This is a genomic window from Iodidimonas muriae, from assembly GCF_014647255.1.
In the GTDB taxonomy this organism is placed as follows: Bacteria; Pseudomonadota; Alphaproteobacteria; order Sphingomonadales; family Rhodothalassiaceae; genus Iodidimonas; species Iodidimonas muriae.
The window spans coordinates 1-57,671 of sequence record NZ_BMOV01000009.1 but is presented as its reverse complement, the minus strand read 5'-3'; the positions used below and the strand labels follow the sequence as shown (position 1 = coordinate 57,671).

The following is a 57,671-nucleotide window of genomic DNA, read 5'->3' as shown; positions in this document are numbered from 1 at the left end:
ATCGGTTGGGGGTTACGCTGACTGACATTGTCGATGCCCAGATGTTGAATTCATAGGTCCTATGGATATGAGGTTTTCCAAGCCCTTGGCGGTGTTTGCCAAGTGTCTGTTGCTTTGGATCACTGTGCTGGGCGTTTTGCTTGTTGCCGGTGAGGCCCATGCCCAGTCCTTGAATCTCGATTTCGGAACATCGTCGGAAGGAACGCTGGCTGCAAGGCTGTTCCAGATGATCCTGCTGATCACGGTGCTCAGCCTTGCACCGGGTATTCTGATCATGGTGACCAGCTTCGTGCGGATTGTCGTGGTGCTGTCTATTCTGCGGTCGGCATTGGGATTGCAGCAGGCACCGCCCAATATCGTGATGATATCTCTGGCGCTCTTCTTGACCGGATTTGTGATGGCACCAAGCTTTGAGACAGCTTGGCGCGAGGGCGTGCGGCCAATGATGAACGAGGATATATCGCAAGAACAAGGGGTGGCGAATGTGGTCGCACCGTTCAAGCGCTTTATGCTGATGCAGGTGGGAAGCGGCGAATTGGCATTTTTCGATGCGCTGGCCGCGCGGAGTTTTGGTGAGGCCGAAGATATGGTCCCATCTGCCGGCCAATCTGCTCCATCACCGACAGGGCCGCCTCTTGCGGCAGAGACTGAACAGCAGGCGCCGAATTCGGGCGCGGAACTTTTGGCGATGATCGAACGGGCAGCAAGCATGGAAGGGGGCAATGCCGAAAGTGGTGATCAGGCACAGCCTTCATTGCGTATCTTGTTACCGGCCTTTTTGATTTCCGAATTACGCCGGGCTTTTGAGATCGGTTTTCTTATTTTTATGCCGTTTCTGATTATCGATCTGGTGGTGGCGGCATTGTTGATGTCGATGGGCATGATGATGTTGCCACCAGCCATTGTCTCATTGCCTTTCAAGGTAATCTTTTTTGTTCTGATCAATGGCTGGCAGTTGCTGGCGGGCAGTTTGGTGCTGTCTTTTGCAACCTGAGCTTCTGTCGATAGGGAGGTAACTATGGCCAGTAATGCCATCGTTCGAGACAATTATATGGCGCTGACCGGACCGGAAAAGGCCTCGATCATGTTTCTTGCACTGGGTGAGAAACGCGCGGCACCGCTTCTTGAGCGGTTTGATGAAGATGAAATCCGCATGGTGACACGGGCCATGTCGGGGTTGGGAAATATTACCGCATCGGTTCTTGAGGAACTGATCAACCGGTTTACCGAACAATTTGCGCGCGGTGGGTCGGTCGTCGGGTCCTATGAAAGCACAGAGCGGATGTTGCGTGCTTTCCTGCCCCTCGAAAAGGTCGGCGAGATCATGACCTATATTCGGGGGCCGGCGGGGCGAACGACATGGGAAAAGCTGTCCAGTGTGAATGAACATCTGTTGGCGAAATATCTGATGGGAGAGCATCCGCAAACCGTTGCCGTGGTTCTTTCAAAACTGAATCCCGAACATTCCGCCAAGGTATTGCCTTTGCTGCCCCGGTCGTTGATCCGTTCGGCGATGCGGCGCATAGTGAAGCTGCAATCCATCCCGCAAGAGGTGATGAGCGATATTGAAGAGGTGATGCATAAAGAGCTGATGCTTAATTATGCGCTGGCAGCCACCACAGACAGCCATGAACAGCTGGCGGAGATATTCAATCGAACCGATCCCAAGGCACTGGATGTCTTTATTGAAGATTTTGAAGCGGATATGCCCGATGCTGCCGCTCTTGTGAAACAGCTTATGTTTACCTTTGACGATCTAGTGGATCTGGACACAGTTTCCCTTGGCGTTTTGGTGCGGTCTTGCGATACGGACACGCTTGTATATGCCCTTAAAGGGTCGAAAGATAAGGTGAGGGATGCGTTTATCGGCCAAATGTCTGAACGGGCCGGGGCTATTTTGCGCGATTCCATCGAAACCATGGGGCCTGTTCTGGCGCGGGATGTGGAACAGGCCAAAAATGCCATTCTGCAAAAAGCCAAAAACCTTGCGGAAGCAGGAGCCATTGTCATTCAGCGGGGTGATGGCGCTGATAGTCAGGTCATTTATTAGCAGGACTGTATGGCATGACTTTCAGCTATTGGCCCTGCTGATAAGGGGGGTCAATCTTGCCGGTATCCGCGATTCAAGATTGGCCTTTATGGAAAGCAGTTTATGGGGGTGCTCTGCCGAGCGAGGGACGGGCGATTAACGGCAGCATCGCTGCGGGTGGTGCAAAAGGATGCCCATAAGGAAGGTGTTGGCCGAGGCCACGGCAACGACATCCGTTACGGCGAAATCGCCCGATCTTCCTTCGGCATCTTGGGCGCAAATGGGGTGCAAATTATTGAGCGCACTTAGCGGGTATGTCCGTTTATGATCCAGCTTTAGGCCTGTGCGTTCAGTTCCTTAAAATCGGTTTCGCGAATAATGAACCGCCTCGGAATTGCCGGACGCTCCTACTTCTGAGTAGAAGGAGCCATAATGAGCAAGACCACGGACAAGTTTTCACCTGAGGTCTGTGATCGCGCGGTCCGCAGGGTATTTTCCCATGAGGGCGAGTATCCGTCCCGCTGGGCGACGATTGTTTCCATCTCCAGCAAGATCGGCTGTGCCCCCAGACCCTGAACGAATGTGTGAAGAAGGCCGGTCGTGACATGCTGGACCGGATTCGAGGAAAAATCGCGCTGATCCGGCGTGTCGCGGCCTTTCGAGCGGGAGACATCGACACTCCATTGGCCTCAGCAAAAGCGGCCATGCGCGCATTGGCGCGTCGCTGGCTATGGCTGCATGAGGAGATCATTGCACATGACAAGGAGCTGGAACGCCTTGTCACCGAACGGGCACCAGACTTGATGACGTCACATGGAATAGCGACCCTGACAATTGCGGAAATATTGATCCTGGTTGGCGATGATCCAACGCGCATCCGGTCAGAAGCGGCATTTGCAAAGCTCTGTGGCGTTTGCCAAATTCCCGCTTCCGGTGGCAGAATACACCGCTTCCGACTGAACCGAGGCGGCAACCGGCAAGCCAACGCTGCACTCTATCGTGCGGCCATCGTCAGGATGCGAAGCCACGAACCGACACTTGCCTATGTCAAGAAACGCACGAAAGACGGGAAGAGCAAAAGCGAGATCATTCGCTGCCTTAAACGCTACATCGTTCGCGAAATTTACGGCCAACTGTGCGTCCCGAAACGAGCCCAAATCGCCGCTTGACGAATATAGGAGCTTCAATGCTGTCGTAAAAGCCTTCTTCAAGACCTTGAAGGCCGAATTGGTATGGCGGGTGAAGTTTGAAAGCCGTGAACAGGCAGAAAGGACCATCAATGAGTACATCATGAACTTTTATAACCGGAAACGACAGCATTCGATCCTTGGCAACATCAGCTCAATGGCGTACGAAAAACTAGCCGCTTAAAGGGCACGGTCGTGTCCACTTTTTTATAACAAGTCCAGACTGCTGATCTTCGCTCAAAGGAGTGGCGCGCATTTTATCATTTGATTTTCAGGATGCACGAAGGAAGCGTTTTGAATCCACTATCCTTCCGCTATTGCATGCTAAAGCCATTCCAGCAAAGTCTAGCGTCCTGTGTTGGATTGAAATGTCCATCCACGCTCGTGACGACACGAAAGTCGTCGGTTCTGGATTTTCACCATGACCATGGCGACGTCATTTTGAAATCTCTCTCCGCGTCCAAGGTGCGGCCCGCTCCGGGTGGCGGTGGTATCCCATAAACGTCAACACGATGCGCGTTTCGCTCGAAGACATAAAGTGTGCATCTGGTGAAGAATTCAAATTGTGCCCTCATTTTTTTCAGGAAAATATCAAAAAAGATTTTGAACTTAGAATCGTTTATATTGATGGCGTATTTTATGCGTTTCGTATTGATTCGCAAATACATGAATATTATGCAACAGATTGGCGCCGAAGCAATCAGATACTCGATTTCATACCATACGAACTTCCGGATAGCGTTAGGGAGAAGTTGACGGTATTCATGCACAATATGGGTCTGTTCAGTGGAAGCATAGACATGATCGTTGACCCACAGGGAGAATATTGGTTCCTGGAATGCGATCAGGATGGTCAGTGGGCGTGGCTCGACTCGATCGTCGAGGGAGCAATCTCAGATACGTTCGCCCACGCCTTTAAATATAAGCTGGAAGAGATGTCATGCGAACTGTCGTAACCGATGGGGTGAGGACCCAATGGGCACGATCATTTGTATTCTTTGCGTTGATTGTATTTTTGGCGGTTTCTACCGCCAGCGTAAGCCTGTCTTCAGAAGAGGAAAGCAGATATCAAGGAGCCGCAAGGGTTCGTTTGATGCAGTGCATGTCCAACGTGGGCAACTATATCCACTGGAAGACGCCCAGCTTCGTTGGAATCGAAGCCGAATGTGAGGCGGGCCGATTTATCGGCCACCCTCTTCAGCAAGATATTCTTGGACCTGTCAAGAGACCGCGACGCACCCTCAAAGGTCTCGACAGCAAGGCACTTGATCTCTGCCATAGGGCGTGGCGCGCCAAGCTCGAAAACGCGTTTCATATAGCATCGGACGGCATGCAGCAGCCAGTGGCATCGGACCCCGGGCAGCCGGAGGCCGAGGCCCTTCAAGAGCTTGATGAGGCCATACTGGAATTCCGCTCGTTGATGGAGCAGGAATTGACGCAGGCTGCGATGGAGAGCCGCTCATTCTACGGGAGATTTGACGGTCGGGATTGCACCTTTCCTATTTTTCAGATCACCTCTTTTAGAGCGGAGAACGTTGCGTTCCTTTTGAACCACCACGCTCTGGAACTGTATGCTGCGGGGAAGTTGTCTCCAGACGTTTATCGCCCTTTATGGTTCATCATCCAGCATGCAGACCTTCAGCCCTGGTTTCAGGAGGAGTGGCTTGCCGTGCTTGAGAAGACACATGAGGAAAGCATGGTTCCTGCTCTGCTCATAGCCTCGTTGCGCGAACGTGTCGAGCTTGCGCGGAAGCGCCAAGCTGAGCGACAAGACAGATAGCCCAGGGCCTTTTTAAAGGAGTTTGCGCTTTGCGAATATGCCGGCGTCCCGTCGGGAAACACCAGGTGCAATGATCTCTTCGCTCTTCCGCCCCGAGGCCATCGAATCCCGGCGTCAGCGTCTCCATGGCGAGGCGGTCGTTGCGCAGCCCTTGAGCTTTGCCCTTCTCACTGGCTTCCTCATCGCCTGGCTCTTCGAGCCACTGCTGAGTCTGCGGAAGCGGGTGTGAGAACGGCCAGATTTTTCCTGCTGAATGCGTGTTTACGGAAGGCGAAGAATTATAGCGTAACAATCTTCACGAGAATGTTATTGATTTATCGGTTTCGGGAGATTGATCTTCCGGGAGGGATCGTCACCGCACGGCCGAGCGCCGCCAAGCGCACATAGAGCCCGGCCCGGCCTTAGCCGGGACACGCCCACAACAATCGGGGGCATCTTGGGGGAAAGAGCCGAAACAACTGTAAGGAAAATAGAATTACAAAGAATAATATTAGAGTTGTATTACTGTACTATGATGTAGTTAAATATGAATAACTATACGAACTCCTACATATTTCCTGAAAACGTAAAGATGATAAAGATGATACGAGAAATATTTTTTATCACCGCAATCTCCGCTTTGTTGCTCCCGCATAATGGCTGGGCCATCGATGTTCCTTATAGCGCAGAAAACCCGGCATCCGGCCAAACATACGACGCACCAAGCAAATCAGGCGCCGAACAATCTGATCAATCAGCAAACGAAATCCGGATGGCCGCCGAGCAAGGTGATGCTGAGGCACAGTTCGAACTCGGGGGGATGTATTACGCGGGTCAAGGAGTTCCGAAGGATGATGCCAAGGCGGTTCGATGGTTTCGGCAGGCCGCCGAGCAGGGTATTGCGGATGCACAATACAATCTCGGGGTGATGTATTACGGGGGGCAAGGGGGGCCGAAGGATTATGCCAAGGCGGTTCGCTGGTTTCGACAGGCCGCCGAGCAAGGTCATGCTGAGGCACAAAACAATCTCGGGGTGATGTATAACACGGGGCGAGAGGTTCCGAAGGATGATGCCAAGGCGGTTCGCTGGTTTCGACAGGCCGCCGAGCAAGGTCATGCTGAGGCACAAAACAATCTCGGGGCGATGTATTACACGGGGCGAGAGGTTCCGAAGGATGATGCCAAGGCGGTTCACTGGTATCGACAGGCCGCCGAGCGAGGTCATGCTGAGGCACAGTTCTTTCTCGGGTTCATGTATTACAAGGGGCGAGAGGTTCCGAAGGATTATGCCAAGGCGGTTCGCTGGTTTCGACAGGCCGCCGAGCAAGGTCATGCTGAGGCACAAAACACTCTCGGGGCGATGTATGCTAAGGGTCTAGGGGTTCCGAAGGATTATGCCAAGGCGGTTCGCTGGTTTCGACAGGCCGCCGAGCAAGGTCATGCTGAGGCACAAAGCAATCTCGGGGCGATGTATTACGGGGGGCGAGGAGTTCCGAAGGACGATGCCGAGGCGGTTCACTGGTATCGACAGGCCGCCGAGCAGGGTATTGCGGGGGCACAGTTCAATCTCGGGGCGATGTATGCTGAGGGTCAAGGAGTTCCGAAAGATGATGCCGAGGCGGTTCGCTGGTATCGACAGGCCGCCGAGCGGGGTCATGCTGAGGCACAGTTCTTTCTCGGGTTCATGTATGACAAGGGGCGGGGGGTTCCGAAGGATGGTGCCAAGGCGGTTCGCTGGTTTCGACAGGCCGCCGAGCAAGGTCATGCTGTGGCACAGTTCAGTCTCGGGTTGGCCTATGCTGAGGGGCAAGGAGTTCCGAAGGACGATGCCGAGGCGGTTCACTGGTATCGACAGGCCGCCGAGCAGGGTATTGCGGGGGCACAGTTCAATCTCGGGTTCATGTATGACAAGGGGCGAGGGGGACCGAAGGATGGTGCCAAGGCAGTTCGCTGGTTTCGACAGGCCGCCGAGCAAGGCTATGCTGATGCACAGTTCAATCTCGGGTTGATGTATTACGCGGGGCGATGGGTTCCGAAGGACGATGCTGAGGCGGTTCACTGGTATCGACAGGCCGCCGAGCAGGGGGTTGCGGGGGCACAGTTCAATCTCGGGGCGATGTATGCTGAGGGTCAAGGGGTTCCGAAGGATGATGCCGAGGCGGCTCGCTGGTATCGACAGGCCGCCGAGCAAGGTATTGCGGAGGCACAGTTCAAACTCGGGATGGCCTATGCAGAGGGTCAAGGTGTTCCGATGGACGATGCCAAGGCAGTTCGTTGGTTTCAACAGGCCGCCGAGCAGGGTATTGCGGGGGCACAGTTCGGTCTCGGGATGGCCTATGCTCTGGGTCTAGGAGTTCCGAAGGACGATGCCGAGGCGGTTCGCTGGCTTCGACAGGCCGCAGAGCAGGGGGTTGCTGGGGCACAGTTCAATCTCGGGGCGATGTATTTTCTGGGTCAAGGGGTTCCGAAGGATGATGCCGAGGCGGCTCGCTGGTATCGACAGGCCGCCGAGCAGGGTATTGCGGAGGCACAGTTCAAACTCGGGGGGATGTATTCTCTGGGTCAGGGAGTTCCGAAAGATGATGCCGAGGCGGTTCGCTGGTATCGACAGGCCGCCGAGCAAGGTCATGCGTGGGCACAGTTCGGTCTCGGGGGTATGTATGCTACAGGGCGAGGGGTTCCGAAGGATGATGCCGAGGCGGTTCGCTGGTATCGACAGGCCGCAGAGCAAGGTCATGCTGAGGCACAGTTCTTTCTCGGGTTGGCCTATGCTGAGGGGCAAGGGGTTCCGAAGGATGATGCCGAGGCGGTTCGCTGGTATCGACAGGCCGCAGAGCAAGGTCATGCTGAGGCACAGTTCTTTCTCGGGTTGGCCTATGCTGAGGGGCAAGGAGTTCCGAAGGATTATATAGAAGCCTATGCGTGGATAAATATCAGTGGGGAGCAAGGCGACGAACATGCGAAAGAAGCTCGATCTCTTATTGAAAAGAAACTTTCTCCTTCTGATCTCATCAAAGCGCAGGAACGCTCCAATGAGTATTTCAGGCGCTACGTCCCCACCCCGGTAAGGGACTAGTGGTAAGGGCGCAACGGATGAGTTCCATAAAAGCGCCTCGAATCCACAGGATTTCCGCTATTCTCACTGGGACCCATCCGTCTGAATCTATCCACTAGCTCCCACTAACCACGTCCGCTTGGCAATCGCCTGTTCCTCGCCCCCCCACGGCGTCGGCATGGCGGTCCAAGCCTTAGATGTGGTGTTTCATGAATTGAAACGGGATATGGCTGAGGCGGCGATAGAGGTTGAAGAAAAGAACATATGGGCCAATGATCGCATTGGTTTGATTGTCTCACTGCCCTTTTTTATCCGGCGATGAGGGATTTTGTTGGGGATTTAGCATGCGTTTTATAACTGCGTTTTCTATCGCTTTGGGCTTTGGCGGATTTGCTGCTGCAGGGGATGCAGAGAGCACAAGTCACCGCTTTTTTCAGAATTTATCGGCTCTGTGTGGCCAGTCTTTTGCCGGTCGGGCTACAGATGTTGAAGAGGCCACAAGGTCTTTGGCCCAAGAGCGCCTTTTCATGCATGTCCGGGAATGTACAGACGCCGAAATACAGATAGGCTTCCATGTTGGAGAAAACCGTTCGAGAACGTGGGTGGTTTCAAGAACGGATGCCGGGCTGCAATTGAAGCATATTCATCGGGATGAAAACGGCAGGCCAGAACAGCTGAGTTTTTACGGTGGCATGGCGACTTCAAACGGGACGGAATGGCGTCAGGAATTTCCGGCGGATGCGTATTCAAAAGAAATTTTTGCAGCTGCTGGATTGGAGCAGTCACTTCAAAATATCTGGTCTCTTGAAATCGGTGAGCAAGAATTTTTTGCATATGCCCTCACACGTCCGGAATATAAAGTCCGTGTCGCGTTCGATTTAAAGAACCCGATCTCCCCCCTTCCGTCTATCCCGAACTGACCGCAAGAAGGTAGGGGATGGAACAAGACCAAGTTTTGTGTTTTTGGGGTAAGGCCCAGCCAAAGGATCATGCCGGGTCAAGCTGGCATCCTTTGGCCTATCATAGCCTTGATGTCGGTGCGGTTGCCACAATTCTGCTAGAGCGCCGGCCACGGATGAAGGCCGTACTGGCACGTGGTTTGGCTATCGATGAATTGCATGTTCCGAAATTGGTGGGGTATCTTGTCGCCTTACATGATCTGGGAAAATTCTCGCGCCCGTTTCAGGCACTTTCTCCTGATCATTGGCCACCGTTTTTAGGCGAACTTAAGGACGCCAGTGCGTCCCCACGTCACGATGCTGCCGGATACCTGCTTATTGACCGACTTCTTGGGCCACTTTTTGGGTCATGCCTGTCGCGTAAACAAGAAAGGGCAGCCGAAGCCCTGTTGGGGGCAGTTGTCGCCCATCATGGTGCGCCTGTTGGCAGTAGTCAGTCTGCCGATCTGTTAAAAACCTATGGGCTAGGTGCTGATGCGGCGAAGGCTTTTGTCGGTATGGCAGCAGATGCCATCGGCCTGAGCCTGCCACTTACCTGTGGGCTTGATGCAATATCTGCCAAGCGGGTCAGTTGGACATTGGCTGGCTTGGCAGTGTTGTCGGATTGGATTGGCTCTAACCAGCGATGGTTTCCCTATACCCCGCCCACCATGTCTCTTGGTGATTACTGGCGGCTTTCCCTTGAGAAGGCCGAAGCAGCCGTTCGGGAGGCGGGTGTGCTACCGGCGATCACAGCCTCGGCTCAGGATTTTGGAGAGCTGTTTCCCGGATTGCAGGCCCGCCCGGCACAGAAATGGGCAGAGACGATTGATCCGGGGGGCGGGCCCATATTGGCGGTGATAGAGGATTCGACCGGAAGCGGGAAAACCGAGGCCGCGCTTATGCTGGCTCATCGCCTGATGGCGCAGGGCCAGGCGGAAGGCATTTTTCTGGCATTGCCCACGATGGCAACGGCGGATGGAATGTTCGACCGTGTGGCGGAAGGGTATCGCCGCCTGTTTGCAGAGGAAGGACAGCCGCCCGCACTCACCCTTGCCCATAGCCGGGCAGGGGTGCGCGATGGTTTTCGTGCTCTTGGTCTTTCAAGCGGCGCGGCAAAAGACGAAACCTATGGCGACGAGGAAGAAACAGCCTCGGCTGTCTGTACTGCATGGCTTGCAGATGACCGGCGCAAGGCCTTTCTTGCCGATATTGGTGTGGGGACGGTAGATCAGGCATTGCTGGCAATATTACCGGCGCGTTATCAGGCTTTGCGGCTGTTGGGGCTTGCTGGAAAAGTTCTGATCCTTGATGAAGTCCATGCTTATGACGCTTATATGCAGCAGGAAATCCAGACATTGCTGGAATTCCACGCCAGTATGGGCGGGCATGCGATCCTGCTGTCTGCAACATTGCCGCAAACTGTGCGAAAGCGTTTGCTTGCCGGCTTTGCGACAGACGCGGGGGCACCCGAAAATCTGCCGGACAACCTCCCTTATCCGGCTGCATTTCTGGCCAGCGCGGATGGCCTTCATATTCATGGACTCCCCAAGCCCGCATTAGGGGCAGAGCGAAAACTTGACCTTGCCAGACTGGATACGGAAGCGGCAGCACTGGAGACCGTGATCGAGGCGGCGGGGCGCGGCGACGCTGTTTGCTGGATTCGCAACACCGTCGATGACGCCATATCGGCCTGGAACCAATTACGCGATCAGGGTTTTTCATCGATCCTGTTTCACGCCCGCTTTGCCCTTGTGGACAGGCTGAGGATTCAGGAAACGGTGATGAAACGCTTTGGGCCACGGGGCGGGGCAGCGGACCGTGCCGGACAGATACTGATTGCAACGCAGGTGGTTGAACAATCGCTCGATCTGGATTTTGACACCATGATTAGCGATCTGGCGCCGATCGATCTGTTGGTCCAGCGCGCCGGTCGTTTGTGGCGCCATATGCGACCCGGTCGCGAAGGTGTGCCTTGTCTCCACATCCTCTCGCCGCCACCGCCAGACAATCCTGATGCAAAGTGGCTAAAGGCACATATGCCGGGTACGGCAGCCGTTTATCGCTCATCCGCCAGACTGTGGTTGACAGCCCGGTCCCTGTTTGGGGAGTCCGACAGGACGCAGCTTTTATTGCCCAATGATTTGCCGGTGTTGATCGAAACCGTGTATCCCGATGATCGACAATGCGGCGTGCCAGCCGGTCTGGAGGATGCGGAACTGCACGAAGAAGGCCGGGAGGGCGCGGAGAGAACCCTTGCCAAAATGTCGGTTCTGGATATCGGCAAAGGCTATAGCCGAACGGATACGCCTTGGGAATCCGATACACAGGCGCGAACCAGATTAGGCGAACCCACAACCACCCTGCGTCTGGCTCGTGAAGATGGCGGCCTGCTGGTGCCATGGGCCTATGGTGGAGCAGCGGGAAATGCAGTTCCGTTTGAACAATTGCGAGCGCTTTGGGCGCTGAGTGAGATCAGTGTACGGGCATCCAGAGTGGGAGGACCTTGTGAAGATCACCAGGAAACAGATCAGGTTGCAGCCGCCAAGCAGTTCTGGCCCCGCTGGGCGCGGCGATCAATCCAACTTGTGATCATGCGTGAGGGCGAAGGCAAAGATGGCGGCACTTGGAATGCTGTGGTGACAAGCGAAATGGGCGATCAAAGGCTGGCTTATGATCCATTAAAAGGGTTATGGTTTGTCGACGCTGAAAACGGCTGATTCAGTGGTAGAATCTTTGACAAGTGAAAAACTATGAACTATCAATAGCTTCTAGGAAGAGTGTTCCCCGCACGCGCGGGGATGAACCGGTCGATTTTACCTGATCGTCGCGTTCGATGATGTGTTCCCCGCACGCGCGGGGATGAACCGCTGGTGAACCGAGTTCGAGCAACACCGCAACAGTGTTCCCCGCACGCGCGGGGATGAACCGCCGGTGACGGATGCTGCGCTGCGCGTGATGGCGTGTTCCCCGCACGCGCGGGGATGAACCGCTCAGCCTGGGCGCGATCCGATGCGATATCCCGTGTTCCCCGCACGCGCGGGGATGAACCGCTCGCCTTGCAGTCAAACGCGATCGGCACGATGTGTTCCCCGCACGCGCGGGGATGAACCGGTTATGGATCTGCCCACCCGCGCTTGCCGATCGTGTTCCCCGCACGCGCGGGGATGAACCCAATATTATTGAGAAATTGAACTCTGGTCGGCCGTGTTCCCCGCACGCGCGGGGATGAACCGGGGAGGGTGCCGCCCAGTCCGCGGATGAGGTCTGTGTTCCCCGCACGCGCGGGGATGAACCGATGAGGACAGCGAGGGGCTGCAGTGCCTGCGGGTGTTCCCCGCACGCGCGGGGATGAACCGGCAACTATTCGGAAATCCCAAACAGTTCATCAGTGTTCCCCGCACGCGCGGGGATGAACCGGACACCCAGCAAAAGGTGGCGGCGCTCGAAGCGTGTTCCCCGCACGCGCGGGGATGAACCGCATCCCGACCCGAGTGCGTGCTTATAAACTCTGTGTTCCCCGCACGCGCGGGGATGAACCCGCGCCCGTGAAGAAGCCGCAGAAGCAGTCGATGTGTTCCCCGCACGCGCGGGGATGAACCGTCTGCGAACGCATAATCGAGACCACGGACTCCGTGTTCCCCGCACGCGCGGGGATGAACCGTTCGCGAGATGGAGGTTAGCTCCTGCAAGATTGTGTTCCCCGCACGCGCGGGGATGAACCGCTGCGTTCTATCGCCGAGCATGGCATGCGTTGGTGTTCCCCGCACGCGCGGGGATGAACCGGCCAAATCCGAGGAAAGCCAGATGCAGCGTTCGTGTTCCCCGCACGCGCGGGGATGAACCGCTGCTTTTAATCATCGTATTTGCATCGCTCATGTGTTCCCCGCACGCGCGGGGATGAACCGCTCAAGAAGATCATCGCGCGCGGTGGTTCGCGGTGTTCCCCGCACGCGCGGGGATGAACCGCTTCCTTGTCATCAGGGGCAAGGCTGTATTGAGTGTTCCCCGCACGCGCGGGGATGAACCGGGGATTAAGGACATTCTGGCGGTACGCACAGAGTGTTCCCCGCACGCGCGGGGATGAACCGATTTTGCCAGGCGATCCAAAACGCCGGTCAGTGTGTTCCCCGCACGCGCGGGGATGAACCGTGTTGAACCCTGTCATCTCCGAGCTTGACCGCGTGTTCCCCGCACGCGCGGGGATGAACCGTCGCCTTCAAGCTCGCCCATACCTTCGGCTTCGTGTTCCCCGCACGCGCGGGGATGAACCGTCCTTAACCCAATCATCACCGAACTTGACCGCGTGTTCCCCGCACGCGCGGGGATGAACCGACGGATGAGGATGGCGGAAGCTTCATTGACTGGTGTTCCCCGCACGCGCGGGGATGAACCGATCGAAACGTTTCTTGCGGATGAAAGCGCGCGGTGTTCCCCGCACGCGCGGGGATGAACCGCAGGTGCCGGTCACTGTTGCGGACTACGTGGCGTGTTCCCTGCACGCGCGGGGATGAACCGTGTATTGAAAGCCGCGCCTTTGCGGAAGCGATGTGTTCCCCGCACGCGCGGGGATGAACCGATATACAGCTTGTCCGTATTATCCCGGAAATCGTGTTCCCCGCACGCGCGGGGATGAACCGGACGTTCACCCACACCATGACTAATTTAGACAGTGTTCCCCGCACGCGCGGGGATGAACCGAACCGATCTGGCTCTTGGGACTCTCTCGTTCAGTGTTCCCCGCACGCGCGGGGATGAACCGCTCATGCTCAAAATCGTCATTCTCATAGACAAGTGTTCCCCGCACGCGCGGGGATGAACCGCAAATGTCGCCGCTAGGGAGAGGCTCATGCCAGTGTTCCCCGCACGCGCGGGGATGAACCGCTGGAAATGACTTTGGATGTTGGGGCAACGGAGTGTTCCCCGCACGCGCGGGGATGAACTGATAAAGCTACAGCTGAGAGGGCGGTTATTCTGTTACCGCCACCACATTATCATCGCTGTTTCGATCAATATATTTGTTATAAGGATCAATCCCCGCAAAGGCCGGCTTGCGCCTTGTGATCACCCGGATCGTTTGCGTTCCCGATATAACCGGCAGCCGTTTCATGGAAATCACGTCCTCGGCTTTGAAACTTCCCATGCCCGGACGCTGGTCAAACAGCCCGATGTCGATCTGGTCGGAGAGCGGGGTTGGTTCTTCCACACCGGCTCCATCGGCATAGAATTTCTGTGCCGCAACCGTAATCACCGTCTCGAATGTATCATCGGGTAGGGCGCGCACGGTGGCGTCTTCAGCCTTCAGGTCATAGATGGTGATGCGGTCCAGAAGGTCCAGCACCAGATCATGCTCGTCGCTATTGCGCGTAAGGGACAGGAACCCTTCTACAAGCTCTGTGGAGCGGGCATAGGGTGCTCCTTTGAAGCGGTATTTGTCCAACAGGCTTGCAAGCATTTGGTTCACGCGATCTTCGCCCAGCCGGTCTTGCAAAAGATACAGCACCACCGCGCCCTTGCGATAATGGATATAGGCTTGGTTTTCCACGCGATCGAGCGGCAGTTCCTCGATCCGTTCGCTGCCCCTCGAGCGCAGATAATTGTCCAGTTCATATTTCAGGAAACGCCGGATCTGATCCTCGCCATAGATCTGTTTCATCACCATCAGCGACGAATATTGCGCCATAGATTCGATCAGCATGGTGTTGCCCTGCATGGCTGCCGCATTGAGCTGGTGCGCCCAATATTGGTGGGCGATTTCATGGGCTGTCACATAGGTTACATAGTCGATCTTATCGGGATCGCTGGTATTGGCGATGAAACCGATACGCTCGGAATAAGGAATGGTGCCCGCAAAAGACTGGGCAAAAGAGGCATAGCCGGGAAATTCAAGAATACGGGCGTGATCGAACTGATAAGGGCCGAAATTTTGCTGAAAATAGGCCAGAGAGGTTTTCATAGCCTCTAGCATGCGGTCCACATTCCACACATGCTTGGGGTCGGAATAAACCGAAAGCTGCACGCCATCCGCTTCTTCTGTCTTGATTGCGTAATTTGCCGACTGGATCGAGAAGAAGGCAACAATAGGGGCCGATGAAACAAAACGTGCGGTGCGGCGGCCATTTTCGGTGCTGGTCATAACCTCGCGCCCCGGTGCCACCGGCACCTGATCCGCATCGGTTGTGATCGTGATGTCGGAATAAACCCAGGACGCATTGCTGATCCCGTTTCGTGCCGTTGCCGACAGGTCTTCAAGCTTTGCTGCCCGCAGCTCGGATGGCAGCCCGTGTTTGCGGCGTATGACAGGATCGCTGAGCAGGGAATCCCGGCTCATACCGATTTGCGGAGCAATCTGGAAATTGCTGAGAAAGGTGCCATTCCTGACCAGTCGCGTATCGTCGCCATTGGCCGGCAATCCTTGATTATGGCGCTCGGTTTTAAAGGTTAATTCTGAAGTGGCATTGGGGGCCAAGGGGGTGGTGAAACGATAAATGCGGTATTGCAGGTCTGTATCGTTCATTTCCAATGTGGCGTCCGGCAGATCGGTTGCGATCAGCTTGGTGGTGAAATCCGACAGACGCACATGCAATTCTTGAAGGGGCGCACCGGTATCATTGATAAATTGGTAGCGGCCTTCGGTGATGGCTTGCCGCTTGGCAGGGTAAAGCGACACATCCAGCGTGATATGGGTAAGCGATGGCTGTTTGATCTGTTCATTTGCGAGATATTTCTTCTCGTATTCGGCCCGCATGCGGTTGAGATCATCCTGTGTGCGATACACATTGAGGACATTCATATTCCAGAATAACCAGCCGCCGGTTACCGTATAAACCACCAGTGCCACCGCCATGACAGCCCCGGATGGGCTGGCCAGTCGCTGCGGCAATTGCTTCAGGCGGGGCGTCAGCCGGGTTTCTGTGCCCCGGCGCCACAAAAGATGCGCCAGCACGGCCAATATGGCTGCGAAGGCCCCCCAATAAAGGCGCAGCCACCATCCCACGGCCCCGCCGATCTCGCTGCCATTCATGTCAGAGAACAGTTGTGATCCGGTAGCGCCATATTGATAGAGCGGATGTTCGAACCCGATATTGGTGAGGGTGATGGTGGCCACCAAATAGATGACCATGATGCCCCAGCCGATATATTTATTGGGGCTAAGCGCTTGCACAAAGACAGCGAGGATCGCCAGAATGACCATATCCACCGTCATCGGCAGGACATACCAGCCAAGATATTGGTCCAATTGTACGTCATAGTGACCACGGACAAGCTGTACGGCCATCGCTGCCAGAACCGATGCCACAAGCGCCGCGAACAACACCCCCATCACGGCCAGAGTTTTCGGAATCATATAAGCCCAATTGGGCAGCGAGGTGGCGTCGATGATTTCGTGCATTTTGCGTTCACGGTCGCGCCACACCAATTCACCGGCATAATAAATGGCAATAATCAAAGGGAAGAGGCTGAAGCTGCCGCGCAAAACCTGGATCATGGAAAAGGTGAGCGGGCGCGCCGGGGTGCCGTAAATCTCGCCGGAGAAAAGCAAGCCACCCAGTGAATTGAACAGGCCGATCAGCAAAAGAACGATAAAGGCCGGGCTTTTAAACACCAATCCCATTTCAAATCGGCACTGGGACACCAGCCGTGCCCGGATCGCTTTGGCGGGCCGCGCTTTGGGAAGCCTGTCAACAAGCAGCGGCGCTGTGGCGGCGAGCTTGGCGGTGTTGCGTGCTTGTTTGCGTAACGCACGCTTCGATATGCCCCGTTCGGCAAAGCTGAACCGGGCATAGCTCAGGAACAAGGCCGCCAGTCCGACCCCGATCCAGATGAGCCGGTTGAACAGGATAAAGCCCATGATCGGGGGCGTGAGCGTGTTTTGCTCGCTGGCGGTCCAATAGCGGATCACATTGCCCACGGCAGCCAGCCCGAATGGCTCGATATAGCTGGCAATATCGCGCAGTTCCGGCTTGGAGCGGAGGATGGTGTTGACCACAAGATAGGCAATCAGAAACGCCACAACGCCCAGATAGGAATACATCATGGAGCGGGTCATCGCCGCGACAAGGAAGAAAATAGCCGAGGTGAGGAACAAATTGGGCAGTGCCAGTACCATATAGGCATAAACATAATTATGCAGCCGGTTTGGCCCCAGCGTTTCCGGATCGACCCATGGCATGAGCGAGCCAAACCAGATGGCCAAAGGGATCGCCAGAAAGGATATGGCCGCCGCGCCAAATGCGCCAAGAAAGCGGCCAATGAGATAGTTGAATTTTGATACTTGCGTGGAGCGCACCATCGGGCCAAAGCCGCTTTCATCATCGCGGACAATGACATTGGCGACAAATGCGGTGGTCACAAACATATAAAAAAGCGAAAAGATCTGGTGGATCTGGATGATGGCGCTGGGCGAATTCTTGTGAATATTCCCCCCGCTGCCGATCTGTATCTGATCCACGGTGATGGACCCATAGGTCAGCAAAAAGAACAGGATAACAACGACCCAAAACACCGGATTGCGGAATTGATAGCGAAGTTCGAAGGCGGCGATCTTTCCGAACATGATTTGGCGTCCTCTTCAGGCGGCTGTTGCGGTGGAGGCGCGCCGGGCATGGGCAAGCGCTGAGAAATAGACATCCTCCAGCCCCCCTTCCACAGCAGTGAAACCATTTTGAGGGTCGGATGATGACAGCACATGAATAATGGTGCGTCCGGCAAAGAGCCGCGTGGAGATAACGTCATAACGGTCGGAATAGCTGTCGAGCTGATGGCGCTCGATTGTTTTGGCCCAGATGCTGCCACGGGTTTGATGGATGAGGTCGAGCGGCGCCCCTTCAAGCTGGATCCGCCCCGCCGTCAGCACGGCCATGCGTGGGCACAGATCGGCCACATCATCCACGATATGGGTGGACAGAATAACAACGACATTTTCACCGATTTCCGCCAACAGATTAAGGAAGCGGTTGCGTTCTTCGGGATCAAGACCGGCTGTTGGTTCATCGACGATGATCAATTCGGGATTGCCGATCAGAGCCTGGGCGATGCCAAAGCGCTGGCGCATGCCGCCGGAAAACCCGGCAATGGCCTTTTTTCGCACGGCCCATAAATTTGTCTGGTTCAGAAGGGTTTCCACCGTCTCTTTCCGCTCGCGGGCCGAGGCAATGCCCTTCAAGACCGCCATATGGTCCAGCATGTCATAGGCCGAGACACGGGGATAAACGCCGAAATCCTGCGGGAGATACCCCAGCCGTTCTCGCAAAAGTTCGGGCTGGGCGATCACATCGATATCGCCAAACCGGATGCTGCCCTCGGTGGGGGTCTGCAAGGTGGCCACCGTGCGCATCAAGGTGGATTTCCCTGCCCCATTGGGGCCCAAAAGGCCGTACATGCCTTTGGGGATACTCAATGATACAGCGTCCAGTGCCCGTGTGCCATTGGGGTAAATATGTGTGACAGCCTTGAGTTCCAGCATGTGAAAGCCTCCCTTTATCAAGAACACTTTAGTTGGTGATTTGGAAAGCTAAAGAGTTCTTTCGTTTAGGCCCGGTTTTTATGTTTTTTCGTGTGTATCCGGATGGCGCGATCATTTAAGCGCGGGCGGAGACAAGCCATGCTTTTCCGTGCATCATCACCCCTTTTTGCGGCACATGATGGCGCGCAAAAAGATCGTGAAGATCCTGGCCGGCTTTCAGCGTTATCGAGGCGTCTGTGGTTTTTACTAACCGGCCTTGGGCGATGGAGTTGAGGGCGAAGTCAACAGCGGTCTGCGGGGATGCGCCTGCGCCGCCCACCGGTTGCAAGCCTTCATGGGGGGCCACGTCCATGTCCTTGAAGCCGCTGGCGTCTAAAATGTCGCGCACATAATCCAGATCTTCAAAGGCAAACGGTCCGGGCGCGCGCGGGATAGCGGGCGGCACATCGATATATGTTTTCACAATGGCCATCATGTCCATCATCCATGGATTGTCGCGCGGGGCAGCCCAGACCGCCAGATCGACCCGGCCATTTTTGCGCAGCAGGCCATGTAGATTGGAGAATGCGGCCACCGGATCTTCAAAGAACATACAGCCAAAGCGGGAGAAAAGACGGTCAAACGGCGCGTCTTGCAAACGGACAGTGGCGGCATCGGTACATAGGAAGTGTGCGTTTTCCACACCGGCTGCTGCGGCCCGTGCAAGTGCTGCGGCCTTGAGGTCCGGTGAAATATCAATTCCCAAAACATGGCCGGAAGGGGCAACTGATTGGGCAATGGCAATGGTGGTGGCGCCCCCGCCACAGCCGATATCAAGAACCGTTTCACCGGCCTGATAATCGGCGCGGGCCAGTAAAGCTTTGCCGATGGGGGCAATCATTCCTTCAAAACCGGATAGATTGGCAAGCCATGTGGCGCCCATATCGCCAGCCCAATCCTCTGTTTTCAAGTCTTGGGGATTATGGACATCCGTGTTGGTCATTGCTGCGTTCCCGGTGTTTGAAGGCTCTCGCCAATTTGTTCAGCCGTTCATATGTCGATCCTAGATCACCATATCCTGCTTGTCGAAGGGGAAGGACAAGAAGATCGCGCATGTTACGGACAAGCAAAAGCACCAAAGCCGGTGCTTTTCAGGGATAAGGAATATGGGGGCGAATTTACCGAGGCTGAGCACCGCCAATGATCTGATCGGCAAGGCTGACGAGATCGGGTGCGCAAAAATCCGGGCGGGGCACATGGGAGGCAGGCAAGATGGCATTGTGGGGGCGGGTCAGGAACGCGCCATGGCAGCCTGCGGCTTGCGCCCCGATGGTATCCCATAAATGGCAGGCAACAAGGCATATTTGCGCCATTTCGGCTCCCATTTCCTTTGCCACAAAACGGTATGTTTCCGGAGCCGGTTTGAACTTTACAACCGCCTCGATACTAAAGGATCGTTCGAAGAAATCGCCTAATCCTGCCCGTTCCAGGGGTGAGGGGGCGGCGGTGCTGGCGGAATTTGTCAAGGTGACAAGCCGAAAGCCCGCATCGCGCAGCCGGGTGAGGGCGGGTGCCGCATCTTGATGGGCGGGCATGCTGCCCATCTGTTGTTTCAGATCATCAATATCGCTGTCGCTCAATGGCCGGTTATGGATGGAGGCCAGCATTTTAAGGCTTCCCACCGCCAAATCACCGAATGGCGTGTAAAGGCCGGATAGCGTCATCGTTTGGGAATAGAGGATCAACTGCGCAAACCAGTCCCGCAGGGCGGCGCTATTGCCAAACACCCGCTTGAACACAGGATCAAGCGTGGTGATATCCAGCAGCGTTTCATTCACATCGAATATGATGATCGAAATGGCTGTGCGCTTGGTCATGGGGCTTGTTTGCTCGCTTTTTGATCAGGGCAGCATCCATGCACTGCCCTGATCGGAAATTCGGGGCCGGTCAGGCCGCTTTTGTCCATCCGAATTTGGCGAATGGCGCATCAACCGGCGTTTTGGTGATGTGGTTGGTATAGTTGGACATCACTTTCTGGGCGAGTCCAAGGATCACCTCAAGCACATGGCGCTTGGTGAACCCCGCATCCAGAAAGGCCTGTACGGTTTCATCATCCACATTGCCCCGATTTCGCACCACAGACAAGGTGAAGCTGCGCAGGGCTTCCAACCGGGCATCGGGTAGGGGCGTTTCATTGCGCAACGCATCACCGATTTCGTCGCTCACATTCATGCTTTTGGCGATGGCGGTATGTGCGGGCACGCAATAATGGCAAGAATGTTCCACATTGATGGTCTGCCATACAACGGTAAGCTCTTCCGCATTGAAGCTGGTGTTCAGCAATAGTTCGTGCAGCTTTTGATAGGCTTCCAAAAGGCCGGGGGCTTCCGCCATCACCGCATGCAGATTGGGGATCATTCCGAAAGATTTTTTCGAGTTGGCCAGCAATTCCTTGCTGCCTTCGGGGGCGTTGGTTTCATCATACAAGGTGAAGTCAGTCATCGCTCTCTCCTGAGTTGGGTATGGGGCGGCTCCCCGTTTCGGGTTAATCGGACAATGGGGATGCTTGAGCGATTGCTCAATAGACAATTTGAGCGATCACTCAAACTTGACCAATAAGACGCGATGGGCAGAAGACAAACAGGGCCGCATCTTTTATTAAGAGGGATCATGAAACGCGCCCGCCCATATGACCGCGAGGCCGCATTGGATGCGGCAGTGAGCCTTTTTTGGACAAAAGGCTATCACGCAACATCTTTGAAGGATCTGGAAGCTGCCCTGTCCATGAAGCCGGGGAGCATCTATGCGGCGTTTAAAAATAAAGAAGCGCTGTTTTGTGCCGCGCTTGAGCGATATTTCCAGAAAAATATTGCGGAACTGCATGAAAGGATTTCGGCCAGTCCTTCACCGCTGCAAGGGCTGTGCGACCATCTGCGCTGGCTTGGCCAAAATCAGGGCGGCGATTGCAATAGCCGCGCCTGTATGCTGATAAAAACCCTTCTGGATACAACGGCTTCAGAAGCCAAAATCGCTGAACAGGCACGCTGTTATCTGGATCGGATACAGGCGGAAATTGCCACCATATTCGATCGGGCAAAAGCATGTGGCGAGCTGTCACCGGAGATGGAGACTGGCCGGCTGGCGCGGCGTTACCAATCGGATATCACAGCCCTTAGAATCGAGGCCCATCGCGGCACGGACCGGAAAGGTCTGGCGGATCTTGCCGAGGATCTGGCGCAAGGATGGGAGCTATTGCGCGACCAATCGCATAACTAGAAAGTTTATAGACTCTTTCCCCGAATAAGATAATATGCCCGTTATGAGGGAATAAGAATAATTCAATTCCTCTCGTGGTATCAATTCGATTCAAATTTGGGGAGAGTCTTCATGATACGCTTCAAGATGATAGGAGTGATGCTGGCGGGCCTCTATTTCGGGCTTTTGGCATCAGCCGCAGCGGCGGCGCCCTGTTTGATATTCTTGCATGGCAAGCAGACAGACACCGGCACCCATAGCAGTTGGGCCACGGCTCGCAATTATTGGGTCAATGGCTCTGATGATTTTGTGCGCGAAGCCACGCGCAATTTTGCCACGTCCTATTATGTGGTGGGCTATAATGGCACCCGGCCTTTTTGGGACCCCGATGCTGCGGGCGAAGCGGCGGCTGAAATCATTAATGCCACCAATGGGGGTGCCGATGGTGGCGGAAACCGGTGTGCCTCTTCATGGGGCCAGGGCGGCAGCTTTTGGGTTATTGCCCACAGCATGGGCGGCACGGTCATGGATTTCATTCTGGGCAATGCACAACCCAGCGATCCCAATTTCAACCTGAACGGATCTTATGATGTGGTGGCCCAGCGCTTGGGCCTGGTTGTGTCTGTTGGCGGAGCGCATCGCGGCTCGCAAGGGGCGGATGCGGTGTGCGGCGATGCCTCGTCTTTGTGCAATTTCGTGGCATCCTTCATTCAGGATTGCGACGATGCCACTTTCTGGCTGCGCAGTTCCGATGATGTGCAGGTGCGGACCTTTTCCGGCGCACCGGCGCGGAATGTCTACCTAACGGGTGGCTATGAAGCGATTTTCGGGGCCAGTGCCTGTTTGACCGGAGAAGATGACGGTGTCGTTCAATATGCTTCGATTTTTGCCTGTGGCGGCAATGCCGATGCCAGCTATAATAACAGCACCGTTTGCAAAAATTCCTTCAAACAGGAAGCATCTGGCTTCATCAATCTGGATGCGGCGCATGAAAATCATAGCGATGAACGCGATGCCAGCGATGCAGACGACCGCAGGCAGATCCCCGACGGGATATGGACATGCAATGGAACAAGCTGTGCGCCCGATACCGTCGTTGCCAGTGGCATGACCACGGCCAGTTTTATCAGCAGCCTTTATTAAGTGCGATGGAGAGATAAGATGACACTATTCAAAACATCGATCGTCGCCGCACTTTTTGTCGGCTTTTCCGTTGCTGTCGGGTCTCTTTCAGCCGCGGCCCAAAGCGATCGGGACAAGGCGCAAAAAATCGGACCACCGTCAGTTCCCGATCTGGCCGCCCATGCTGCCCGCAGCTATCAAGACCGAGCGCGTTTTCCCGCATGGTCCCAGCCGGTGGCAAAGGGACAGCCAGACCCCTTGATGGCCCAGCGCATTCCGACCCGCCAAACCCTGCCGCGTGAGTATGGGGATGGATTGACTGTCTGGCCTTCTGGTATTCGTTATGAACGGGGGGAGCCTGTTTATATTTATGCGCAAGTCACCCGTGCTGCGGCGAATGATGAAGACCTTTTGGTGCTGCCCAGAGACGGCACCATGACCGGCCCGATGACCATTGTCGGGCAGGTGACAGGTCCGGTTTCCGGGCCTTTGGGCGCGTTCAAATTCTCGGATAATGGAACCAATGGCGATGAAAAGGCCGGAGACGGGATTTATACGGGACGGTTCGATCTGCCTGCCGATAGGGAGCCGATGATCGGATATGCGGAAAACCTTGCGGTGATCATTACAGCCAGTGATGGGCGTGGCGATCGCCTGAAGGGCATCACCGGCGTTCTTTACAGCCATCCCGCAGCAGACCTGACCGGAAAATATGAACATCATATGGTGGATGGCGATCTGGTGATCCGCGCCGAAATATCGGTAGAGGCCAAAGGCCGCTTTCATCTGTCCGGTATCTTGCATAATGCGCAGGGCGAGCCATTGGCCAGTTCTCAAAATGCCCTTTATCTGGAGCCGGGCACCAGATGGATGGATCTGACCTTTTATGGCCTTGCCTTGCGTGAAGCCGGCGCAAAAGGGCCGCTGACATTGGGATCGGTGACAGTAACCAGCGCCAATGCCATCCCCAATGCCTTGGGGCCTGTTTATGAAAATGTTTATAAAACAGAGTCTTATAAAACATCCGCCTTCCATGATCGGGAGTTTTATCGGGCTGATCTGATAGAGCAATCGCGCCGCCTTGATGCGCTATCCCGCGAACGGGAAAAGGCTTTGGAAATGCGCCATAAGCCAAACTGACCATAGGATCGCCCGGATGGGCATTGCCTTTGGGGCCTGTGGTATTCTTGATGCCGCAGGCCTTTTTGCTGGGCGAAGATGTTGAAGGATTTGCGGGCGGTGATCCAGGTCATAAGGGACCAAGCCTTGAGAAGGGAGAAGCTGGTTCCGAGGCCGGAAGAACAAGAATTTTTACTTTAATTTATCGTAAATTTAGATTATGCTGCCAAGATGGTAAAAGTGCATCTGATGGTGGAAATCTGCATCGATTAGAGATGTGGTCTGGGGGGGGGCTGTTATGGCTGTATTTCATCAGTATTTGTTATGGATATGTGTTTTTCTTGCCTTGGGGTTAAGTCTGTCCGCTTGCGGAGAAAGCGGCCTTCCTGATTATGACGAGAATGCCACCTATAATGGCCGGACATTATCCGAGGTGACACCGGGATTGAGCGATATCAATCCAGAAAGGCGGATGCTGACATTGCGGGATGTGGCGCAGTTCGGTGTCAATGCCCTTCCTGCGCGTGAAAAGATACGGATCATGGCGCAAGAGGATACAGATGATCGGGTAAAGGTCGGGGCATTGGCCACCCTGCATCAAATGCAAGACCCTCAACTACCCGATCTTTTTTCCAAGCTGCTCTCGGATCCTCAATATACGGCCCAATCCCGCACATGGCAGGAATTGGTGAACCGCGCCCCTGAGGTTTTAGGGGAAGAAGAACTGGAGGATTTCGCTGCGCAGGTGACTAAAGACAATCCCGAACATGCGGAAATGCTGTTCAGTCTCGCCGTAAACACTGACGCGGCCTCTGCGTTCGGGGTGGCGTTGATGGATAGGGATGTATCCCCATCCACTACCCAGAAACTGATGATTGTCATGCCCGATATGGATCTGCCCGATCCCCGCAAAATCGACTGGATCAAAGACCACCATATGCAGATGCCCAATCTGCGGGTTGCCTTGCAAACCCTTCAACGGATGGGCGGGCAAGAGGCTCTGGATGCCTCGCTGGCCCTGTTGGCGGAGTATCCGTTGGCAAGCGTGGCTGATTATAGGCAAACGCTGCGAGCGTTCAGCGGGTCTATGCCACCCGCACAATCCATCAAAATCTATGGGGGCCTGATCGAAAAAACGGGTCAGTCGGAACAGGACCTGCAAAGTCTTTTTGGAGAAATGGCTGGTCTGGTGGCGCGGCTGAAACAATCAAGTGCTGTAGTGCGAAATTCCGCACAGGGCGAACAGGCCCAAGCTGATTACCGACAGGCACAAGACGCTTATCATGACATGCTGCAAAATCTGATGGCCCATGATCTGCCATTGGTACGCGCTTTGGCCGCAGGCTCCTTGATAGACGCAACTGTGCAGGACCCCCTTGAACCCCGGCGTTTGATGACACCGGCTTTTCAGCTTTTGAAAAATGAAGAACAAGAGGTGGTGATCGGCACCATCGTGCAGCGTCTGAAAGGGGTTCTGCCGCGCATTGATTATAACGCGCATCCGGATCTGGTCGAAGCGCTTGCCGAAAGCATATATGCCCGCCCTTCAGAAGATAAATGGGCCTATGCGGTGGCCGATGGCGTGGTAAAAGCCTTCGACAGTGCCATGCGGAGCCGGCGACTGCCGCAGGAACTGGCGATACCCAATGTGGTGGATCAATCCCTTGCACATACTGGGCATATGGCCAATTCCCGTGTGTTTGATTGGCTGGCTACCTGGATGGTCGCGCGCAATTTTTCCGAAACCTTGGGAGATGAAGCGACGACGGTTTCCGAAAATATTGGAAAACTGGCATTGGATAGCAGTATCTCACAAGCCCAGATGGAGACTTTTTTCAGCCGTGCATCCATCGAGAGGCTGCCCATCCCCGAGCGGATCGCCTTCATGGACCCCATTGCCTTGTCCAAGGATGATAAAATTACCGGCCAATGGGGGACACGGTTTTTCCAAGGTGCGCTGGGCAGTTCCATTTATAATCTGCGCGGACATCCTGAACAGGATCGTTATGTGGCATGGGTGCGGAAAATTGCCGAAAAGGGCCACCCGACATTGCAACCCATAGCGCGTCAGGGATTGGAGAGGTTTGCGCCGCAATAATATTTTGTAGCGTTTTGGCCATAAGTGAACAGTGGCCAAGGCCGCGAGATAACCATTACCTTCCTTAGAACAAGGCCGCCATTGGCGGAAGGCCTTTGCTTTGCAATCAAAAGCCTGTGGCGTGTTTGTCTGGCTGTGCTATCAAGCCTTCAAACAGTGATGTGGGAAGGTTTGAAAATGGCGGGTGCGCGGCAACGGTTTTGGGGTTGGACTGGCGGGGCTATGGTGGCCCTGCTTGCGTCGCAAGCAATGGCAGAACCGTGGATCGAGGCCGGTGATGCCCGGATGCGCACCGATATCGAGCTGTTGGCAGCCTATAACATCATTGATGGCCCAACCACCATGTGGCCGCTGCCTTGGGCGCAGGTGATGCGCAGCATAGCCGAGATGCCGGATCGTGCCTTTCCCCCCCATGTGGAGGCAGCGCTTGCGCGGGTGCGCGCCGGTGCACCAAGCACAAAAGATTATCGTTCCATGGGTATGGAAGCCCATGCGGGGGCCACCAGCCGCGAAAAAATGGTGCGTGGCTTTGATGGCGGTGTGCGTGAAAATGCCGAAGCGGGGGTGTCGGCTGAAAAGCACTGGGGTGCCAGCTATGCCAAGCTGAGTGTGGGCTGGCGCGATGGCCAACCGGGCAAAGATATTAACTTTGATAACAGCTATTTTGCCGCCGCATTGGGAAATTGGGTGGCCTATGCGGGTACGGTCGATCAGTGGTGGGGTGGTGGCTGGGATTCCGGTATGATCCTGTCCAATAATGCGCGGCCCTATCCGAAAGTTGGTATTCAAAGGCTCGACCCCAAACCTTTTGAAACGAAATGGCTCAGCTGGCTCGGCAACTGGAATGTCAATCTGACGGTTGGTCGGCTGGATGGTGGGGAAACGCGCACCGATATCAATCATCCGGTGGTGGCGCATATTCGGGTGTCTCTTCAGCCCATTGACCGGCTGGATATCAGCTTTAGTCGGGCCATCCAAACCTGTGGCCAAGGCCGGTCCTGCGGCTTTTCCAACTGGACGGACGCGCTGATTGGCCTGGGTGACCGTGACAATACCGGAACCACCGATGAACCGGGGAACCAGATCGCCGGGGCGGATATTCGCTATAGTGGGGTGATCGGCTCCATGACATATGGACTTTATGCGGAAACCATCGCTGAAGATGAAAACCAGCCCATTGTGGATAAATACAGCCTGTCGGTGGGCGCAACCCTTGGCGGCTATTGGGAAAGCCAGCAGCTTCAATGGCGGTTGCGTACGGAAGCGGCGGATACCAAGGCGGGCAATATTTTCGGTCTGGGCGGTGATCCGTTGAATAATGTGACCTTCAGTAACTTCATTTTCACCGATGGGTTCGAGTTTCTCGACCGCACCATCGGTCATACATTGAGCACCGACAGCACCTTGATAACGCTGGAAGCCACGGCCATTGACCGCCAAAGCCGCAATTATTGGCTACGGTATCGCTATGCCAAGGTGAACCGCTCGGATGGGCCGCGCAACGAGGTGAGCAGCAACCGGGAAGTGGTCAATTTGGTGGAAATGGGGTCGCAAATTCCCTTCGATTGGGGCGAAGGGCGGGTCGAAGTGCGCTTGATGGATGACCGTCCGAACACGCCGGGCCGCAGTCCCTTCGATGCCCAGGTTGAAGCGAGCCTGCGCTGGCGGTTTTAAGGCCAGACACAGACCCGATGCGCACATACCTGACGCGTCAGTGATCTGGCAAAGCGGGTGAGGGGGGGCTTATGTGTTTGCCAAATTGCTGATGGCGTGGGGCATGGCCGTCAGTTTTGTTTGATCCGGCATCACACACAGACGCACAATCGTGCCTTCATCCTGCTCTGATTCGATCGAAAATTGAATATTTTGCAATTGGCACAAAGCCCGTGAAAGGGTCAATCCAAGGCCGGTGCCGGATTGATCGACGGATTTCTTCGAAGCAATTTGGCCAAAGGGGCGCATCGCATCCTTGAGATGCTTCTCCGACATGCCAATGCCGGTATCGCGTACGATCAGATCAACACCGCCATTTTCCATAACAATACCGCTGACCTCTACCGAGCCACCGGGGAGGGTGAATTTTATGGCATTGCCGATCAGATTGATCAGAATTTGCCGCAGGCGTCCCGGATCTGCATAGATCATCACTGGCGCCGTGGTTGGGATGCAGGCGAAGGAAATGGTTTTCTCTTTGGCAAGCTGCGCTGTGATCCTTTTACAGTCTTCCAAAAAGGACGACAGATCGATCCATTCCATCGCAAGGGGCATTTCGCCGGCCTCAATACGAGAGAGATCGAGAATGTCGTTGATGATCTCCAAAAGATGCTTGCCGCTATGGTGGATGTCTTCCGCATATTCCGCATAGCGCGTGGGTTTGATCTCTCCGAACATGCCCTTACGCATGATTTCCGAAAAACCGACAATGGCATTGAGCGGTGTGCGGATTTCATGGCTGAAATTGGCGAGAAAGCGTGATTTCAGGTCATTGGCACGTTCTGCCGCAAGACGCGCTGAATCCAGTTCCGCTTCATAGCGTGATCGTATGGTGATGTCGCGCATATGGGCGATAATCAAGGGTGTATCGCCATCTTCGATTTTGGCTGTGCTGATTTCGACGGGAATGGTTTTGCCATCGTCTCGTATAAGGCGTGTCTGGAATAAGCCGGGCAAGGTGGCATCGTTGCTCAGGTCGGTTGTCTCGTTTTTATTGGTTGCGATGCTTTTGTCGTTTTGTGTGGAAAACTGGTTCTTGAAGAGCCGGTTTTTCAAAGCTTCGGGCGATGCCCCCAACAGCTGGGCGGCTTTTTCATTGGCGTTAAGGATATGGCCGCGGTCTTGTTCGATAATGAAAATACCGTCGCTGGCATTTTCAAATAATGACCGGAACCGCTTGACGGATTGCTGCAGAATCCTGGTTGCCTTTGCGCTTTCTTTGTCCCGTCGTATTTTGAAATAGCACACTGCAATGGCGGCAATCAGGGTCAGGAGCGGCAGAGGAAGTATATTGGCGAAGCGGGGGGATGTTTCGGCCCATCCGTTTTTGGGAAGTGCCGCGATTTCCCATGATCCTACGGGAAATTGAAGCGTCATATAAACAGGCGCTTGGTCAAGGATTTGGGCATCGCCAAAAAAACGCCGGCCTTCTTTTTCATCTGGATTAATGGCCGAGATAGTGACCGCCAAAGGGTGGTTCTGGTCGGACAACCCCGTGCGGTCGAGAAGGGACTGATAATCCAATACGGATGAAATGAAGCTGTTTCCTCCTTCATATTCATCAAGGATTGGCATGCGGATAATAAAGGCGGTCCCGCCTTGGATAAGGTCGTACGGGCCGGAAACAAAGGGTGCCCGGTATTTCATGGTGGTTTCGATGATTTTCAACTGGACGGGATAATCTCTATAATCCACCCCCAGGATTTCCTCATTTCCAGCCAGCGGATAAACTTTTGTGATCTTTAAATTTTGCGTCACTGCGGTGTGGACAATGGTGGTGTCGCTATTGCTAAGCAACACACCAGCGTAGCGGGAAAATTCATCGGATGCACTATCGGGATTGATGGCGATTTCAACCGCAAGGCCTGTGGTAAGGGCAATATCATGCAGTATGGTGCCTTGAATGCGGGCGCCAATGGCATTCAGCTGCTCAGATGTGGCCATGCGCTCTTGCTGATGGCGTCGTTGGGACGCTTCTTTTTCAAGCTCCCAACTGAAAAAGGCCGCGCTGACAACAACAATGGTCGCCACCAAAACCGTGCCCCAAGGACGTGATCTTCGCGCGGTTTTGGTGTTTAGCATAGCAGTCTTTCACGGCATAAAAACGGGCAGATAAAATGCAACCATTTGTTCAATCCAGAATAATTGGAATGCTTACGCAGAATTGTAATTTTTTGGTAAATTTCGTCAGAATTTGTCCCAATGCAGTTCGGATCACTGTCACAGGTCCAATGTGGCGCGCCACGTCTCCAAGGGTGGTCGCTTGGCAGCAACCGCCAGTTTTTTCTCCAAAGCAGCGCCTAAAGTGAGGAGTTTGCGTTCTTCGAACAAAGGCCCCCATAGGGTGACATTATGGGGAACAGATACGCTTTCAGGCTGCTCCGGCTTGGGTTGGCCATAAGCCGTGCGGGTGAGCGTATCGGCAAATCCGGCCCGCAATGTCAGGCAAGGATGGCCGGTATAATTGGTAATCACCAAAAGACCACCAGCGAAATTGGGGCTTAAAATGGCATCAAGACCCGCAAAATTCTGATGCATCATATGCATGACGCGCCTGCGGAAACGATCCACTTGCACCAGATCCACGGCGGAAAAGAAATGTGCCCGCCGCCAGCTATTGGGCCAGGCGTTTTCTTCTTGCCAAACCAGTTCGTCATCGCGGTTGCTTAGGGTCAGTTCTTGAAAGGCCGCGGCGGCTTCCGCTTCCAATTGTGGCAGCAAAGTCCCATAGGGCCAATCGGGAAGCGACATTTCCACAAGGGTAATGGGCAAAGATCGGGCGGCTTCCAGCACCTCCCGGTCAATCGCATTTCCGGCTTCAAACCATTTCGGATCATAGCCCAGCCGCATGCCTTCGACGGGGGTTTGGGCATCCCATTCAAAGCCGTGAAGGACGTTCCCCGGATCGCCAGCATCATGGCCATTGATGGCATCCAGCACCAAAGCCGTATCCGCGACAGACCGGCAGATCGGCCCTAGTTTATCCAGCGACCAGCACAGCGCCATGGCTCCCGTGCGGGGCACTCGGCCAAAGCTGGGGCGCAATCCTGTTGTTCCGCAGCGCGCCGAGGGGCTGACGATGGAGCCAAGGGTTTCGGTGCCAATGGAAAAGGCGCATAAGCCCGCCGCCGTGGCAGAGGCCGATCCGGCCGAGGAGCCGGACGAGCCTTCACGTGGGTTCCACGGATTGCGGGTGACGCCATCAAACCAGATATCCCCATAAGCCAATGCGCCATTGGTGGTTTTGCCCAACAAAACTGCACCGGCTTTTTCCAGCATTTTAACGATGCTGGCATCATGTTTTGCCACGCGTTCGGAAAAGGGAGTGGCGCCCCAGGTGGTGGGGATGTCTTTGGTGTCGATGATGTCTTTTAGGCCATAGGGAATGCCGTGCAAGGGGCCGCGCCATGTGCCATTGGCGGTTTCCTCATCCGCCCGTTTTGCTTGTGCAAGTGCCAGATCCGCTGTGACGGTGATGAAATTTTCCAGCATTGGGCGGTAACGCTGGATACGGTCCAGATAAATCTGGGTCAGATCCGTTGAGGATATCTGACCGGTTTTGATCCAATGGGCGAGATCGGTGACCGGGGCAAAGGCGATTTCTTCGGCGCTGTTCGGTATGGCTTTGTCGCGCGTTATGGCATTGGTCACGCCAAATCCTTGTTCGGGATAGGAGATGCCGGGCAGACGTGGATTGAACACGGTTGCGGGCGCATCGCTATTTTCAAAATGGATATCCCGCACCGCGCGAATATTTTCCAGCTGATCGTCCATGGTGGCAATAATCTGGGCGCGTTCCTCGTCCGTATAGGCCAGATCCATCATGCGCTCGCATTGAGAGACGATGCCTTCGTTCATTTTTGCGGCTTTGGCATCCGGGTTGGCCGGGCCCGATTGTTGGGCAAGAGAGGCCGTCGCCCCGGCAAGGCCCATCGCCGCGCCGCCAAACAAAACCGCGCGGCGTGTTTGACCGGATGAAGACACCTGTTGGCTGATGGAAGAAATGGTTGGCTTTGTCATAACGGACCCCCTTGCAATTATTCCCGACTTCGTCAGGACTTTTGCAGCCTTGTGGGCGCAGTGCAAGCCATCATCATTCAAGGATGGGTGAGGAGGTAAGACGGCGGATCAGAGAGGCGGTCACCCGGCCAGAGGGCCGATAGCCGAACGGGGCTGGCTGGAAATACCCATCAGAATCATATTGATGCGCATCATGTCGGCGGATAAGGGCAAAGCCAAAGTTTCATGGATCAAGACATCATTGTCTTGCATATGGCATTGCATTGGCCCGAAGGCCACGGGATGGCGTTCTTGCAAGGCAGAGCGGCAATATCCGGCCAAAACACTGCCCAAGGGATCGCTTCCCGTATTTTGCAGGATTTGCCCCGTAAGGTCCCGGTCAAAACAATTGACAAGGCGTGTTCCCATCAAACGCACCCGTAGTTTGTGCTGACCTTCGGCCACGTCCACCAACAGGATATGGCGCAAAAGCCTTGGAATATGGGACGGGCAAATATCATTCCGCGAGGGGGCAAAGCGACCGTTCCGCAATGAATTCCAATAAGTGAAAAGCTCGCGGAGCATGTCGCGCCTAAGATGTACAGGAGAGCTCACAATATGCTTTTCGAACAGCATGTTCATCCTAACTCCTGTTACGCAACACGAAAGACCACGCTCTGTTACATAAATATAGAAAACAAGAAATGAAAATGTATATTTAACGATTTGTTAATTTTTCGCGTTTGCTCAATTAGTGCCCAATGTGTTCCAGATTAGATGGTTTGATCATCTATAAATATAAATGTGTCTATTCTTTGTTTGGTCAAATTTTCGGGAAGGGCCTCCCCATGTCTCTTTATATTGCACAGGGAGGGGCGCGAAACTTAGCTTTATGGTTTGATGGTGTCGTGCTGCATTAAAATCCGGGCGGCCTTGGGCGCAAAATAGCTCAAGATCCCGTCGGCACCGGCGCGTTTGAAGGCCAAAAGCGATTCAAATATTGCAGCATCGTGCTCCAGCGCGCCGCTTTGGGCCGCAGCAACCAGCATGGCATATTCGCCCGACACTTGATAAGCGAAGGTGGGCACGCCGAACTGTTGTTTGACGCGGCTGACAATATCCAGATAGGGCATGCCGGGCTTCACGATCACGCTATCGGCCCCTTCTGCCAGATCCATTGCCACTTCGCGCAGGGCTTCTTCACTGTTTGCCGGGTCCATCTGATAGGTTTTCTTGTCGCCCTTCAAAACACCGCGAGATCCCACAGCATCCCGAAACGGGCCGTAAAAGGCCGATGCGTATTTGGCGGCATAAGACATGATCTGCACCGCCTGGAACCCTTCCTCGTCAAGGGCGCTTCGGATCGTGCCGATGCGTCCATCCATCATGTCGGACGGGGCAATCATGTGGCAGCCCGCCCGCGCCTGTGTGATAGCCTGGCGGCACAGTACGGCGACGGTTTCATCATTGAGAATGCGGCCCATGTCATCCACAAGGCCGTCTTGGCCGTGGCTGGTATAGGGGTCCAGCGCCACATCGGCCATCACGCCGATATCCGGGGCATGGCTGCGGATTTCGCCAATGGCGCGACAGACCAGATTATCCATATTACAGGCTTCGCGGCCATCATCGCTGCGTTTGTCGGGCTCGGTATAAGGAAACAGCGCGATCAGCGGAATACCCAGATCATATGCCTCCTTTGCGGCGCGTCCGATATTTTTAAGGCTGTAGCGTTCGACACCGGGCATGGAGGCGATCGGTTCGTTCCTGTCGCCATGGGTAACAAAGACGGGCCAGATCAAATCATTGGGGGACAGGGCCGTTTCGGCCACAAGACGGCGCGACCAGCTTTCAGCGCGTGTCCGCCGGAGCCGGGTGGCGGGAAAGCGTCCGGGAAAAAGCTGGGTCATCATGCGGTCCTTCAAACTTCGTTGATTGTGGGTTGATTGTGGTAGGGGTGGCTGTTTCATACCATCGGGAAACGGGTTTTGAGAAGCCGTTCGGCGCTTTTGAAAAGATTATAATCGGGTGTGGCTGCATATGGTCGCACGGCTTTTCCTTGTCGTTCAAAAGGCGTATAACCCGACAGATATAACAACCACATTCGATGGGGACCAATATGACCGCAGTTCATACGCATTTCATTGCCGGAAACAAGGTAGAAGGCAGTTCTGGAAAATTTCACGATGTCTTCAACCCTTCAACTGGCGAGGTGCAGGGAAAGACACCGCTGGCCTCTGCCGTGGAAGTGAATGACGCTGTGGCTGCGGCCAAAGCCGCTTTTCCGGGCTGGTCGCAAACATCGGTGGTGCGCCGTGCCCGCGTGATGTTCAAATTTCTGGAACTGGCCACGGCCGATAAGGATAATCTGGCGCGGCTGCTGGCGTCGGAACATGGCAAGGTTTTTGAAGATGCCAAGGGCGATGTGCAACGTGGCCTTGAGGTGATCGAATTTGCCTGTGGTATTCCGCATTTCATGAAGGGCGAATATTCCAATGGCGTGGCTTCGGGGCTGGATGTCTATTCCATGCGCAAGCCTTTGGGCGTTGTGGCTTGTATCACGCCGTTCAATTTCCCCGCCATGATCCCCATGTGGATGTTCGGTATTGCCATTGCGTGCGGCAATACGGTGGTCTTGAAACCATCGGAAAAAGACCCGTCGGTGCCCCTGCGCTTGGCGGAACTGATGCTGGAAGCCGGTGCGCCCGCAGGCGTTCTGAATGTGGTCAATGGCGATAAAGTGGCGGTGGATGCGATCCTTGACCATGCCGATATTGAAGCTGTCAGCTTTGTGGGGTCCACGGCCATTGCCCATTATGTTTATGCCCGCGGCACACAAGCCGGGAAACGGGTGCAGGCCATGGGCGGTGCCAAAAACCATATGATCGTCATGCCCGATGCGGATATTGATCTGGTGGTGGATAGCCTGATTGGGTCGGCCTATGGCTCGGCGGGAGAGCGCTGCATGGCCAATCCCGTTGCGGTGCCGGTGGGCGATAAAGTGGCCGATGCCATTATCGAAGGTTTGAAACCCCGCATTGCCGAATTGAAAATCGGTCCGTCCCTTGATCCGGCAATGGAAATGGGGCCGCTGGTCTCTGCCGAGCATCATGCAAAAGTGAAAAGCTATATTGATATGGGGGAACGCGAAGGGGCCGAACTGATTGTGGATGGCCGCGATTATCGCTGTCAAACCCAAGGCTATGAAAAGGGCTTTTTCATGGGGGCCAGCCTGTTCGATAAGGTCACCGCCGATATGCAAAGCTATCAGGATGAAATTTTCGGTCCGGTGTTGCAGATCGTTCGGGCCAAATCCTTTGAAGAAGCGATGGAATTGCCCAGCAAGCACCGTTACGGCAATGGAACATCCATCTTCACCCGTGATGGTGATGCGGCGCGGGAATATGCCGACCGGGTGGAAGTGGGCATGGTCGGGATCAATGTGCCGATCCCGGTGCCGGTGGCCTTCCACACCTTTGGCGGCTGGAAACAATCGGCTTTTGGCGATACCAACCAGCATGGAACGGCGGGTGTGCATTTTTACACCAAGACCAAGACAGTCACCAGCCGTTGGCCCACGGGCGTGCGGGCCGGAGCGGATTTTTTCATCCCCACGCTGAACGACTAATCGACGAAAGCGATATGAAAACCGGCGGCAACAAGAGAGTGCCGTCGGTTCATATCGTGCATCGACGGTCTTCGGCGCCGAATTTTTGACAGGAGAAAAGGGATGACGGTGCTGATCTATGGGGTGACGGGATATACCGGGCAGCTTGTTGCCGAAGAAGCCGCAAAAGCCGGTTTGTCGCCAATTGTTGCAGGCCGGAACGAAGAAAAAACGCGGGCTATTGCCGAACGTCATGGCTTTGACTGGACAGCCTTTTCTCTGGATGAAACGGAAAAGCTGCACGCAGCTCTTCAGGATGTGGACAGTGTCCTGCATCTTGCCGGACCGTTTTCCGCCACATCAAAACCCATGGCCGATGCCTGTATCAAAACCGGCACCCATTATCTGGACATCACCGGTGAAATCGATGTGTTTGAAGCGCTGGCCGCCCGCAATTGTGAAGCCAAAGCGGTGGGCGTGATGCTGATGCCCGGTTGCGGTTTCGATGTGGTGCCTTCTGATTGTCTGGCTGCCCATATGAAAGCCCGTTTGCCTGATGCCACGTCTTTGGAACTGGTGATCACGGGTCTTAATAAAATGTCCCGGGGCACGGCGAAAACCGGTATCGAGGGCCTGAAAAAAAGCCGTCGGGCACGCCGTTATAACCGCATCGTTGATCTGGACCAGCCGGAAGAAAAAGTATTTCATTTCCCCGATGGCATCACCAAGCAAGGGATTTCCGTTTCTTGGGGCGATGTGTCTACCGCTTGGCATTCAACGGGGATTCCCGATATCACCGTATTTTTTGAAAAGACCGGCGCCTTAAAGCAGATGGCAAAGATGGGGTTGGTGATGCGTTGGCTCTTGTCCACAGCGCCGGCGCAAGGCTTTTTAAAGCGCAAAATTGGTCAACGCCCGGCAGGCCCGACAACTGAAGAACGCATGGCAGGGCGCTCTCATATGCTTGGGATTGTAAAAAATGCGACGGGCGAAACCAGACGCACGGTTCTTACCACGCCGGAAGGATACAGCCTGACAGCCATGACAACGCTCGAGATTGTAAGGCGTATCGAGGCTGGCGATGTCTTGGCTGGATTTCGCACGCCATCCTTGCAATATGGAGCGGATTTTATCCTTCAGTTCGCGCACTGTGCGCGTCAGGATCTTGAGTGACTCTCTTTGTGTCTGTCTTTCCGTCTGCCCTGTGTCTTTGATCGTTCCCACATCCTAAATCAGGTAAAGTTTATGACTGCCAGTTCATTGCCTCCCTTGCCCATCTCTTTTTCCGATATCGAAGATGCTGCGCGCACCATTCAGGGGGCTGTTCTCAACACCCCGGCCACGCGGTCTGAAACATTGTCGGCGCTGACGGGGGCGGATATCGCGTTGAAGTTCGAGATTTTCCAATTCACCGCATCTTTTAAAGAGCGTGGGGCGCTCAACCGTCTCACGGCCTTGACGCCGGAAGAGCGGGCGCGCGGCATTGTTGCCATGTCGGCGGGAAATCACGCGCAAGGCGTGGCTTATCATGCCAACCGGCTGGGTATCCCCGCCACCATTTTTATGCCCGAAGGCACACCCTTTACCAAGGTGCGCAATACCGAACGCTTGGGAGCGACCGTGGTATTAAGCGGGGAAACGCTGGCGGAATCCACCGATGCCGCAAGGGAACTGGAAGCCAAGGAAGGGCAGGTGTTCATCCACCCGTTCGATGATCCTTTGGTGATGGCTGGCCAAGGCACATTGGCTGTCGAATTCTTGCAGGCCTTTCCGGATCTGGATGTTCTTGTGGTGCCCATTGGCGGTGGCGGGCTGATTTCGGGGATTGCCGTTGCGGCCAAGCATATCAAGCCCGATATCAAGATCCTGGGCGTTCAGACCGAAGCCTATCCGGCGATGAAGGCGGCGCTTGAAGGCCGCGAAATCCATCCCACAAAGGTCACCATTGCCGAAGGGATCGCTGTGAAAAAGCCCGGCCAAATCACCCGCGAGGTGGTGCGACAATTGGTGGATGATATTCTGATCGTCAAGGAATCGATGATCGAAGATGCCATTGATGCCCTGATGGAAATCGAAAAAGTGGTGGTGGAAGGGGCAGGCGCTGCCGGTTTGGCGGCGGTGTTGCAATTCCCCGATCTGTTCAGGGGCAAAAAGGTGGGGCTGCCTTTGTGCGGTGGCAATATCGACCCGCGAACCTTATCTTTTTGCGTGATGCGCGGGATGGTGCGCGATGGACGCATTTCCCGTCTGAAGGTCACGACGCTGGACTTGCCCGGCGCCTTGGCGCGGGTGACGGCGATCGTCGGCAAGGTGGGCGGAAATATCGCCGAAGTGTATCATCAACGGCAATTTGCCACGGCTCCGGTGAAATACACCGAGATTGAATTGGTTGTGGAAACCAAAGACAGGATGCATGGCGAACGCTTGGTGAAGGCTTTGGAAGATGCCGGTCTGGAAGTGACCGATACCTCTGGCGCTATGGCCATGCGCGGCTGATTTTTCCGGCGATCGTTAAACGGGACGAAGGGGCAGGGCGCACAGGCGGTCTGCCTCTTTCATTTTCAAGGTTAAAAGCGGATATCGGCCACGATGGGCAGATGATCCGAGGCTTTCGCGGTAACGGCGGTGCGCCATACATTGACCGTATCAAAATGCAGGCCCGGCGATAGATAAATGCGGTCCAGCGGTGCATGGGCCTTGCGTGTATGAAAGGTGGGCTGGTCGGTACATTCCGGTAAAAGCTGCGACAGCGGCTTGAACATCATGGAAGCCGGTTTCCAATTGTTGAAATCGCCCATCAGCACCACATGGCTATTGCGATGGCCTTGAATTTCATGAACCAATTGTTTGAGCTGGCGTCGTCTGTCCCAAGGGGTTAGCCCCAAATGCACATTGATGACCACCAGCGGCTCGCCTTTCCAGTGGGTATGGGCAAGGATGCAGCCCCGTGGAATATGCAGCGGCCAGGACAGATCCATAAGCTGATGGGTATGTGCCGCTTCGCGCATCAAAATCGCATTGCCATAATGGGCGCGGTTATGGAGCTTCGTTGGGCCTTGAATGACGTGATAGCCGGTCATTTTTTCAAGATAGGCGAATTGGTCAAAATTGCTCAATCCGCGATGATGCCAGCCCAATTCCTGCAAGGCCACCACATCGGCATCAATATCCAGCAGGGCCTCGGCAATGCGTTCGGGGGCAAAGCGGCGATCAATACCGATACAGCTATGGACATTATAGCTGGCAACGCGCAAGCGGCCCAAAACGGTCTCCTGTTGGTTGGTTATTCCTATAGACATATAATGAAAAAAGGCGGGATCAAGATGCCCGCCTTTTTGTCGTGATCTGATCAAGCCCGCAGATTATTCGGCCGGCGTGCCTTGTGCCCCGATGGTTCCGGTTTGGGCACGTTCTTCTTGCTGCTTTTTAAGACGCGCGGCTTCATAACCGGGCGAGCGTGTATATTTCGCAAGCATATCATAGAACACGGGCACCATGAACACCGTCAGGACGGTGGAAATGGAGACGCCTGCAAAAATCACCACGCCGATGGTCAGACGGCTGGCCGAGCCCGGTCCGGTTGCCATGATCAGGGGAACCGCGCCCATCACGGTGGACAGGCTGGTCATGATGATCGGGCGCAAGCGGATCAGGGACGCCTCAATAACGGCATCGCGGATTTCAAGGCCTTCATCACGAAGCTGATTGGCGAATTCCACGATCAGAATACCGTTCTTTGCCGCCAGCCCGATCAGCATCACAAGGCCGATCTGGCTGTAGATATTCAGCGTTGATCCCGAAAGATAGAGCCCCAAAAGCCCGCCGGCCGCTGCCAAAGGCACCGTCAGCATAATCACGAAGGGATGGATGAAGCTTTCAAACTGGGCTGCCAAAATCAGGAACACCACCAGAAAGGCCATGGCGAATGTGAAGAGAACTGCATTGCCCGCTTCTTTGAGTTCGCGGCTTTCCCCTTTGTAATCAATGGAAGACACATCGGGGAGGCTTTCTCGCACCACATTTTCAAGATCCGCCAAGGCTTCGCCCAGCGAATAGCCATCGGCAAGCTGTGCAGTCAGCGTCAGGGCGCGCACCCGGTTATAGCGATTGAGCGTCGCGCTGGCCGCTTGTTCACGCAAGGTGATCACATTGGATAGAGGGATCAAATCCCCGGACCGGTCCGACCGCACATAGATATTGGTCAGGTCCGATGGCTCGCGGCGATTGCTGTCATCGGCACGTACGATCACATCATATTCTTCGCCCCGTTCCACAAAGGTGGTGACCCGGCGGCCGCCAAGCATGGTTTCCAGAGTGCGGCCGATGGTGGACACTGACACACCCAGATCCGCCGCACGGTCGCGGTCAATGGCAACGCGTATTTGCGGTTGTGTTTCCCGATAATCGGTATCCACGCCGATCAGGGGCAGTTTTGCTGCTTCCTCTTCCAGAATGGTGCGAATTTTCGCCAGTTCTTCATAGGTATTGCCGCCGACCACGAAATTCACCGGATCGCGTCCGCCGCCAGCAGAAATACCTTGGCGCATATTGATGAACACGCTTACTCCGGTCATAGAGGCCAACCGGCCACGCAATTCGGCGATGATTTCATCAGCGCTGCGCTTCCGTTCGGACCAGGGCTTCAACACAATCACCGCAAAGCCCGAATTGTCGCCATCGGCGCGCACAATCACAATCCGCGCTTCTTTTGTTTCGTTCACCAGATACATGGCGCGCTTTTCGACCTCATCCATTTGCTCGCGCATATAGTTGAAGCCAGCCCCTTCAGGGCCACGGGCAACGAGGAAGAAAGAGCCACGGTCTTCGCGGGGGGCAAGCTCATTGGGAATGGCGTTTACAAGCCCCACGATCGATGCCGTGATCGCAGCGAACAGCAACAGGATAATGGCTTTGTTGTGAAAGCAATAGGTGAGCGCGTTTTGATAGCCACGCCGCAGCTTTTCAAAGCCATCATCCACATGGGCATTCACCCAGCCCTTCGGGCCTGTGCGGCGCAACAGCTTTGAGCACATCATGGGGGTAAGGGTCAGGGCGACGAGACTGGAGAAGGCGACGGTGGTGGCCAATGTGATGCCCAGTTCCGAGAACAGGCGTCCCACATTGCCTTCCAGAAAAGCGATGGGCACAAAGACGCCGATCAACACCAAGGTGGTGGCAATCACCGCAAAGCCCACCTGCCGTGCCCCATGATAGGCCGCCAAAAGGCGTGGTTCACCTGCTTCAACGCGCCGATAGATATTTTCCAGAACCACAATCGCGTCATCGACCACCAGCCCGATGGCCAGCACAAGGGCAAGCAAGGTCAAAAGATTGAGCGTCACCCCCAACAGGCTCATCACCGTAAAGGCGGCAATAATGCACACCGGCACCGTTACCGCAGGCACGATCACTGTGCGCAAGGAGCCAAGGAAGGAATAAAGCACAAGGAACACCAGAACCATGGCGATGCCAAGGGTTACATAGACCTCGTCGATGGCTTCAGCGATAAAGACTGATCCATCAAAGCTTTCATCCAGATCCATACCTTCAGGCAGCGTTTCGCGGATACGCTCGACTTCCGCACGCACGGCGTTCGCCACATCCAGCGTGTTGGCCGTTGATTGGCGGATGATGCCCAACCCCACGCGGGCAGCACCATTACCCCGGAAAAAATTCTGGTCGTCTTCGGCCCCCAGTTCCACGCGGGCCACTTCGCCCAAGCGGATCAGATGGCCATCATCACCAACCCCCAGAACCAGTTCGGAAAAATCCTGCGCGGTTTTATAATCGCGCTCCACCCGAACGGTAATATTACGATCGGTGGATTCAATCCGTCCGGCAGGCAGTTCGACATTTTCACTGCGCAAAGCGTTTTCAATATCGGTGGCTGTAAGATTACGCGCCGCCATGGCCTGCCGGTCCAGATGAACGCGCATGGAATAGCGCTGTTGGCCACCGATGCGAACGGTGGCAACGCCATCAGCCACAGACAAACGGTCCACAATGAAGCGATCCGCATAATCGGTGAGCTGCATCACATCCAGTACGGGGCTGACCAGAGAAAACCACATGATGGCATCGGTGTCGCTGTCCACCTTTGAAATTTCCGGCGGATCGGCTTCTTCGGGCAAATTGTTCAAAATGCGGCTGACACGGTCGCGCACATCATTGGCGGCGGCATCGATATCGCGGGTCAGGGTGAATTCGATAGTCACCCGCGAGCTGCCGTCCCGACTGGAGGAACTGATGGATTTGATACCCTCGATCCCGGCAATGCGATCCTCGACAATCTGTGTGACACGCGATTCCACCACGGCAGCAGAAGCGCCGGGATAATTGGTGTTCACACTGACAATCGGGGGGTCGATATCGGGCAGTTCGCGCAATGGCAATTGCGTGAAGCTGATAATGCCGAAGGCCACCAGCAACAAGCTGATCACCGTGGCAAAAATAGGCCGCTTGACAGAGATATCAGAGAGAATCATGTCCAGACCTCAGGCTTGGGGGCGGGCGACGGGCGCCTCACGATTTTGTACTTTTACTGTCATACCGGGCCGCAAGCGCATGGTTCCTGCAGTGACCACAAATTCGCCCGCTTTCAAGCCGGATAAAACTTCCACCACGCCGGGACGGCGAAGCCCCAGAGTGATTTGGCGACGTTCCACCGTATTGTCGGATTTTACAACAAAGACGAACTGGTCCTCACCCACTGGGATGATCGCCCCTTCCGGTGCGGCAATAGCCAGGCGTTCATTGTTGATCACTTCAACGGTAAGCAACATGCCCGGGCGCAGGCGTTTGTCTTCATTGGCGATTTCTGCGCGTACGGTGATGGCACGGGTAACGGGATCAACGCGGGAACTGACATTGGTCACTTTCCCTGTGAAGGTTTCGCCGGGATAGGCCGCAGCACGGGCCACCACCCTTTGATCGCGGCTCAATGCGGAGATAAACTGTTCGGGAACAGCGAAATCCAGCTTGATGGGGGTCACATCATCTAAAGTGGTGATGGGGGTTCCCGGTGACAAAAGGGCGCCGGGGCTGACCTGACGGACGCCCAGAACACCGGCAAAAGGCGCGCGCACCACACGGTCGGCGATGCGGGCTTTGGCTGCAGCCACTTGGGCCGTGGCCGATTCCACCAGCCGCACTCGTTCGTCCAGAACGGCGAGCGAGGCATTGCCCCGTTTCACCAGATCCTGCGTGCGTTCCAGCTGTTGTTTGGCTTCCAGCATCGTGGCTTCCGCTTCTGCCAGTAATGCTTCTTGTTCGGCCCGGTTAAGGCGCACCAGAACGGCGCCTTTTTCCACAATATCCCCATCGGAAAAATTCACGCTTTCAATGGTATCGGAGACTCGGGCACTGATGGTCACCGATTCATTGGCTTCGGTGGTGCCAATCGCCTCGATGCGGTTGGCAAAGGGGTGGGTGGTGATTTCAGCAGCCTGAACGGGGATGGCTTTGTCGCCAAAGCGGCGCTGGTCTGCGATGTCGCCTTGCGCGACATATAAATAAATTCCTCCGCCAAGGATGCTTAGCGCGAACAAGGTAAGGATAACGGAAATCAGACGTGACATATCGGGCCCAATGCATTTGAACGGGTAACAAAAATCCGAGACACTAGCGACGCAGGGGAGAAGCGGCCAAGGGTGATCGGCGCTTTCACACCCCCTCTTTGCACTCTGATACGAGCGCATCCCTGATAACCCTGCGTTTTATTTGGTGACTCTTTTCCTACACCTCATCCATCACCTGTGCCAAGCGGCAGGTGATGCATTGCGGCCTTTTTGGCACAATATCACTGTTTTATGATCTGGGCGTATAAGAAGATGAAAAAGAATATAAATCCATGCGGCGTACAGCATGGATAAGAGGCTTGACCTGTGTGCAAAACGGCTATTGCGCCGTGCGGTTCAAAAACGCATCGATGGCCGCAAGGCTTTCCGGTTCATCCAATAAAGGCGCATGGCCGCGATTATGGACGCTGCAGGCGGTGCAATCCGGATGCTTCTGGACCATGTCTTGCACGGTTTTTGTGGATAGAATATCCGACTGTGTACCGCGCAGCACCAAGACCGGCGTGACGGATAGGGCCTCATAAAGTGCCCACATGGAGGGCGGGGCCACCTCTCCCGCCTTTACCGCCATAGAGATGGCCGGATCATAGGCCAAAACGGGCCGGCCATCGGCATTTTCATGGTAAAGCCCGCGTGTGAAGCGTTCCCATTGGGCCTGGCTCAAGCCGGGCAGGGCCTGGCCATTGATGGCCTTCATATGGGCGATGGCATCATCCCAATCTTTTGCGGGTTCAACCGCTCCCACATAGCCCTTGATGCGCGTAAGGCCCGCCGGATCGATCTCCGGACCAATATCATTGAGCACCAATCCCGACAATAAGTCCGGATTTTGCGCCGCCAGTGCCATCCCGATCAATCCGCCCATGGAGGTGCCGATCACCACCAGCTTCGAGATATTTTCTTGCGCCAAAAGGGCAAGGACATCAGCGACATAGGTGCCGGGATGGTAATTTTCAGGATTGGGGTCATGTTCGGAAAGGCCGCGTCCACGCACATCCATTGCCAACACCCGAAAGTGCGGGGCCAGATGCAGCGCCAGATCGTGGAAGTCGGCGCTGTTGCGGGTTAATCCGTGCAAGCACAGGACGGGCAAGGCGGTTGTTTCTGCGTTCGGATAGTCACGATAATGCAAACGCAGACCATCAGCGCTGATAACAGTGCGGGACAGATAATCGGTCATAGACGCCCTTTCTGATGCTGCGTGCGCAAAACACGCTTGAGAATTTTCCCATTGGGGTTGCGGGGCAGCGTATCGGCAAACACAATCGCCCGCACCCGTTGTTGCTTGCCCAGCCGTTCATTGAGCCATTGCTGCAAATCTTCAGCGGTGATTGCGGCCGCCGCCACCACGATGGCAATGGGGGTTTCTCCCCAACGGTCGTCCGGCACGCCGATCACCGCACAGTCGCTTACGGCATCATGGCGAAGCAAGATGGCTTCAATATCGGCGGGATAGATATTCTGGCCGCCGGACAGGATCATGTCTTTCTTACGATCCACAATATACAGATAACCCTTGTCATCAAGACGGCCCACATCGCCGGTTCGCAGCCAGACATCGCCATTTTCATCACGCCACTGGCTTTCTTCGGTGGCATCTGGCCGGTTCAGATAACCGGGCATCACATAACGGGCGCGGCTGACAATTTCCCCTGCCTCTCCATGGGGGCAGGGATGGCCCTCATCGTCAATCAGGCGAATGTCGCATCCGGGAATGGGCCTGCCGACACTTGTCAGGCGGTTGGTCATGTCGTCGGGTGCCAGAACCGTCAAAATGCCTTCCGTCAGGCCATAAAGCTCGAAAAATGCGGTGGGCATCAGCGCCAATATCCGGCGTTTAAGATCAACGGGCATGGGAGAGCCAACGGTGATCGCCGATTGCAGGCTGGCAAGGCCTAGAGTGTCCGCCCCGGCATCCACCAGCCTTTGCCACTGCACCGGCACCATGGCGGTGTGGGTAATGCGAAGGCGCTTGATATCGTCAAGAGCCTGTTTGGCATCAAAGGCATCATGGACCACCACTGTTCCGCCCCCCAAAAGGGTGGCCAGCATCACGGCCCACATGATGTTGGAATAAAGCCCGATGGTGCAAAGACTTTTGGCACCGGCCCGATAGCCATAGGCAAGGGCAATATCATAGGCCCAGTGCAGGCGGCCTTGATGGCTGTGCACAATGCCTTTTGGAAGGCCTGTGGTGCCAGAGGAATAAATGATATTGCACGGTGCATCGGGCGGAATGGCAAGTGCAAGCGATGTGTCAAAAAACCGGCCCATCCATTGGGACAGGGACAGCCACTCGGCAGCGGCCTCATCGGCGCAGACGCATAAAGCGGGTCTTTTGGCCGTTTGAAAAATGGCATCGAGCCGGGGGCGTTGCTGATCGGTGACAAAGATCCCTTTCGCACCGGAATCGTCAAGCATGGCGGCTAGGGCATCATCACTGACAGAGAGATTGAGCGGCACGGAACAACAGCCCGCTTTCATTATGCCGAACAAGGCTTCCATCATGGCGCGGCCATTGTTCATCACCACCGCCACATGATCGCCCGGTCCCAGCCCTTGTTTTTTCAGGCCATTGGCAATGCGGTTGGTGGCTTTGTCAAAGTCTGCCCAACTGACAGAGCCGTCGCTGGTGATCAATGCCGGATGATCGGCCTGCCACCGCGCATGAAGCGAGAGATAATCGGGAAGCAGCGGAGCCGGTGCCTTGAAAGACACCGGTCCGGATTGGTTTTTATGATTTTGCACAGTCATGGCAAAAATCAGAACTTCATCGATACCGTGCCGGTAAAGGTCCGCGGATTGCCGAAGAAGGCGGTCAGCGTACTTTCAAGCCCAAGCTCTGGCGCGAAGGTATCGTCGTTCACAAAATCGAAGCCCGACACGATATATTCCTTATCGGTCAGGTTCTTTCCGTGGAACCCGATCTGCCAGCGTTCATTGTCCGAGGTCCAGACAATGCTGAGGTCGAACAGGATATAGCCTTCCTGATCCAGCTGGTTGCTGGAAATTTCGAACTGGTTGGTGGTGGAGCGATAAGAGGCCAGGGGCAAGAACGAAAGAGACCCGCTCGTTCCAAACAGTGTCAAAGGCGTGTTGTAATCAAGGGCGATATTCGCCGTCCATTCCGGGGTGTTCTGGAAGGTGGCCTGATCGGCGATATCCTGCCCGAAAGCGTCGATGAACTCCTGGAATTCGGCGTCGATATAGCCCACGGCAGCCGTGGCGCCCAGGCTATCGCCATTGGCCATCATGTTTTCCGCAATCGCGGCCGTCATCTCAAGCTCGATCCCGCGGATGCGCGCTTCACCCGCATTGGATGTGACCCCGACAAAGCTTTCGGCAACGCCGTCATTATCGGCATCAACGCCCACGGAGCCGGGGATCTGAATATCATCATAAGAGCTCCAGAAGGCCGACAAAGAGCTGTTCAACCGCCCATTAAACAAACTGCCTTTATGGCCGATCTCATAGGTGGTGATCTCTTCGGGCTTGAACATCAGGAATTCCTGAACATCGTCCGGGTCCGCTGCACCTGCGATGCCATCACCATCCAGATCGGGAGCCGCCGTTGCCGAGCCGCGCGGATCAAATCCGCCGCCTTTGAAGCCCTGCGAAAAGCTGAAATAGACCATATGATCTTCCACCGGCTTCCAGTTCAGGCTGGCGCGCGGCGTGAAATCATGGAAAGTCTCGCTGCCATTGAAATCGGTGGCTGTGGCAATGGGAAGGCGAGGTTCGCCGCCCAGCAGTTCGGAAAAGCCCCCCAGGAAGGTCTGGCGGACAATATTCGCCGTCCGTTTATCGGTGGTGAAGCGGCCACCCACAGACAGGGCCAATGTATCGGTGATGTCATAGGTGAAATCGCCAAATAGCGACCATGTTTCGGTATCCACATCGCCCAGGGTAAAGGCATTCAATCCCGGCAATCCCAGAAGTTCGCCTGTGGTCCCAAGGACAACATCAAAGGCATTGAACGCATTGGCGTCCATATAGAAGAATCCCAAAACCCCGTTCAGTTTCGAGCTGCTATAAAGCAATTGCAGTTCTTCACTGAACTGGTCATCGGTTGTGACCAAAGCAACATCCACATCCACCGCCGGCAAGCTGTCGAAATCTTCGGGCAAGGCGGATTTGTTATCCCGATAAGCGGTGATGCTTTTCAGTTGGATCTTGTCGTTCAGGGTATATTCGACCAGCATCGATGCCCCGCGATTGACCACATTGGCTTCCGGATTGTTGAGGCCCGCGCGGGTATCGAACACATCGTCCAGAACGGGCGCACCGCTCAGCAGCCCCGGGGTCAACCGCGATCCTTGGCGCGGATCGGAATTGTCATCGGTCCAGTCGCCAGACAGGCGGATATACAGATCCTCTGTCGGCGTCCATTCCATGCTCAGGCGGCCACCAAGAATGTCTTTGCTGCCATTCTCCAGGCCTTCCAGATTGAGATTGTCGCCAAAGCCATCGCGCTGGAAGCTGGCAACAGTCCCGCCAATACGGAATTCGTCCGCCAAAGGCAGAGAGAATGTGCCCACAAAGTCGCGCTGGCGATAGCTGCCGCCCGATGCTCGAACCCGGAATTCCGGCTCGTCGGCAATGCGCTTGGTGACATATTTGATGGCACCGCCGATGGTGTTTCGACCATAAAGCGTGCCTTGCGGCCCGCGCAGCACTTCAACCCGCTCCACATCATAAAGGTCAAGCACGGCCCCTTGCGGACGGTTGAGATAGACATCATCCACATAAAGCCCCACGCCCTGTTCGAAACCGGCTACCGGGTCTTGCTGGCCAACGCCGCGAATAAACGGGGTAAGGGTGGTGTTGGTGCCACGCGAAACCTCGATGGTGACATTGGGAACCATCTGGTTGAGGCCGGTGATATCCACGGTACCCATCCTGTCGAGGCTATCGCCGGAAAAGGCACTGACGGCAATGGGCACGTCTTGCAGGCTTTCCGTTCGGCGACGGGCGGTGACAACGATTTCCTCAACAGAGAAGCCGGAGGGACGCGCATCGGGTGTGCGCAGATTGGCATCGGTGGTGGGGGCCGCCTGTGCATAAAGGCGGCGACCCTCGACTTCACTTTTCTGAACGGGGACCTGTTTGATGGAAATGGTGCTGTCGTCCACCAGTTCAAAGGTCAGGCCCGATCCTTCCAACAGGGTCTTGAGGGCGGTTTCCCGGTCCAGAGTGCCTGTAATTGCGACGGAGCGAAGATCGCGCACCAGATTGTCGGACACCAATACCGACATGCCTGCCTGAACGCTGAAATCGATCAAAGCATTATCAAGGGACTGTTCTGGAATATCGAACCGTGCTGTTTCGGCAGCCGATGCCGCATGCAGTCCCATGCCGGGGATCAGCAAAGTGCCAAGCACGGTGCTGGCCGCAAGTGCGGAGCCAAGAAGCGATGCACGCATGGTGCGTTTCAGGCGATATGTATGGGCCACTGTTCTCTCCCTAAATAAATCCGTGGCCGCTTATGGTTGCAGCCTCTGATTCATCAGACGGTCCAGCGCCCAAATCCCTCAAAGTTTTTTTGACGGCCCGTTTTTTTGTGTCGTGCGGGCCCCCTGATCGATCCGGTCATCATAAAGCATGGTGACGCCACTGGGCAGGGTTACCACATCAACGGGCAAAGACATATCAAGAGCGCGCAGAATGGCTGCCCGGTCTTCGATGCGGATCACGGCGGTAACGGTGATATCTTGAAGGCTGTCATCGCCGATGCGCACATCGTCGGTCAAATACCGGTTCAGATCAGCCACCACAGTGGACAGGGGCGTGCCGCGGAAAATCATACGGCCATCGCGCCAGGAGGTGATGCGGGCCACATCCACTTTTTCCACGGGGCCGATTCGGTCAGTGGAAATGCTGGTCCCGTCACCACGATAAAGATCAATGGAGGCCACTACTTCTTTGCCGGAGCGCGGGGCCACATCCACATGGCCTTCCAACACGGCCACATCGGCGGAGCGGTCCGGGTGCATGCGGATATTAAAACGTGTCCCCAAAACCCGGACACGGCCATTTCCCGCATCCACAATAAATGGACGCTGCGGGTCGCGCTGCACATCGAACAGGGCTTCCCCTTCGATCAGGCGCACATGGCGTTCTTTGTCTTTCAGGCGAACAGCCACTTTGCTGTGGGTGTTGAGATAAATGGTGGTGCCATCATCCAAAAACAGGGTGCGTTGTTCGCCAGTGGCGGTCTGGAAGTGCTCTGCCCCCCAAAAGGGTGACCACGGAGTAAGTTCGAAATGCGTCAGCCCCACCAAAAGCGCGGAAAATCCGATAATCAGTGCGGCGGCAATCTGTGTCTTGAAAAAGGGTGCGCGGGCATTGGCGCGTGTGGTGGACTGCATCTCTGCCGTGTCTGGCTCCAGCCCGTCCATCGAGTCCCATAAGGCGCTGATTTCTTCAAAAGCGCGTCTGTGGGCCAGATTGGCTGTCTGCCATATCTGGAAGGCATGGCGCTCATCGCTGGATATGGCATCATCGCGCAGCCGGGCAAACCACTGGGTTGCCTCGTCCAAAGCTTTGCTGCGTGTTTTATGGGCCATAACTCTGTCTCGGTCGATATTTGAAGGCTGCCCCCCCCATGCGTCCCTATCTATATGACGCTCGGAAGATGAAGTCCCTCAGTGATTATTTACTCAAAGAACGCGCTTCCGACAGGCTGTCAGTGCGCGAATGATATATTTTTCCACGCTGCTTTTGGAAACGCCTAGTTCTGTTGCGATGGCGTCATAAGACAATCCGTGAAATCTGTGAAGAATAAACGCCTGCCTGCACCGGGGCGGCAGGGCGTTGATGGCATCACGCACCGCATCCAATTGTTGCCGGGCGGCAAGGCTGCGTTCGGGATCGGCATCGGGGCCCGCCATCAGATCATCGGGGCTGGCATCTCCCATATCGGGTTCGACATGAGCGCGGCGTTTCCGGTGGCGGAGCTTGTCGATGGCCAGATTGCGAGCACTTTTGCCGATGAAGGCCGCCAGATTGCCGATCGGGCCGGGATCGCGGATGCGCAGGAATCGTACATAAGCATCTTGCGTCACATCTTCGGCATCTTGTTGATTGTTCAAGGTGCCAACGATCCGGCGCACCAGACGTTTATTGCCAGTTCTTACCAAGTGATCCAATGTATCGGTATTTCGCCGTCCCATATTTCGGGATGCCTGTGTTTTATTATCGCCCCAAAGTCGTGAAATTAGATAGTGGGCGTGCCTGAAAAGCAAGCCTTTTCGGGGAGAGCCCACATTCCAGGGGTCTGCGCGCTCTTGTCGCGCTTGCACCTTATTCGAGAGCGGTTTAGCAAGTGCTTATGAAAACTGTTACATTTCATTATGGATCGTCGTCGGCGGGCGGGTTCGGTCGCGCCGCACAGGAACGGGCCATCGGGCGCTGGCTTTTGCTTGTTGCCGCTTTGGTGTTTTTGATGGTTGTCGTCGGCGGCATCACACGGCTCACCGAATCCGGTTTGTCCATGGTGGATTGGCATCCGGTAAAAGGGATTTTTCCGCCATTGTCTCAAGCGCAATGGGAAGAAACCTTCAAAGCCTATCAGCAATATCCCGAATACAAGATCATGAATCGCGGCATGACATTGGCCGAATTCAAAAATATTTTCTGGTGGGAATATCTGCACCGGCTTTTGGGGCGCCTGATCGGTTTTGCCTTTGCTTTGCCGCTGGCCTGGTTTTGGCTGCGGGGCCGCATCCCCACCGGATATAAAGGGAGATTGTTGGGGCTGCTGGTTCTTGGCGGGGCGCAAGGATTGTTGGGCTGGTTCATGGTTAAATCCGGGTTGGTGGACCATCCCGAGGTCAGCCATTACCGTCTGACGGCCCATCTGACACTGGCCTTTATTATTTTTGCGGCCCTTTTCTGGACGGCGATGAACCTGTTGTCGCATAGGCGTCCCATCCGCGATGAGGCGATGAATCGCTCTGGAAAATGGCTGTTGGCGCTGGTGTTCCTGCAAGTGATCATGGGCGGATTGGTGGCCGGCCTGAAGGCCGGCTATACTTATAATACATGGCCCATGATGGATGGCCGCTTCGTGCCTGCAAGCATTATGGACATGGCCCCGTTCTGGCGGAATTTCATCGACAATACGGCTTTGGTGCAGTTCGATCACCGCCTTGGGGCCTATGTGCTGTTTGCGCTTTCTCTGAGTTTGCTTGTCCGGACCATTCTCCGGCGCGAACCGGGGCGGGCGCAGGCCATGGCGGCGCTGCTATTCGGGGTTCTGTGCGTGCAGATCACCGTGGGGATTTTGACCTTGCTACATATGGTGCCGGTGGCTTTGGGCGCGGTTCATCAAGGCGGGGCGCTGGTGGTTCTCGCTGCTGTGCTGGCCTTTTTGCATATATACCGGAAAAGCGACCGGCCTTAGTGCATTTTGCAGAGGTCAAAAAAGCGGTAAAATAATACCGTTATCTTAAGCATATAGGATAACAAGCAGTTTTCCCTTGACCTTGCGAAATCCTGACGTTACACGACCCATGATCTCGGGTTTCCCTCGCCATGGGTGCGGGCGGCCTAAAGACAGGTTTATTTTCCAAGCGTAAAGGATCACCGGGTATGAAAACCTATTCGGCAAAGCCGAGTGAGGTTGAGAAAAAATGGCTGATCGTTGATGCGGAAGGGGTTGTACTTGGCCGCCTTGCATCACTGATTGCCATGCGCCTCCGTGGCAAGCACAAGCCAATGTACACACCGCATATCGATTGCGGCGACAATGTTATCGTTATCAACGCCGATAAGGTGAAGCTGACAGGTAACAAGCGCGATCAGAAAATCTATTACCGCCATACCGGCCATCCGGGCGGTATCAAGCAGGCAACAGCCAAGCAAATTCTCGAAGGCCGCTTTCCCGAGCGCGTGATCGAAAAAGCTGTGGAGCGTATGATTCCGCGTGGCCCTCTTGGTCGCCAGCAGATGCGCAATCTCAAAGTCTATGCCGGAACCGATCATCCTCATGAGGCGCAACAGCCCGAGGTGATCGATGTTGCCAGCATGAATCCAAAGAACGTGAGGTAATAGCATGGCATCGGAAAAGCAAAGCCTTCAGGATCTGAAGGATATGACCACAGCCGCAGCAAGCGATGATGGGTCTGCAGGGGATGTCGCAATCGAGCGCAAGCCTGAAATTGATGCGCAGGGCCGTGCTTATGCAACGGGTCGGCGTAAAGATTCGGTTGCCCGCGTTTGGGTGAAGCCGGGTTCTGGCAAGATCACGGTCAATGGCCGCGATCAGGCGCAATATTTCGCACGTCCCACGCTGCGTCTTGTGGTGAACCAGCCCTTCGATGTGGCCGGTCGTAAAGGCCAGTTTGATGTGATCGCAACCGTCAAGGGTGGCGGTTTGTCCGGTCAGGCCGGTGCGGTGAAGCATGGCATTTCCCAGGCGCTTCAGCGTTATGAGCCGGAATTGCGTGGCGCCTTGAAGGCCGCAGGCTTCCTGACCCGCGATGCGCGTATGGTTGAACGTAAGAAATACGGCCGCGCCAAAGCCCGTCGTAGCTTCCAGTTCTCCAAGCGCTGATCTTACAAGGATCATCGCCAAGCCTTTCAAAAAGGGCCGCTCTCTTGGAGGGCGGCCTTTTTGTTATATGGTATGATAAACGCCGTGCTTGTGGTGATGGGGCAGGGGACGGCGTTGCGTCGCATGCAAAAAAACGACGATCTGTGGCATCAGACGTGCGGGTGGCTGGCTTCTAACGGACTCGTTACTATCTGTTGTGATGGGCTGTGTTAGAGATACAGCTTGTGCCAATATGTGAGAAGTGATGATGCGGTTGGTGATGCGGGTACAGGCGACCCTGTTTGCGTTGGCGATACTGGGACTTTCTCTGGCCAGTCTTTTCGTGCCTCTGGATCGGGCCATGGCCGCCCAACCTCTGGCAGAGATCAGCAATCCCAATTCCCGGCTCGAGATTTATGCGGAGCGGACCACCGTTGCGGCGGGCCAGCCCTTGTGGCTGTCCCTGCGTTTCATTCCGGCGCAGGGCTGGCATACCTATTGGCAGAATTACGGCGATTCGGGAAAAGCCCCCACATTCGATTGGACCTTGCCTGCGGGCTGGACGGTGGAAAGCCCGCTTTATCCTTTGCCGCACCGGATTCCTGTGGGCCCCTTGATGAACTATGGCTATGAAGCGCCGCAGGATCTTTTGGTCAAGATCATGCCGCCCGCAGATTTGCCCGATCAGGCTTTTGATCTGGCGCTGTCTGCTGAATGGCTGGTTTGCGAAGAGGTGTGCATCCCTGAATTTGCGGATCTGTCCTTCAAGATGATCCCCGGCAAGGGGTCGGTCACGCCGGACATGGCCGAGCTGTTTGCCAAAGCGCGGGCTGCCTTGCCCCATGATGCGCCCTGGCAGGCATCGGCCCGGATGAGCCAGGATGCTTTTGCGGTGACAATCGCCATGTCGCCGGATGATGTGTCCATGGCATCGGACGCCTATTTCTTTCCTGTTACCAGCGGGCTGATTGATTATGCCGGGACGCAGATTGTCACTTCCGGCCCCGATGGCCTGACCCTTTCTGTGGCGCGGTCCGGTCATGCACCCTCGATGGACAGCGCGGCCGGCGTGTTGATGCTGACCAACGCGGCGGGCCAACGGGAAGGCTTTGCCCTTGATGTGCCCATTGTGATGGACCCGTCATTGAGCGTTCCCGATCCCGCTGATGCGGGGGGATTTTCCGGCCTTGAATTGGGCTTGGGGCAAGCGATTCTGTTCGCGCTTCTGGGGGGAATGGTGCTCAATTTGATGCCTTGCGTGTTCCCGGTTTTATCCTTGAAGGCCTTTTCCCTGATCAAAGCCCATGGCGAAGGAAATGTTGCGGCCCGGCGTGACGGATTGGCCTATATGGCCGGAATTCTGGTCAGCTTTCTGGGCATTGCCATTGTGTTTTTGGCTTTGCGCGCTACTGGCACCGCGATTGGCTGGGGCTTTCAGTTGCAATCGCCCGTTATCGTTACATTGGTTGTGATGGTGCTGTTTGCATTGGGGCTTAATCTTGTGGGCGTGTTTGACATTGGCGGACGGTTTTCCGGCATCGGCCAAAGCCTGACCGAGAAAAAAGGCATCAGTGGTGCTTTTTTCACAGGAGTTCTGGCCACCATCGTTGCCACGCCCTGCACAGCGCCCTTCATGGCCCCGGCTTTGGGCTTTGCCGCGATCCAGCCAGTGCCGGTGGCTGTGGCCATTTTCCTGAGCCTTGGGGCCGGATTGGGCTTGCCATATCTGCTGGTTTCTTTCTTCCCGCCGCTGCGGCGGTTGCTTCCGCGTCCCGGTCCGTGGATGGTTGTTTTCCGTCAATTGCTTGCCTTCCCTATCTTTTTGACGGTGGTGTGGCTGCTATGGGTTCTGGCCCGTCAAGGGGGCGCGGATAGTATCGGGCTGGCGCTTTTGCTTCTGGTGGCCCTTGGCTTTCTGTTGTGGCTTTGGCGTGTGGCTGGCCCTGCAGGGCGCTTGGCGCGGATCATGTCCTTTGTTGCCGGTTTGGCGGTGTTGGCGGTCATGCTGATGTCGCTCGGCTATCTGGCGCAGCATCAACCGGGGGCTGTCGCTGGCCTACAGGGCGGGCAAGATGTCGCCTCTTATGAAACGGCGATGGGCGTTGCGGATTGGTCCCCTGAAAAAGTGGCTAAGCTGCAAGCGAATGACCAAGCCGTGTTTGTGTATTTCACCGCCGATTGGTGCATCACCTGCAAGGTGAACGAGCGGGTGGCTTTGGCCGATCCTGATGTGATTGCTTTTGTGAAGGCACAGTCTATTGCGGTGCTGAAGGCGGACTGGACCAACCAGAATGATGCGATCGCAAAGGCGCTGGCATCATTCGGGCGCAATGGGGTGCCGCTTTATGTCTATTATGATGGCTCGATGGCCGAGCCGCAGGTCTTGCCACAGATCTTGACGCCGGGCACATTGTTGTCGATTTTTGCCATGGAAAATTCCTGAAGAGAACACATGATGAAACATATTTTCGGACGCTTGGCTCTTGCCTCTATGCTGGCTTTCGCTTCAATGACGGCTGTGCGCGCCGCTCCGGAGCCGGGGCAGGAAGCGCCTGTATTTTCCGCCAAAACAACCGTGGGGGACGTCATTTCTCTGGAAGATTTGCGGGGGAAACGGGTTGTTCTGGAGTGGACCAATGATGGCTGCCCCTTCGTGACCAAGCATTATGAAACCGGAAATATGCAAAAAACCCAGCGGATGCTCACCGAAGACGATGTGGTGTGGATTTCCATTATCTCTTCGGCTCCGGGCAAGCAGGGCTATGCCACCGCTGATGAAGCCAATGCCATTGCCGCGCGGCATGGTTCTTATACGAATCATATCATCCTTGATCCTCATGGGGATTTGGGGCGGCTTTATGGAGCGCGCACCACGCCTGAGATGTTCTTGATCGACAGCGATGGCACGCTTGCTTATGCGGGGGCGATCGATGATCGCCCTTCGGCCCGCCATTCCAGCGTTGAAGGCGCGACAAACTATCTTCTGGCCGCTTATGAGGATTTGAAAGCGGGCCGTCCGGTGGCAAAAGCCTCGTCCCAGCCTTATGGATGTTCGGTAAAATACGGGTCTTGATATGTAACTTTTATGCAATTTTTGCGTGTAAAATATGCATGTTTGCGGGAGATTTAAGGAAAAATTAAATTACTGCGTGATATTTCCGGTGAAAATTAAGATCTAGAAACACGCTACATATCAGTAGTCTATCACAAAGGAATTTGTGCAATGGCGGTGGGGGCAGAGCGCGTTCTTGCTCAGGGCGATATTATCGTTTCTAAAACGGACACCAAGGGGCGCATTCAATATGCAAACCGGACGTTTTTAAGCATAGCAGATTATGAGGAACGGGACGTTCTTGAAAAACCTCATAATATCATCCGACACCCCGACATGCCGCGAACGATTTTTAAAGTGCTTTGGGATCGTATCCGTTCTGGCAATGAGCTGTTCACCTATATCAAGAACGGCACTAAAAATGGCGATTATTACTGGGTGCTCGCCCATGTGACGCCAACATTCGACAGCAATGGCCAAATCATAGGCTATCATTCAAACAGACGTGCGCCCAATCGCCCTGTGATTGCCGAGATGGAGCAATTGTACCGCGAGATTTCCAAACGGGAATCATCGCAAGGCGATCGCAAGGCCGGATTGATCGCCGGCGAAGCGCTTTTGAATGAGAAACTGGCGGCAGCCGGCCAAACCATAGACCAGTTTGTGTTTTCTTTTGCATCCAATGAGAAGGTTGCGGCATGAGCTTGTTTAAACGCGCGGGAAAAATGGCGATCGGCGGCGGGGCAGATGTGGCAAAGCTGGAGGCCCGTATTGCTGAATTAGAGGCGGAATGCCAGCAATCCGATGCGGCGATCCAGCGCATCGAAAAGGTGTGTCTGGCTGCTGCTGCGGGGGATTTGGAAGCCCGTTTGATTGATATCCCCGAAGATGGACCGGGCGCACAGTCCATGCATGCCCTGAACCATCTATTGGATATGACCGATGCCTTCATGCGTGAAGCCCGCGGCACGTTAAAGGCGGCAAGCGAAGGGCGTTATTATCGGCGATTCATGCGCCGCGGTATGCTGGGGTCCTTTGGCGATGGGGCTGTTGATATCGACAATGCCCGCGCCGAAATGGCCCGCATGGAAGAGGCAAGCCAGGCGCAAAGAGAAGACATGGCAAAGCGGTTTGAAACGCAATTGTCTTCAGCCATTACAAATTTGCTGGACCTGTCGGAAACCATGGAAAACACGGCCCGTCGGATGTTTGACGAGGCCTCCCAGGCGCTTGAGAAAACCGTTGCGGTGAGTGCGGCAGCGGAAGAAACAAGCTCTAATGCCCAGATGATTGCCGCCAGTTCCGAACAATTGACGGCGTCTATTTCTGAAATCAAACGCCAAAGCCAGAATTCCACATCGGTTGTGGATAATGTCGGTGGTGATGTTAGAGCCGCAGAAACGGCGGTTCAAGGATTGGAAAAGGCTGCGGGCAGTGTGGAAAAGGTGGTGTCCTTCATCCGTGATATTGCCGATCAGACCAATTTGCTGGCCCTGAACGCCACCATTGAAGCGGCCCGCGCCGGAGAGGCAGGGAAGGGATTTGCCGTTGTCGCCAGCGAGGTGAAAGCGTTGGCCAGCCAATCCGCCAAGGCAACGGAGGAAATCGCTCGGCAGATTGACGATATGCAGAAAGCCACATCCAGCACCAGCCAATCGATTCAGGCCATTGCGGCGCAGGTCAGCTCCTTGGGTGAGGTGATCGGGGCGATTGATAGCGCGGTGGATGAGCAATCTTTGGCAACGGATGAAATTGGCGGAAATCTGCAGCAGGCGGCGGAAGGCTCTCAAGAAGTGGCCTTGATCATCACCGATATCCGTAAGGCGACAGAATCGGCAGGGGCTGGTTCAAATGATGTTTTGGAAGCCGCCCGTGCAGTAAAAGCGCAATCCACCGATGTCAGCGACCGTACGCAGGATTTCCTACGTATGATCCAGAAGGCCTAAGCGCGGGGGCCCCTATCCTTCAATGTGTCTTCGGCGGTTCTTGTTGCTGGGTTTGCCGCCTATATCGGGGCATGTGTTTCTTGAATTGTCGGAAAATACCATCAAGTTTCATAATTTCTTAAGGAATTAGTTACCCGGGCTTTGCAATCCTGCTCTTAGGGGGGGGGCTAGGTTCAGGACTCATTAAAGCCACCAAATTACGATAGCAGCAATACAGATTGCAGAAAAAAATGTA

At 55.2% G+C, this 57,671-nt stretch carries 41 protein-coding genes, 3 pseudogenes and 1 CRISPR repeat array (1 of these 45 running past the window's edge); of the genes and pseudogenes, 27 read left to right on the top strand and 17 right to left on the bottom strand.

The window, feature by feature from the left end:
• From fliN to cas3, 11 genes and pseudogenes are all read left to right on the top strand, one after another.
• On the top strand, window positions 1-56 hold the end of the coding sequence (fliN, locus tag IEX96_RS11795; protein ID WP_150006290.1) for a flagellar motor switch protein FliN. The gene continues 298 nt to the left of window position 1, outside the view; the window shows 56 of its 354 coding nt (coding positions 299-354); its start codon lies beyond the left edge, outside the window; the stop codon is at window positions 54-56.
• A gap of 11 nt (window positions 57-67) precedes the next feature.
• Entirely contained in the window at window positions 68-994 is a 927-nt protein-coding gene (locus IEX96_RS11790) for a flagellar type III secretion system pore protein FliP (RefSeq protein WP_150006291.1), read from the top strand.
• A 24-nt stretch (window positions 995-1,018) separates the two neighbouring features.
• The gene (locus IEX96_RS11785) at window positions 1,019-2,050 is read left to right on the top strand and encodes a flagellar motor switch protein FliG (RefSeq protein WP_150006292.1); all 1,032 of its coding nucleotides are present in this window, start codon (window positions 1,019-1,021) and stop codon (window positions 2,048-2,050) included.
• A 411-nt stretch (window positions 2,051-2,461) separates the two neighbouring features.
• A pseudogene (locus IEX96_RS11780) lies at window positions 2,462-2,634 on the top strand (IS3 family transposase); the annotation flags it as partial.
• Window positions 2,629-3,198 (top strand): annotated as a pseudogene (locus tag IEX96_RS11775) (transposase); the annotation flags it as partial. The pseudogenes IEX96_RS11780 and IEX96_RS11775, both read left to right, overlap by 6 nt.
• Window positions 3,199-3,241: 43 nt before the next feature.
• Window positions 3,242-3,400 (top strand): annotated as a pseudogene (locus tag IEX96_RS14330) (IS3 family transposase); the annotation flags it as partial.
• A 328-nt stretch (window positions 3,401-3,728) separates the two neighbouring features.
• On the top strand, window positions 3,729-4,172 hold the full coding sequence (locus tag IEX96_RS11765; RefSeq protein WP_150006294.1) for an MvdC/MvdD family ATP grasp protein: 444 nt from the start codon (window positions 3,729-3,731) through the stop codon (window positions 4,170-4,172).
• Complete coding sequence (locus IEX96_RS11760) at window positions 4,157-4,996, top strand: hypothetical protein (protein ID WP_150006295.1); 840 nt, start codon at window positions 4,157-4,159, stop codon at window positions 4,994-4,996. The genes IEX96_RS11765 and IEX96_RS11760 overlap by 16 nt, the downstream gene beginning before the upstream one ends.
• A gap of 580 nt (window positions 4,997-5,576) precedes the next feature.
• Window positions 5,577-8,051, top strand: coding sequence for an SEL1-like repeat protein (locus IEX96_RS14255; protein ID WP_308424567.1), 2,475 nt, complete (start codon window positions 5,577-5,579; stop codon window positions 8,049-8,051).
• Window positions 8,052-8,374: 323 nt separating this feature from the next.
• The gene (locus tag IEX96_RS11750) at window positions 8,375-8,950 is read left to right on the top strand and encodes a hypothetical protein (RefSeq protein WP_150006185.1); all 576 of its coding nucleotides are present in this window, start codon (window positions 8,375-8,377) and stop codon (window positions 8,948-8,950) included.
• A 17-nt stretch (window positions 8,951-8,967) separates the two neighbouring features.
• Window positions 8,968-11,688, top strand: a complete 2,721-nt coding sequence (gene cas3 / locus IEX96_RS11745; protein WP_188873982.1) for a CRISPR-associated helicase Cas3' — start codon at window positions 8,968-8,970, stop codon at window positions 11,686-11,688.
• Between the two features lie 60 nt (window positions 11,689-11,748).
• Window positions 11,749-13,913: a CRISPR direct-repeat array (repeat unit 29 nt; unit sequence GTGTTCCCCGCACGCGCGGGGATGAACCG).
• 24 nt (window positions 13,914-13,937) lie between these two features.
• On the opposite strand, the gene IEX96_RS11740 is transcribed toward cas3, so the two are convergent.
• The 5 genes from IEX96_RS11740 to IEX96_RS11720 form a co-directional block, all read right to left on the bottom strand.
• Complete coding sequence (locus tag IEX96_RS11740) at window positions 13,938-17,525, bottom strand: ABC transporter permease/M1 family aminopeptidase (RefSeq protein WP_188873981.1); 3,588 nt, start codon at window positions 17,523-17,525, stop codon at window positions 13,938-13,940.
• A gap of 15 nt (window positions 17,526-17,540) precedes the next feature.
• The gene (locus IEX96_RS11735; protein ID WP_149999876.1) at window positions 17,541-18,434 is read right to left on the bottom strand and encodes an ABC transporter ATP-binding protein; all 894 of its coding nucleotides are present in this window, start codon (window positions 18,432-18,434) and stop codon (window positions 17,541-17,543) included.
• A gap of 115 nt (window positions 18,435-18,549) precedes the next feature.
• On the bottom strand, window positions 18,550-19,416 hold the full coding sequence (locus IEX96_RS11730; protein WP_150006188.1) for a class I SAM-dependent methyltransferase: 867 nt from the start codon (window positions 19,414-19,416) through the stop codon (window positions 18,550-18,552).
• 175 nt (window positions 19,417-19,591) lie between these two features.
• Window positions 19,592-20,290 (bottom strand): haloacid dehalogenase type II, encoded by a 699-nt coding sequence (locus IEX96_RS11725; RefSeq protein ID WP_150006189.1) that lies wholly within the window; start codon window positions 20,288-20,290, stop codon window positions 19,592-19,594.
• Window positions 20,291-20,360: 70 nt separating this feature from the next.
• Complete coding sequence (locus IEX96_RS11720; RefSeq protein WP_149999879.1) at window positions 20,361-20,915, bottom strand: carboxymuconolactone decarboxylase family protein; 555 nt, start codon at window positions 20,913-20,915, stop codon at window positions 20,361-20,363.
• 168 nt (window positions 20,916-21,083) lie between these two features.
• Between IEX96_RS11720 and IEX96_RS11715 the strand changes: the two genes are divergently transcribed.
• The 6 genes from IEX96_RS11715 (at window position 21,084) to IEX96_RS11690 (ending at window position 27,681) form a co-directional block, all read left to right on the top strand.
• Window positions 21,084-21,689 carry a TetR/AcrR family transcriptional regulator gene (locus tag IEX96_RS11715; RefSeq protein ID WP_150006190.1) on the top strand — a complete coding sequence of 202 codons (606 nt, stop codon included), beginning with the start codon at window positions 21,084-21,086 and terminating at the stop codon, window positions 21,687-21,689.
• 111 nt (window positions 21,690-21,800) lie between these two features.
• Window positions 21,801-22,811 (top strand): hypothetical protein, encoded by a 1,011-nt coding sequence (locus IEX96_RS11710; RefSeq protein WP_150006191.1) that lies wholly within the window; start codon window positions 21,801-21,803, stop codon window positions 22,809-22,811.
• 18 nt (window positions 22,812-22,829) lie between these two features.
• Window positions 22,830-23,930: a DUF4785 family immunoglobulin-like domain-containing protein gene (locus IEX96_RS11705; RefSeq protein WP_150006192.1), complete on the top strand. Its 1,101-nt coding sequence runs from the start codon at window positions 22,830-22,832 to the stop codon at window positions 23,928-23,930.
• Between the two features lie 50 nt (window positions 23,931-23,980).
• Window positions 23,981-24,265 (top strand): hypothetical protein, encoded by a 285-nt coding sequence (locus tag IEX96_RS11700; protein ID WP_188873980.1) that lies wholly within the window; start codon window positions 23,981-23,983, stop codon window positions 24,263-24,265.
• Entirely contained in the window at window positions 24,208-26,007 is a 1,800-nt protein-coding gene (locus IEX96_RS11695) for a hypothetical protein (protein WP_188873979.1), read from the top strand. The genes IEX96_RS11700 and IEX96_RS11695 overlap by 58 nt, the downstream gene beginning before the upstream one ends.
• A gap of 177 nt (window positions 26,008-26,184) precedes the next feature.
• On the top strand, window positions 26,185-27,681 hold the full coding sequence (locus IEX96_RS11690; protein WP_188873978.1) for a capsule assembly Wzi family protein: 1,497 nt from the start codon (window positions 26,185-26,187) through the stop codon (window positions 27,679-27,681).
• Window positions 27,682-27,750: 69 nt separating this feature from the next.
• Here the strand turns inward: IEX96_RS11690 and IEX96_RS11685 are convergent, their stop codons facing one another.
• The 4 genes from IEX96_RS11685 to hemB all read right to left on the bottom strand — a co-directional run bounded on the left by IEX96_RS11685 (window position 27,751) and on the right by hemB (window position 33,632).
• The gene (locus tag IEX96_RS11685) at window positions 27,751-29,802 is read right to left on the bottom strand and encodes a sensor histidine kinase (RefSeq protein WP_150006195.1); all 2,052 of its coding nucleotides are present in this window, start codon (window positions 29,800-29,802) and stop codon (window positions 27,751-27,753) included.
• Window positions 29,803-29,940: 138 nt separating this feature from the next.
• Complete coding sequence (locus tag IEX96_RS11680) at window positions 29,941-31,740, bottom strand: amidase (protein ID WP_150006196.1); 1,800 nt, start codon at window positions 31,738-31,740, stop codon at window positions 29,941-29,943.
• Window positions 31,741-31,860: 120 nt separating this feature from the next.
• The gene (locus IEX96_RS11675) at window positions 31,861-32,304 is read right to left on the bottom strand and encodes a PAS domain-containing protein (RefSeq protein ID WP_188873977.1); all 444 of its coding nucleotides are present in this window, start codon (window positions 32,302-32,304) and stop codon (window positions 31,861-31,863) included.
• Window positions 32,305-32,609: 305 nt separating this feature from the next.
• On the bottom strand, window positions 32,610-33,632 hold the full coding sequence (hemB, locus tag IEX96_RS11670; protein WP_373293767.1) for a porphobilinogen synthase: 1,023 nt from the start codon (window positions 33,630-33,632) through the stop codon (window positions 32,610-32,612).
• Between the two features lie 206 nt (window positions 33,633-33,838).
• Between hemB and IEX96_RS11665 the strand changes: the two genes are divergently transcribed.
• From IEX96_RS11665 to IEX96_RS11655, 3 genes are all read left to right on the top strand, one after another.
• Window positions 33,839-35,347 carry a CoA-acylating methylmalonate-semialdehyde dehydrogenase gene (locus tag IEX96_RS11665; RefSeq protein ID WP_150006198.1) on the top strand — a complete coding sequence of 503 codons (1,509 nt, stop codon included), beginning with the start codon at window positions 33,839-33,841 and terminating at the stop codon, window positions 35,345-35,347.
• Window positions 35,348-35,449: 102 nt separating this feature from the next.
• Window positions 35,450-36,499, top strand: coding sequence for a saccharopine dehydrogenase family protein (locus tag IEX96_RS11660; protein WP_188873975.1), 1,050 nt, complete (start codon window positions 35,450-35,452; stop codon window positions 36,497-36,499).
• Between the two features lie 72 nt (window positions 36,500-36,571).
• Window positions 36,572-37,822: a threonine ammonia-lyase gene (locus IEX96_RS11655; RefSeq protein ID WP_150006199.1), complete on the top strand. Its 1,251-nt coding sequence runs from the start codon at window positions 36,572-36,574 to the stop codon at window positions 37,820-37,822.
• A 71-nt stretch (window positions 37,823-37,893) separates the two neighbouring features.
• Here the strand turns inward: IEX96_RS11655 and IEX96_RS11650 are convergent, their stop codons facing one another.
• From IEX96_RS11650 to IEX96_RS11615, 8 genes are all read right to left on the bottom strand, one after another.
• Complete coding sequence (locus tag IEX96_RS11650; protein WP_188873974.1) at window positions 37,894-38,589, bottom strand: endonuclease/exonuclease/phosphatase family protein; 696 nt, start codon at window positions 38,587-38,589, stop codon at window positions 37,894-37,896.
• A 99-nt stretch (window positions 38,590-38,688) separates the two neighbouring features.
• A complete protein-coding gene (locus IEX96_RS11645) occupies window positions 38,689-41,811 on the bottom strand; it encodes an efflux RND transporter permease subunit (protein ID WP_188873973.1) in 3,123 nt (1,040 codons plus the stop codon).
• A 9-nt stretch (window positions 41,812-41,820) separates the two neighbouring features.
• Window positions 41,821-42,903 (bottom strand): efflux RND transporter periplasmic adaptor subunit, encoded by a 1,083-nt coding sequence (locus IEX96_RS11640; protein WP_188873972.1) that lies wholly within the window; start codon window positions 42,901-42,903, stop codon window positions 41,821-41,823.
• 319 nt (window positions 42,904-43,222) lie between these two features.
• Window positions 43,223-44,083, bottom strand: a complete 861-nt coding sequence (locus tag IEX96_RS11635; protein ID WP_150006205.1) for an alpha/beta fold hydrolase — start codon at window positions 44,081-44,083, stop codon at window positions 43,223-43,225.
• Complete coding sequence (locus tag IEX96_RS11630; RefSeq protein WP_150006206.1) at window positions 44,080-45,657, bottom strand: class I adenylate-forming enzyme family protein; 1,578 nt, start codon at window positions 45,655-45,657, stop codon at window positions 44,080-44,082. Before IEX96_RS11630 ends, IEX96_RS11635 begins: the two co-directional genes overlap by 4 nt.
• Window positions 45,658-45,665: 8 nt before the next feature.
• Entirely contained in the window at window positions 45,666-48,356 is a 2,691-nt protein-coding gene (locus IEX96_RS11625) for a TonB-dependent receptor (protein WP_188873971.1), read from the bottom strand.
• A 78-nt stretch (window positions 48,357-48,434) separates the two neighbouring features.
• Window positions 48,435-49,469, bottom strand: a complete 1,035-nt coding sequence (locus IEX96_RS11620; RefSeq protein WP_150006209.1) for a FecR family protein — start codon at window positions 49,467-49,469, stop codon at window positions 48,435-48,437.
• A 93-nt stretch (window positions 49,470-49,562) separates the two neighbouring features.
• Complete coding sequence (locus tag IEX96_RS11615) at window positions 49,563-50,075, bottom strand: RNA polymerase sigma factor (protein WP_150006210.1); 513 nt, start codon at window positions 50,073-50,075, stop codon at window positions 49,563-49,565.
• 158 nt (window positions 50,076-50,233) lie between these two features.
• Here IEX96_RS11615 and IEX96_RS11610 point away from each other — a divergent pair, with 158 nt between their 5' ends.
• From IEX96_RS11610 to IEX96_RS11580, 7 genes are all read left to right on the top strand, one after another.
• Entirely contained in the window at window positions 50,234-51,307 is a 1,074-nt protein-coding gene (locus IEX96_RS11610) for a COX15/CtaA family protein (protein WP_150006211.1), read from the top strand.
• A 188-nt stretch (window positions 51,308-51,495) separates the two neighbouring features.
• Window positions 51,496-51,954, top strand: coding sequence for a 50S ribosomal protein L13 (gene rplM, locus IEX96_RS11605; protein WP_188873970.1), 459 nt, complete (start codon window positions 51,496-51,498; stop codon window positions 51,952-51,954).
• 4 nt (window positions 51,955-51,958) lie between these two features.
• Entirely contained in the window at window positions 51,959-52,459 is a 501-nt protein-coding gene (gene rpsI, locus IEX96_RS11600; protein WP_150001434.1) for a 30S ribosomal protein S9, read from the top strand.
• A 244-nt stretch (window positions 52,460-52,703) separates the two neighbouring features.
• The gene (locus tag IEX96_RS11595; RefSeq protein ID WP_150006212.1) at window positions 52,704-54,881 is read left to right on the top strand and encodes a protein-disulfide reductase DsbD family protein; all 2,178 of its coding nucleotides are present in this window, start codon (window positions 52,704-52,706) and stop codon (window positions 54,879-54,881) included.
• 9 nt (window positions 54,882-54,890) lie between these two features.
• Window positions 54,891-55,511 carry a redoxin domain-containing protein gene (locus IEX96_RS11590; RefSeq protein WP_229773708.1) on the top strand — a complete coding sequence of 207 codons (621 nt, stop codon included), beginning with the start codon at window positions 54,891-54,893 and terminating at the stop codon, window positions 55,509-55,511.
• A 150-nt stretch (window positions 55,512-55,661) separates the two neighbouring features.
• On the top strand, window positions 55,662-56,192 hold the full coding sequence (locus tag IEX96_RS11585; RefSeq protein WP_188873969.1) for a PAS domain-containing protein: 531 nt from the start codon (window positions 55,662-55,664) through the stop codon (window positions 56,190-56,192).
• On the top strand, window positions 56,189-57,436 hold the full coding sequence (locus IEX96_RS11580) for a methyl-accepting chemotaxis protein (RefSeq protein ID WP_188873968.1): 1,248 nt from the start codon (window positions 56,189-56,191) through the stop codon (window positions 57,434-57,436). Before IEX96_RS11585 ends, IEX96_RS11580 begins: the two co-directional genes overlap by 4 nt.
• Window positions 57,437-57,671: the final 235 nt, after the last annotated feature.

Bases quoted from the DNA above. Each gene is read 5' to 3' on its own strand.
- IEX96_RS11700 (WP_188873980.1), top strand. From the start codon at position 23,981: ATGCCGCAGGCCTTTTTGCTGGGCGAAGATGTTGAAGGATTTGCGGGC.
- IEX96_RS11665 (WP_150006198.1), top strand. From the start codon at position 33,839: ATGACCGCAGTTCATACGCATTTCATTGCCGGAAACAAGGTAGAAGGC.
- IEX96_RS11685 (WP_150006195.1), bottom strand. From the start codon at position 29,802: ATGCTAAACACCAAAACCGCGCGAAGATCACGTCCTTGGGGCACGGTT.
- IEX96_RS11580 (WP_188873968.1), top strand. From the start codon at position 56,189: ATGAGCTTGTTTAAACGCGCGGGAAAAATGGCGATCGGCGGCGGGGCA.
- IEX96_RS11585 (WP_188873969.1), top strand. From the start codon at position 55,662: ATGGCGGTGGGGGCAGAGCGCGTTCTTGCTCAGGGCGATATTATCGTT.
- IEX96_RS11660 (WP_188873975.1), top strand. From the start codon at position 35,450: ATGACGGTGCTGATCTATGGGGTGACGGGATATACCGGGCAGCTTGTT.
- IEX96_RS11695 (WP_188873979.1), top strand. From the start codon at position 24,208: ATGGCTGTATTTCATCAGTATTTGTTATGGATATGTGTTTTTCTTGCC.
- IEX96_RS11655 (WP_150006199.1), top strand. From the start codon at position 36,572: ATGACTGCCAGTTCATTGCCTCCCTTGCCCATCTCTTTTTCCGATATC.
- IEX96_RS11715 (WP_150006190.1), top strand. From the start codon at position 21,084: ATGAAACGCGCCCGCCCATATGACCGCGAGGCCGCATTGGATGCGGCA.
- hemB (WP_373293767.1), bottom strand. From the start codon at position 33,632: ATGATGACCCAGCTTTTTCCCGGACGCTTTCCCGCCACCCGGCTCCGG.
- IEX96_RS11760 (WP_150006295.1), top strand. From the start codon at position 4,157: ATGCGAACTGTCGTAACCGATGGGGTGAGGACCCAATGGGCACGATCA.
- IEX96_RS11640 (WP_188873972.1), bottom strand. From the start codon at position 42,903: ATGTCACGTCTGATTTCCGTTATCCTTACCTTGTTCGCGCTAAGCATC.
- IEX96_RS11645 (WP_188873973.1), bottom strand. From the start codon at position 41,811: ATGATTCTCTCTGATATCTCTGTCAAGCGGCCTATTTTTGCCACGGTG.
- IEX96_RS11620 (WP_150006209.1), bottom strand. From the start codon at position 49,469: ATGGCCCATAAAACACGCAGCAAAGCTTTGGACGAGGCAACCCAGTGG.
- IEX96_RS11615 (WP_150006210.1), bottom strand. From the start codon at position 50,075: ATGGGACGGCGAAATACCGATACATTGGATCACTTGGTAAGAACTGGC.
- IEX96_RS11630 (WP_150006206.1), bottom strand. From the start codon at position 45,657: ATGACTGTGCAAAATCATAAAAACCAATCCGGACCGGTGTCTTTCAAG.
- IEX96_RS11725 (WP_150006189.1), bottom strand. From the start codon at position 20,290: ATGACCAAGCGCACAGCCATTTCGATCATCATATTCGATGTGAATGAA.
- IEX96_RS11610 (WP_150006211.1), top strand. From the start codon at position 50,234: ATGAAAACTGTTACATTTCATTATGGATCGTCGTCGGCGGGCGGGTTC.
- IEX96_RS11675 (WP_188873977.1), bottom strand. From the start codon at position 32,304: ATGCTCCGCGAGCTTTTCACTTATTGGAATTCATTGCGGAACGGTCGC.
- cas3 (WP_188873982.1), top strand. From the start codon at position 8,968: ATGGAACAAGACCAAGTTTTGTGTTTTTGGGGTAAGGCCCAGCCAAAG.
- IEX96_RS11750 (WP_150006185.1), top strand. From the start codon at position 8,375: ATGCGTTTTATAACTGCGTTTTCTATCGCTTTGGGCTTTGGCGGATTT.
- IEX96_RS11705 (WP_150006192.1), top strand. From the start codon at position 22,830: ATGACACTATTCAAAACATCGATCGTCGCCGCACTTTTTGTCGGCTTT.
- IEX96_RS11730 (WP_150006188.1), bottom strand. From the start codon at position 19,416: ATGACCAACACGGATGTCCATAATCCCCAAGACTTGAAAACAGAGGAT.
- IEX96_RS11720 (WP_149999879.1), bottom strand. From the start codon at position 20,915: ATGACTGACTTCACCTTGTATGATGAAACCAACGCCCCCGAAGGCAGC.
- rpsI (WP_150001434.1), top strand. From the start codon at position 51,959: ATGGCATCGGAAAAGCAAAGCCTTCAGGATCTGAAGGATATGACCACA.
- IEX96_RS11635 (WP_150006205.1), bottom strand. From the start codon at position 44,083: ATGACCGATTATCTGTCCCGCACTGTTATCAGCGCTGATGGTCTGCGT.
- IEX96_RS14255 (WP_308424567.1), top strand. From the start codon at position 5,577: ATGATACGAGAAATATTTTTTATCACCGCAATCTCCGCTTTGTTGCTC.
- IEX96_RS11710 (WP_150006191.1), top strand. From the start codon at position 21,801: ATGATACGCTTCAAGATGATAGGAGTGATGCTGGCGGGCCTCTATTTC.
- rplM (WP_188873970.1), top strand. From the start codon at position 51,496: ATGAAAACCTATTCGGCAAAGCCGAGTGAGGTTGAGAAAAAATGGCTG.
- IEX96_RS11785 (WP_150006292.1), top strand. From the start codon at position 1,019: ATGGCCAGTAATGCCATCGTTCGAGACAATTATATGGCGCTGACCGGA.
- IEX96_RS11765 (WP_150006294.1), top strand. From the start codon at position 3,729: ATGCGCGTTTCGCTCGAAGACATAAAGTGTGCATCTGGTGAAGAATTC.
- IEX96_RS11590 (WP_229773708.1), top strand. From the start codon at position 54,891: ATGATGAAACATATTTTCGGACGCTTGGCTCTTGCCTCTATGCTGGCT.
- IEX96_RS11790 (WP_150006291.1), top strand. From the start codon at position 68: ATGAGGTTTTCCAAGCCCTTGGCGGTGTTTGCCAAGTGTCTGTTGCTT.
- IEX96_RS11690 (WP_188873978.1), top strand. From the start codon at position 26,185: ATGGCGGGTGCGCGGCAACGGTTTTGGGGTTGGACTGGCGGGGCTATG.
- IEX96_RS11740 (WP_188873981.1), bottom strand. From the start codon at position 17,525: ATGTTCGGAAAGATCGCCGCCTTCGAACTTCGCTATCAATTCCGCAAT.
- IEX96_RS11680 (WP_150006196.1), bottom strand. From the start codon at position 31,740: ATGACAAAGCCAACCATTTCTTCCATCAGCCAACAGGTGTCTTCATCC.
- IEX96_RS11595 (WP_150006212.1), top strand. From the start codon at position 52,704: ATGATGCGGTTGGTGATGCGGGTACAGGCGACCCTGTTTGCGTTGGCG.
- IEX96_RS11735 (WP_149999876.1), bottom strand. From the start codon at position 18,434: ATGCTGGAACTCAAGGCTGTCACACATATTTACCCCAATGGCACACGG.